This window comes from Hyunsoonleella sp. J2K-J805 (genome assembly GCF_057167125.1).
Genome location: NZ_CM169901.1, coordinates 1384116 through 1441786, shown reverse-complemented (window position 1 = coordinate 1441786; position 57671 = coordinate 1384116). Strand labels below are relative to the sequence as shown.

Genomic DNA, 57671 nt, shown 5'->3' with positions numbered 1-57671 from the left:
ACGCACTTCGTATGACAAAGAAAATCAATCACGAAAACCCTGTGTTATTAGGTGTTTCGTTTGGAGGAATTTTGGTGCAGGAAATGTGCAAACATATTGCCGTAAGGAAAGTAATTATAGTATCAAGTGTTAAATCTAAGTATGAGTTACCATTAAAGATGCAATTGGCAAAATCTACAGGAGCATATAAATTGGTGCCAACTCAATTGGCAAGTAAAATAGAAGTATTTGAGAAATATGCCTTCGGAAAAACTATGACTAAACGTTTAGAGCTGTACAAAAAATACTTGTCGGTAAATGATCCGAATTATCTTAGTTGGGGTATAAAGCAAGTAGTGTGCTGGGAACAAGAGACCTATAAAGAAGATATTGTACATATTCATGGAGATAATGATCCTGTTTTTCCTATCAAACATATCAAAAACTGTATCACGATTAAGGGTGGTACACATATTGCTATTATCAATAAGTACAAGTGGTTCAACGAAAATTTACCCAAGATAATCTTATAAACCATAGGTTAATGCACTATTTTTTATATTTTTAAAAAAAACTTTTTAATGATGAAGACCATACAACGAATGTTGGCGCTTGTGGGATTATTAAGTTTATGTTTGCTGTTTATTTATGCCCTCCAAGACGCCCCTACTGATGAAAATTTCGAAAAGAAAGTCATTAACGACTATAATGTTTATGCATTGCAAGTTCCTGAAGATTTAAATTTTGCAGGAGAGCGTGTGCCATTAGAAAATCCAGATATTTTAGAGCGAATGGATAGAGAACTGTTGGTAAATACCTACTGGCAGTCTAATGGTTTATTGATGTTTAAGCGTGCAAAAAAATACTTTCCGGTAATAGAGCCTATACTAGCAAGATATGGTGTTCCAGATGATTTTAAATACTTAGCCGTTATAGAAAGTGGTTTAACCAATGCGGTATCTCCAGCAGGAGCAAGGGGTGTATGGCAAATTATGAAAACTACTGGGCGTGAAAATGGTTTAGAAGTCAACACCAATGTTGATGAACGCTATCATTTGGAAAAAGCTACAGAAGTAGCCTGTAAATATTTAATAAGATCTAAAGAAAATTTAGGTTCTTGGACCCTGGCAGCAGCGGCTTACAACGCTGGTAATGCAGGAGTGTCTCGAAGATTGAAGGAACAAAATGTTAGTGATTATTATGATTTGCTTTTGGGAGAGGAAACCGGGCGCTATTTATTTAGAATAGTGGCACTAAAGGAAATTTTATCAAATCCAGATAAATACGGATTCAATTTTAGGGACAAAGATTTATACTCAAACATACCAACGTTTAAGGTTGAAGTTGATACGGCAGTAACCGATTTTACAAAATTTGCGGAACGCTTTGGTATAAATTATAAAATTTTAAAACTACACAATCCTTGGTTGAGAGAACCTCATTTAAATAATAAGTCGAGAAAGCCATATTACATCGAGATTCCAAAGGAAGGATATTATAATTAAATTCCATGTTGGCTTTTCTGAAAGATAACTACTGGAATATCTTAATCATACTTAATTATGTTATAGCGATTTCAGCCGCTATAACTGTAATATTAAAAAATATCAACCCAACCAAAACATTGTCTTACATACTTGTTTTGGTTTTTTTTCCTTTTTTCGGTGTGCTGGTCTATTACCTTTTTGGACAAGAATACCGAAAAAACAAAATTTTCAATAGAAAACAGGTACTCAACCAATCTACAATTAAATCAATACATGAGACTTTAGAGTTTGAAAATGACGTCAATAAAAAAGTAGACGATTATTTAAACCAAAAATCAAAGTTGGTTGAGCTATTATACAGTAACAATTATTCGCCACTTACCCTTTGTAATGATATCAATATTTTAAAAAATGGAAATGAAAAGTTTGAATATTTGATGAACGACTTGAAAAAAGCCGAACATCATATACACTTAGAATATTATATTTTAAAGGATGATAAAATTGGAACAAGGCTTCTAAATGTATTATGCGATAAAGCCAAGAATGGTGTCTCTGTAAGATTGACTTATGATGATGTGGGAAGTAAAATATCTACAAAAATGAAGCATAAACTGGACGAAAGTGGAGTGGAACACTATCCATTTATGCCTGTGCTGTTTTCAAGATTCACGGGGAAAATGAATTACCGCAACCATAGGAAAATTGCCATTATAGACGGGAAGGTAGGTTATGTAGGTGGTATAAATATCGCAGATGAATACATAAACAATGATAGTGATGAGCTTTTTTGGAGAGATACACATTTAAGAATTTTAGGAGAAGCCGTTAAATCATTACAGATTAATTTTTTTACCACTTGGGATTTTGTATCCAATCAAGACTTAAAAATTAACAAATCGTATTTCCCTCAAGCAACTTGTCAAAATAATGTAGCTGTACAAATTGCATCTAGCGGTCCGGATACCGATTGGCCATATATCATGGAGGCTATGTTTACAGCTATAAATACCGCAGAAGATTACATTTACATTACTACACCCTATTTTGTGCCCAACGATCAGATTATTACAGCACTACAAGTGGCTGCACGAAGTGGTGTAGATGTGAAGTTAGTAATTCCAAAAGAGTCTGATTCCTGGGTGGTGAAACATGCTACAAATTCTTTGTTAGAAAAGTTGCTTGAAGCGGACATAAAAGTATATCGCTACTCAAAAGGGCTTATCCATGCTAAAACTATCGTAATAGACGATATCTTTTCTACTATAGGTACTTCAAATATGGATTACAGAAGTTTTAATATTAATTTTGAAGTAAATGCTTTTCTATATGACAAGCATACAAGTAATATACTAAAACAACATTTCTTAAAGGATTTAGAATATTCTGAGAACGTGAATCTTGATAATTGGACAAAGCGTCCAAAATTTGAAAAGCTTAAAGAGGCTTACAGCAGATTGTGGTCGCCGCTGATTTAAATTAGAATTTCATATGAAAGACATCAAAGTATATAAGTCAAAAATTGAATATGGTTTTTTTGCTGTATTCTTTTTACTGGTTATTGCTTCAATTTTCTTAATGATTTTGAAAGGTGAATCAAATAATTCTATCTTAGTATATGGTAGTATACTTTTTCTAATATTAATTTTTTTATGTTATGGTACTTTTTCAATAAGATATATTATTGAAGGCAATACATTAAAAATACGGAATGGAATTATTTATAGTAAGGATGTTGATATTTACAACATCAAATCCATTAAACAGTCGTATTCAATAATGTCATCTCCATCGGCAGCATTTGATAGAATTGAAGTGAATTTCAATAAATATGATAGTGTTTTAATTTCACCAAATAACAAACAGTCATTCATAAACGATTTGCTCTTAATAAATCCTGAAATTAAAATAGAGCTAAAAAAAGATTGAGAAATTTTATCTTCCTCTGCGCTTTTGAGACCTTAATGAACCACCTGCACCAAAATGCTGGTTTGGCCCTACAGCTTGCTTCATGTTTTGCTTCATCATTTTAATTTGATCTGTAAGCATACCATGTTTATCTAGTTTTTGCGCTTCAGTAAGTAATTGTTGCGCCTCTCTTTTTCTTCTTTTAGAAAAGGCAATACCAGCAAGATTCAATTTTGCCATGGCCAAGTCATGTTTCATAGACAGACCTAATGAAACAGCTTTCTTAAAATGTTTCTCAGATTCATTCATGTTGTCCTGCATCGTCATAATTCCATGTAAGTAGCTATAATATCCTTGTTGTTTTTTAACTAATGCAGTTTCTGGGTTTCTAATTTTATCTAGCCATTTTTTAGCTCCTGCAAAATCTTGTTTTCTTAGGCGCAAGAACGCTAATAGAATAAATTCATTTTTAAAATAAAGAAATATAAAAACACCCGCTAATAAAATAAGTGAAATGCCATTACCTATATTTCCTTCTGTAAACTGGTATACGGCATAGGCTATAATTCCGGCAGCTAAAATCAGTTTTATAATTTTGTTGAACATTTAAATTGATTTTTATTGCAATTTTGGGCTTCATTTTTCGCTTTTAGCCCGTTTTTATTTTAAAATGCAAAGAAACTAAATTTTTTATGTAAAAAATATTTTTAAAATAGGTTTGTGAAATAAAAAAGCTTTGTATATTTGCGCTCAGTTTTTGACAAGGGTCAAAATATTTCAGAAAAATACAATTCAGATTTTAAAAACATAAGACGATGCCAAAAAGAACGTTTCAACCATCAAAAAGAAAGAGAAGGAACAAGCACGGTTTCAGGGAAAGAATGGCTTCTGCTAATGGCAGAAAAGTACTGGCTAGAAGAAGAGCAAAAGGTAGAAAAAAATTGTCTGTGTCATCTGAAACAAGACATAAGAAATAATGATTAACAATTGTTGATATTTTAAAGGTGTTGCTTAAGTGTAACGCCTTTTTTTATGTTTTGTAATTACTAATTTAGCAAACCGATTTATTTACATATAGAATACTTATAACAATGCCGAAAAATCCGAAATTAAAATCAATCCTTATTATTGGTTCAGGCCCATCATCATTGGGCAAGCGTGTGAGTTTGATTATTCAGGTTCTCAAGCCTTACGTTCGTTAAGAGAAGATGGAATTGAAACCATTTTGATTAATTCCAATCCTGCAACAATTATGACTGACCCTTCCATGGCAGATCATGTGTATTTGTTGCCATTGAATACAAAATCAATCATTAAGATTCTTAAAGAACATCCACAGATTGACGCTGTTTTACCAACAATGGGCGGACAAACGGCACTGAATTTAGCAATCGAAGCAGATGAAAAAGGAATTTGGGAAGATTTTGGAGTGGATATGATTGGTGTTAATATTGACGCTATTAACGTTACTGAGGATAGAGAGCAGTTTAGAGAATTAATGGGTAAGATTGGTGTTGGAATGGCACCACAAGCAACCGCTTCATCTTTCTTAAAAGGAAAAGAAATAGCACAAGAGTTTGGTTTTCCATTATGTATTCGTTCTTCATTTACCCTTGGCGGTGCTGGTGCGGCGATTGTTTATGATGAAAAGGATTTTGATAAATTACTGCGCCACGGATTGGAAATTTCCCCTATCCATGAGGTAATGATTGATAAAGCTTTGCTTGGTTGGAAGGAGTATGAGTTAGAGTTGTTGCGAGATTCTAATGGTAATGTGGTTATCATCTGTTCTATTGAAAATATGGACCCGATGGGAATTCATACTGGAGACTCTATAACCGTAGCTCCGGCAATGACTTTAAGTGATAGAACCTATCAAAAGATGCGTGATATGGCAATCCATATGATGCGCAGTATCGGGGATTTTGCTGGTGGTTGTAACGTACAATTTGCAGTTAGCCCAGATGAAGAAGAGGAAATTATAGCCATTGAAATTAACCCGCGTGTATCGCGTTCTTCAGCATTGGCAAGTAAGGCTACAGGGTATCCAATTGCAAAAATTGCGGCAAAATTAGCTTTGGGGTATAGTTTAGATGAATTAAGCAATCAAATTACAAAATCTACTTCAGCATTGTTTGAGCCTACTTTAGATTATGTAATTGTAAAAATACCACGTTGGAATTTTGATAAATTTGAAGGCTCTGATAGAACTTTAGGACTGCAAATGAAGGCGGTAGGAGAGGTAATGGGCATTGGGCGTTCATTCCAAGAAGCACTGCACAAGGCAACACAATCGCTTGAAATTAAGCGTAATGGATTAGGAGCTGATGGAAAGGAAAACACCAATTACGATGAGGTAATAGAAAAATTGAAGTTCGCTTCATGGGATCGAGTATTTATCATTTACGATGCCATTAAAATGGGCATCCCATTAAGCAGAATTTTTGAAATCACTAAAATCGATATGTGGTTCTTAAAGCAATATGAAGAACTATATTTCTTGGAAAAGGAAATTTCTACTTTCAACATCGATACCATTGATAAAGAATTGTTGCTTGAAGCAAAGCAGAAAGGATATGGAGACAGACAGATTGCGCATATGTTAGGTTGTTTGGAAAGTCAAGTGTATAATAAGCGTGAGGAAATGGGGATTAACCGTGTTTATAAATTGGTTGATACCTGTGCTGCTGAGTTTGAAGCAAAGACACCATACTATTATTCAACGTTTGAAAGCGATATGCAAATTGCCGATGGTAAGCGGTATTCGGATAATGAAAGTGTAGTTTCAGATAAAAAGAAAATTATTGTTTTAGGTTCTGGACCCAACAGAATCGGGCAAGGTATAGAGTTTGATTATTGTTGTGTTCATGGCGTGTATGCTGCACAAGAATGTGGTTACGAAACCATCATGATTAACTGTAATCCTGAAACCGTATCTACAGATTTTGATACGGCCGATAAACTGTATTTCGAACCTGTATTTTGGGAACACATTTATGATATCATCAAGCATGAAAAGCCGGAAGGTGTTATAGTGCAATTAGGCGGACAAACCGCTTTAAAACTTGCTGAAAAACTATCGCGTTATGGTGTTAAAATCATCGGAACCAGCTTTGAATCTCTAGATTTAGCAGAAGACAGAGGAAGTTTTTCAACTCTACTAAAAGAAAATAATATTCCTTATCCACAGTTTGATACAGCAGAAACTGCTGATGAGGCTTTAGCCGTAGCAAAAGAGCTGGATTTCCCAATCTTGGTAAGACCGTCTTACGTACTTGGAGGACAAGGGATGAAAATAGTAATTAATGAAAAAGAGCTTGAAGAGCACGTAATAGATTTATTGAATAAAATTCCAAATAATAAGCTATTATTAGACCACTATTTAGAAGGTGCGATAGAAGCAGAGGCGGATGCAATCTGTGATGGTGAAGAGGTTTACATTATTGGAATCATGGAACATATTGAACCATGTGGTATTCATTCAGGAGATAGTAACTCGACACTGCCTCCATTCAACCTTGGTGAATTTGTGATGCAACAAATTAAGGATCATACCAAAAAGATAGCTTTAGCATTAAATACTGTTGGTTTAATTAATATTCAATTCGCGATAAAGGATGATAAGGTATATATTATAGAAGCAAATCCAAGAGCTTCCAGAACAGTGCCATTTATCGCAAAAGCTTACGGAGAGCCTTATGTAAACTATGCTACTAAGCTAATGTTGAGAGAAAAGAAGATTAAAGACTTCAACTTTAAACCAGAATTGGAAGGTTACGCCATAAAACAACCGGTTTTCTCATTTAACAAATTCCCGAATGTGGATAAAACATTAGGGCCAGAAATGAAAAGTACAGGTGAGAGTATCCTGTTTATTGATAGTTTAAAGGACGACGAATTTTACGATTTGTACTCCAGACGTAAGATGTATTTAAGTAAATAAGTGTAAGTTATAAAAGGAAAAAGCCGCATATTGCGGCTTTTTTTGTTCTATCTATAATGGAATATTAAATTTTTACGAAACGTTTGGTTTTAGAAACATCTTCAGTGCTAACTTTAAGCAAGTATATCCCTGGTGTCCAACTAGAAATATCAATAATAGCGTTAGAGTTGTGTTTAGCTGAATAAACGTTTTTTCCTAACAGGTCAAAAGCGCTTATGTCAATTCCATCTATAAAACTCGGGAGTTCTAATTTTATACTTGAAGTTGCTGGATTGGGCATGATAGAAAAATTCGTTAAACTTACCTCTTCAGTACTTAGCGTGCTATAAGTAACGTTTAGTATTGGGGCAACTCCTGAATCTTTGCTTCCAAATTGCCTTGCACTTCTGTTAACTGTTTCATCTCCAATTAAAATAATGCCATTATTCGTACTGGGATTATCTAGCCACTGCTGCGCTACACTTACGAATGTAGTGCTTGTTGGAAAATCATAGTTCCCAAGACCGCTCAGGCTTAGTGTAGATAAAGCTGTTGTAGAAAAATCTCCTCCAGCCGTTGTCCAATTGGATGTACCTAGCATAGCATCACTCCAAGTGGCATCAGGGGCAACTGCTGCTGCGCCATTCCCAGTGCCTGTTGAGGTGCCTTCTCCCCAATCATTATTTAACTCATAAATGTTGTAAGTTTGAGTCCCAACACCACCCGGTACTCTAGATACATTTAAAGATAAAGTAACACTTGTAATTGTAGCACCGCTAGGAATTGAAGTCAAGTCAAACTTGATTAGCGCTCTTCTATTGTTGTTACCATCGGCTGAACCAGTTCTACCAGAGTATAATCGTCCTAGGCCATTGGAATTATTAGATTCGCTGTAAATAGAATTGTCTTTTACAGATGTGAGGTTAACTGTAGTTTGTGAGCTTAATTCTAAAAGAAAGAATGCACAAAGTACTGGTAAAATAAAATGTAATTTTTGTTTCATAGCTATTTGTTTTAATGTCAAGTATTTTTTATTAAGATACATAATATCAAAGTAATATGATAATTGTTATAACGTATTTTTTCAATCTAAACCTATAATTCTATCTTAGTATTATAGCTTTTAATAACATCCAAATAGTCTTCTTTTTTAACTCATTTGCCTTAAATTTTGTAGAGTGATGTTCTGCCTGTTGCTGTCGAACGATGCTTCGTACAAAACGTCTCACAGCTTGTTCTGAATCTAAAATAATACCTATTTCAACAACATTTTGCCATGTTCATCTTTTGCAACCATTGTAAATTATGATGAATTACAATGCTTAACCTCTGCTGTTTGAATACTTTCAGATTTCATAAGTACCCAATAACCATAGAGGTTTTGCCTGTATAGTTTACTGATGCTTCTAGGGTTACCAATTTTTCAACTCCAATTGGGTTTAAAAAAATCTACTCGATTTACAGAAGCAGTAACACAATTTTAAATTATTATTTCAGGTTTTAAAACTTCTTTTTTTCTTTACAACAATTTATAGCTAAGCATAGTTGCAAAAGCACGTAAAAGCAAACTGTAGCTTTGAACTTATTACTGCTCTAATAGACCATCATCTTGCCATTGTTGAATAAGGTCTCTATTTGCCTGAGGCATTAAGCCAGAGGGAGGCATAGGTCTAGATGCATTATTTATTCTGTTTATTATTCTGCCAACTCTACTATTTACTTGGCTAAAGTTTACCAATGAAAATGGCGCTCCATTTGATGTTGGATCCCCATGGCACTGTACGCAATTACTAGAAATAATTGCTCTTACATCACCATTATACGTTATAGGATCTGTAGATACTGGAGTCTCTTGATCTGTTAAATCGTCATCGTTGTTACTTGAGCAGCTAAACCCCAGAGCAACCAAGGCTAATGCGTAAACTGATTTTCTAATTTTCATAATTCTTTTTTTTGGGATTAATATGTTCTCTTTCAATTATAATTCAAAAGTGAGTTATAAGTATTCTAGTTTTTCACTTCCCTTATTTATCCATTTAAATCAAAACTTACAGATAATAGATTTTAACAGATATATTAGTAGTATTAAAGGGACTGTAACTTGTATTTATATGTTTATGTGTGATAAATAGGGCTATGCTTAATGCTAATTTTTGCAATAGAGCAACTAAAAGAAACTCAACTTGAGGTAGAGTTTATACCAATTTATGAGGTTTAAGACGCGTATAAGGTGGTTTACTTACATTTTTATAGGGCTATTTGGGCATTTTGTTTTTTTATTAGCTCTAAATACTCTTCAATTTTAAACTCTGTAGCATTAAACTGTGTAGAACGATGTCTTGCCTGTTGCTGTCTAACGATGCTTCGCGCAAAACGTCTCACAGCTTGTTCAGAATCTAAAATAATACCTGGTACAACAACATTTTTACCATGTTCATCTTTTGCAACCATTGTAAAATATGATGAATTACAATGCTTAACTTCTCCAGTTTGAATATTTTCAGATTCCACGCGTAGGCCAATAACCATAGAAGTTCTGCCCGTATAATTTACTGATGCTTTTAGGGTTACTAGTTCTCCAACTTCAATAGGGTTTAAAAAATCAACGCGGTTTACGGATGCCGTTACGCAATAATTTTGCGAGTGCTTAGAGGCACATGCAAAGGCAATCTGGTCCATTAAGTTTAAAATATGCCCACCATGAATTTTTCCACTAAAATTAGAGTGTGATGGCAGCATGAGCTGCGTTATGGTTACCTGCGATTCTTTAGGGTGTTTAAACATGTTGTTTTAAGTTAAAACGGTATAAATAATTCCAGTTATGATGGCAATGCCAAAACTAATTAAAGTGCCTATTAAAATATACTCGGTAAGCTGTCTGGTTTTTGACTCTTTTAAATCTCCAAATCTAAAAACCGATTTAGCCGTAATTAAAAAACCCACAGCTTCCCAATGGTCTACAATAATGAAAATAAACACTAAAACACGCTCTAAAATACCAATATATTTTCCAGCATCCGTTAGGGACTGGTTGTTTTTAGTAAGTTCTGAAATATCCCACTTTAAAAAAATGTTTTTCATAATTATAGATACAGGAATTGTTAAAAACAAGATACACGTTATTAACAGTAGCTCATTTTCGGTAATTCTAAATTGAAATAAGCCATTGTTATAGATGAAAAAGTAACATGCAAAAATAATTAGTACATGTAATAACTGGTCTAAAAAGAATAATCGCCGTTTTGTTTTTTTCTTCTGAAAAGAGAGTTTTAAAGCATCAATTATAAAGTGAGATACTCCAATAATTACAATAATTGGCCATAGCGATACATCCCATAAAAGTAAAGTTGTAGCAGCAATATGTATTAAAATATGAAAATACAGTTTAGGAGATTTTAGTTTTTTCTTTTCCTTTTCTTTAACCCATTTAACCGGTTGTAAAAAGAAGTCACCTAAAAGGTGGGCGAGTAGGAGTTTTATTAAAATCATCATTTTTTTATAGAATATTTTGTGCAGGTAAGGTGATTTTTTGACGATACATTTTATCAAGACTCAATATTTCATTGAAATAAGCGCGTTTAAGGCGTTTGCTAACAGCTTCTTGATTTATATCTAGAATTTTGGCAATTTCAGATTGTAGTGCTCCAGGATTTTCAAGAGTAACCTTTACAGCTTCAGCTGAATTGATTGTCCAATTGTCCATTGCAATTAAAGCAAGTTTAAAATATAAGTTGAGCTCATCATTTATGGTAATATATCGAGATTTGATTTTGAGATTTGTCTTCTCTTTCTTTAGATTTTCTAAGGTTTCTCCTGAAAATTGGAAAGCTTCTCCATTAGATTCAGTAACAGTATCTCCTTCAAACATTTTATGTCCAACCCCAATTGCCATGCGAACATCTAAGCCTTTTACGGACTTTATGCACGCTTTAATATGTACTGCTATAAGAAATGCTTTTTGACTATCTTTAACCTCAATTTGAAAACTATCTCCTTGAAAGATTTCCCAATATTTTTCACCTATTTCGGTTTTTATTAGAGCTTCCTTTAAAGGGTATAACCAAACTTCTGGGTTCTTGAATTTACTTGATCTTATAATATCGCCAGTAATAACACTTGTCGTCATAATATTCCGTTTAAATAGAATAACTATAATTATTCCTTTTTTAGGGAATAATTTAAAATATTCCTTATTTAGGGAATATTCAAATATAGAATGTTTTTATGGAATACACAAATTAAGCATTATAATAGTTTTTAAAATGCGTGATGTAAATCGCTGTAATACTAGGTTTTAACTATTAAGATACACATCAAACCATACTAGGTTCTACAGAAAAGTATACAAGATTTATAACGTGTTTAATTGCTTTCTTCTTCAACTTTGGTTATAAAATATTTGGTGTCTCCAAGCCAAAATATGGTTTTATAATGTTCAAAATAGTAGAGTTTTACAAATTTACCTTGTAATCTATTTAAATCTTCAATAGCTTGTTTTTCGTTATCTTGAACCGAGAATACAAAGGTTTGTGCATCTGATACGCCTTGGCTTATTTCGCCTTCCCAAGTTTTAAAAAGTACACCTTTATTGCTAAATTTTACAAGTTTACCAGCTCTAACGCCTTCACTATAACTTACAAAGTAAATAAAGCTAAAATATGCGGCAGCGATGATACATATCAATAGAAAAAATTTAATTAAGAATTTCATGAAAATAACTGATTTAATTATTCGTCCTCTTCGGCACGTTTTATAATAGCTTCAGGTAATGATTTTTTGGCTTTTGCGCCCATTTTTTTAAGCTTTTCAACGCTAGTGATGAGGTTACCACGCCCATCAACTAACTTATTCATAGCAGCAGAATAGTCATTTTTAGCAGCATCAATCTTTTTGCCAACACCAGTTAAATCACTTACCAAGCCTTCAAACTTATCGTAAAGCGCACCAGCTTGTCGTGCTATTTCTATAGCATTACGTTGCTGTTTTTCATTATTCCACATGGTATCAATGGTACGCAACGTAGCCAAAAGGGTAGAAGGTGTTACAATTACAATATTCTTTTCAAAGGCTTTATTGTAAATGCTGTTGTCTTCATTGACAACCACGGCAAACGCTGGCTCTATGGGAATAAAAAGTAATACAAAATCAGGGGATTCAATATCGTATAAATCCTGATAATTTTTAGCAGATAGTTGCTCCACATGTTTTCTTATGGAATTTACATGGGCTTTTAAAAATTGTGGTCTGTCATCGTCATCAGCATTTACCATACGTTCGTAATCCGTTAAGGATACTTTTGAATCAATTATCATTTTCTTGCCATCAGGTAAATGCAATACCACATCCGGCATCACCCGCGAGTTATCGTCACGAGTAAAACTTTGTTGCACAAAATATTCACGGTCTTTTTCTAAACCAGATTTTTCAAGCACCCGCTCCAAAACCAACTCGCCCCAATTTCCTTGCATTTTACTATCGCCTTTTAAAGCTCTAGTTAAATTGGTAGCCTCTTTAGTCATTTGTTGATTAAGGTCTTTTAAGCCTAATAACTGCTCTTTTAAAGCAGAATGCATGCTGATACTTTCCTTTTGTGAAGCTTCTACTTTTTTCTCAAAGCCTTGTATTTTTTCTTGAAGCGGATTTAAAATATTTTTGATATTTTCTTTATTCTGCTCTGTGAATTTATTCGACTTTTCTTCAAGTATTTTATTGGCTAATAATTCAAAATCTTTGCGCAATTGCTCTTGGCGTTGTTCTAACTCTTTGTCCCGTTTTAAGTTTAACTCTTGCAGGTTTTCATATTCAGAATTCTTTCTGGCTAATTCGGTATTTAACAACTCCTTTTCTCGACGAATCTCCTCGCGTTCACCTTCTATCTTGCTTAGGTTTTGTTTTAGCTCCTCAATGGTGCGCTGCATTTGGTTTTGACGTTCCTCTAAGGTGCTCTGTTCACTTTTGTTTTTCAACTTCGAAAAGTAATTTCCCAAGAAAAAACCGATTGCTGCAAAAACTAAGGCAGCGAGAATTATTATTAAATTATCGTTCATATAACAAATATCAAATAACAAAAACCAAATTCCAAAAAGTAGCAAGTTTATATTTTAAGAGTACTGAATACTGTGACTGCAATTGGAAACTACTTTTTCACTCTAAAACTTCCAGTAGCTTCATCAAACGCAATTAAATCTTTTGGGAACAACTCATTAAAAGTACCCTTAGCAATCAAGTTGCACGGTTGGTCGTAGACCACTTCGGTATCCGTCATAACAATTAGTGTATCACAGAGTTGAATTGCCAAATCGATTTCATGTGACGAAAATAGAATGGTTTTACCTGTATCCTTAGTCAGTTTTTGAAGGAGTTTTAAAATATAGGCTTTGTGGTACATGTCCAGATGTGTGGTGGGTTCATCCAAAATAATTAAATCTGTATCCTGTGCTAAAGCTCTGGATATCATTACGTTTTGTAATTGACCATCACTAAGTTCAAAGCATTTTTTATTTTTTAAATGCTCAATATTTACTTGCGAAATAGCATGGTTTGTAATTTCAATATCTTCTTTTGAAAGATTGCCTATCCAATTTGTATAAGGTTGTCTGCCAAGTGCAACAAGTTCAAAAACAGATAGGTTTTTGGATGCAAGAGGCTCGGTTAAAACCAAACTCAATGCTTTAGCTAAGTTAACAGAGGAAAAGCCTTTCAATTCGGTATCATTAATATAAATCGCTCCTTTCAGGGGCGATTGTACCTTGGTTAAAGTTCTTAATAATGTAGATTTTCCAATGCCATTGGCACCAATCAATCCTATTAACTTTCCCTTTTCCAACGCTACATTTATGTTTGAAGCTACAACAATGTTGTCTTTTTTTGAAGTATATCCAATAGAGAGGTTTTCAGTTTTAAGAATGATATTTTTTGTTTCACTTTTCATTAAAATACCATTTTTCGTTTTCTAACTAATAACCATATTACCACAGGAGCACCAACAAGGGAAGTTATTGCATTTATTGGCAGGGTAAAATCGCTATTTGGTAATTGCGAAATGCTGTCGCAAATAAGCATTACAATAGCACCAAACAAAAATACTGCGGGCAACAATATTTTATGGTTTGATGTGTTGAACACCTGCCGTGTAATATGGGGAATGGCTAAACCAATAAAAGCAATTGGCCCTGTAAAAGCGGTTATTGTGCCCGCCAATAAACTCGTGGCTACAATGATAATAAAACGACTCTTTTTAATGCTCAAACCTAAACTTTTGGCATAATTTTCGCCTAAAAGTAGCGTGTTTAAGGATTTTATGGATGCGATACCCAAAACAATCCCCAAACTATAAATGATGAGTAAGACGGTAAGGTCTTCCCAAGATAAATTACCTAAACTACCAAAACCCCAAAATATATATTGTTGTAATTGTTCTGCAGATCCAAAATAGGAGAGAACACTTACCAGGGCAGCCGTAATACTGGCAAACATTAAGCCAATAATTAAAATTGCCATAGTATCTCTTACTTTTAAGGACACCGCTAAAACAGCCAATAGGACTAAAAAACTACCTAAGCTTGCAGCTATAACAATGCCCCATTTAGAAACGAAAAGTGATGCTAATACCCCACCAAAAATACCAGAGCCCAAAATAACCAATGCCACACCTAAACTTGCACCCGAGCTTATGCCTAAAACAAAAGGGCCAGCCAAAGGATTTCTAAATAAAGTTTGCATTAACAAACCTGAAATTCCTAATCCTGAACCCACAATAATCGCAGTTATGGCTTTGGGCAAGCGATAATTTTGAATAATAGTTTGCCAAGTTTCTTTTACTGAGGCATTTCCAATAAGGCTGTTAAAAATGTCTTCTAAAGGAATTGAGACTGAACCAAAGCTAATATTCATAAAAAAGCAAAACAACAAAACTATTGCTAGTGCCATAAATGAATATTTAAAGTTTTGTTGCATGGTTTTACGTTGCAGGCTTCACAGGTTTTTTAAAACCTGTGAGGTCTTAAGTTAATTAAGGGGTTTAAAGAAATAAGGTTTGTACTCTTTCAATAATTCTGGGTGGCAAATTTTTATGATATCTTTCAAGACTAAATCAGGCCTGGTCATACCTAACTCATAATACAAAACACCACCAGTGGCACCGGTAGTATTGTTAAAAGTGTAGATATTTTTCTTTTGAAAAGCATCAAATTGCGAATGGTTTTCATTACCATTTTTTAAATTTTCATAAGTGGAATAATTTGATGGGCTCAGCCAAATATCAGCATTTTTTGCCTTTACAAAAACCGACTCAAAATTTAGTTTTAAACTTCCAGAACCTTCGGTGTCGCTCCACAGATAATTAATATTGGCATCTTTTAACAGTTGTGCTTCCGTACTGGTTCCGTTAGGTAAATACCAAATGTCGTTGTGCATTGCACCACTTAAAACTGTCGGTTGTATTTTTACATTTTGGGCAATAGCTTTGGCTTCCAAGTAGTCTTTTTCAATTTGATTGAAGATAGAATCTGCTTCTTTTTCTTTACCATATAAAGCACCAAAAAATTTAATCCATTCTGCTTTTGCCAGAGGAGAACTCTCAACCCAGTCGCCATTAAAAATCACAGGAGTTCCTGAATTCTGAATGGTTTCAAAAGAACGATTGCCGCCTTCAATACCAAAGGCAACCACAACATCTGGATTTATTTCTAACAATACTTCAGTATTTAAACTTTCGTTTTTTCCAAGTTCTCTTATGTTTCCATTATCAATTTGTACTCTAATTTTTTCAGAAGATATGTAATCGGTTCCTGGAAATCCTACTAATGTTGTTTCAACATTTAATAGCTCTAATGCTGGTAAATGCGTGGTTGAGGTAACGACACTTTTCTCAATAGGAACTTCCATTGTGTTATCAAATCGTTCTCTTTCGTAAATCCAATATTCAGCTTCATAATTGTCTTCTAGTAAAGCATATCTATAACTTCGTTTTGCCTCAGGCCAAGGCGAATATACCTCTAAAATCTTAAAGGTTTCGTGTTTTTTGATTGAAAAACCTTTAGCATATTTTAGTTCAATAGCAACACCAGTTGTTTTTTCTTTCAGTCTTTTTGCCTGTTCATTTTTGCAAGAAACAAGAAGTAAAATATTCAAAAAGAGTATTAGTTTTTTCAAAATTTAAGTTTTGTCCTTTCAAAAGTAATATTATTTAAAGTTTTAATATAAACATTACTGGGATTGTTTACTTTTGCAATGAATTTTGGTTTGACATTTTTGTCATCCTGAACTTGTTTCAGGATCTAGCAAGTGTCGATTAAAAGGGAATCTGGTGCGACTCAATCATTGTCAAGGCCAGAACTGTTCCCGCAACTGTAAGCTACAAAGCTTCATGTTATACTTCTAATGTCACTGTCAATTTTGATGGGAAGACCAACATGAAGACGCAAGTCAGGAGACCTGCCATTTTCAAACAAATAAGTTAAACTTTCGGGATAAAAGTTTGCGTATGATAATCCATGCGATTCTCGAGTAATTATTCATTAAAATGAAACACAAAACTGTTTTTGGTGTCCTATGCTTAGGATGCTCGTTGTTTAGTTTTGCGCAGCAGCAAACTGATTCAACTAAAGTAGAGCAACTTGACGAAGTTGTTATTTCAGACTCTCGTTTTGCCTTGAAACGTGAAAATTCAGGAAAAACGGTTATTAAAATTTCTCAAAATGAAATTGAGCGTAGCCAAGGCAGGACGCTTACAGATTTAATAAATACCAAAAGTGGTATTGAAATAAACGGTACGCGCAGTGTGGCAGGACAAAACATCTCAAGTTTTGTACGTGGTGGAAATAACAGACAGGTTTTAGTGTTGATTGATGGTGTTCAAATTAACGATCCATCCTTAGTAAACAATGAATTAGATTTAAGGTTGATAGACTTAAATACCATTGAGTCTATCGAAATTATAAAAGGTGCTGCCAGTACACTTTATGGTAATGGCGCTGCAACTGCAGTAATAAATATTACTACCAAAAAGGCTTCAAAAGATGAAATCTCAGGAAATTTTTTAACCGTGGTTGGTACCAATCAAACTCAAGATGATTTAAATTATAACGGCGCGAGTTTTACCAATAATGTTTCGGTAAACGGTACTTTAGATAAATTTACCTACTTAGCAAGTTTTGGTAACCAATTTGCAGATGGCTTGTCAGCTTTCAAGTCTGAAAACGCGGAAAAAGACCCATTTTCTAGATACAATACCAATTTAAAATTAGGCTATGAGTTTTGTGATAATTTTGAATTGATAGCCTACGCCAGTTTAGATAAATTTAAAACGGATATTGATGGGTTTCCGCCTCCAAATTTCTCATTTGCCGATACTAACGATGAGTATATTTCGCAACAGAAGCGGGTAGGAGTTTCACCAAAACTAACCTATAAAAATGGAAGTTTTCAAGTAAATGCAGCTTACACTAAAATTGATAGAGAAACTATTTCGGCTTTTGGCTCAATCAATGAAGCAGATAGTTATGTGATTGATGCCTTTAATAAATACAACTTCAATAATCAGTTTTATACCATAATAGGTATAAATTATGGGGACTATAACAGTGTTTTTGCCGAAGAAGAAAGTTTTACCAATACAGACCCATATTTAAATCTGGTATATGTTTCAGATTTTGGATTAAATATTAATGTAGGTGGGCGACTGAACAATCATAGCGAATATGGTTCTCATTTTGTGTATAATTTGAATCCGTCTTATAGTATTTCGGTTAATGAAGGTTATGCAAAAGTATTTGGATCTTATGCCACGTCATTTATTGCACCAAATCTATCACAACTGTTTGGTTTTTTTGGCGCAAATCCTGATTTGAAGCCAGAAGAAAACACAACGCTTGAGGGAGGTATTGAATACAATACGAAAAAGGGCGTTCGCGTAAATGGTGTTTATTTCAACAGAAAAGAAATACATACCATTATTTTTACTTCGGCTTATGAGAATGCTACGACTGATGCTACGGTTCACGGTATTGAGATAGAAGCCCAATTGGATTTGACGGACAATTTATCGTTGTCTTCAAATTATACGTTTACAGAAGTTAAAGATGGTATACGTTTGCGAATACCAAAACATAAAGCCAATGCTAGTTTGGGGTATGATATCTGTGAAAATACTTTTGCATCGCTAAACTATCAATTTGTTGGAAAGCGCACAGATACCAATTTTTCTACGTTTGCCAACGAAGATTTAAGTGCTTATTCTTTAATCGATTTATATTTCAGTCATAAAATGCTTAAAAACAAGGTGAAACTTTTTGCTAACATCACCAATCTTTTGAATGAAGATTACCTTGAAATTTTAGGATATACTACAAGAGGTAGAAATGTGAGTTTGGGTATGACCTTGAATTTATAAACTTTGAGTCATGAAGCATAATTTATATAATATGATGGGACTGGATATGTTCCTATCATCGTTAAGTAAAACAGAATATGAAGTAGTTTCTAAAACCATATCTAAGGGTTCTAGGATAATTACACCACTCACAAGTTGGGATATTTATAGTCAAGGATATATTGAAAAATTACAGGAAGCTGAGCGTTTGCAGGATATAAGAAAGGTGAAATCTTATGCCAAAAAAATGAATTGGCAGAATGATATTGACTTTATATTTGATGAACAGCCATTTGAGGCCATTCTGATAACAGATTTAAAGCAAAATATAATATGGGTGAATAAGGGATTTACTCTAATGACGGGGTATTTAAAGCGTGAAGTTTTAAAAAAAACACCAAGAGTTTTGCAGGGTTCAAAAACATCGGAGGTGTCAAGAAGTAACATTAAGGAAAAACTAGGAACCAATTTGCCCTTTACTGAGGTGATTACTAATTATAAAAAAGATGGTACGCCGTATAAATGTGAGGTAAAGATATTTCCATTAAATGTTAATGGCAGGAAAACCCACTTTATTGCTTTGGAGCAACAGATAGCATAATTCATATTTATCTTTTGACCTGAAAGCTCTACCTAGAAACTAAAACTGTGGGTTCGATGCAAACTGCAATTTAAACAGCTAAATATCGATAAAACAATATATATGCTGTCATTCCGAACGAAGTATGAGGAGGAATCTCATCGCTTTTGAGATTTCTCTTCGCTCCTTCCTCGCTCTGTCGAAATTGTAAAGCTTTTCTTTTTCGCCATACTAATAAGGAATATATATCGAACTCAAGTTAAATAGTGTCAACTAGAACTTGTTTCAGGTAATCATTCTTTTTTATGTGAGATACTGAAGAATCTGAAACGAGTTCAGAATGACAAAAAATGAACTGTCAGATTTATTTTGGAATTAAATCACAGTACCAAACACCATATTTATCCGAACTACAAACAGAATCATCAGTATTTGGTGTATCATATTCTCGATATACTTTTTCACCTATTGTAAAATCTATTGGGTTTTTAAAAATTGGTCCATCAAAGCAGAAGGTATGAAACTCTCCATTTTCGCCACAAGGGTCAACAATTTCAGGTAGATTATTGATGAAGTTTTTATCGATAATTGTTCCGACAAAATCTTCATCGAAATATTTTGAGTTGGCACAAACAATTATGGTTTTAAAGCCTAAACCTAAAAACTCATTTAATAGTGCTTTCGTGTCTCTTTTCCAAATAGGGAATACAGCATTAAAGCCCTGTTTTGCTAATTGGTCTTCACGATACTTTCGTAAATCTTCTAAAAAAATATCACCAAAAGCTGAATGTGTAAAGCCTTCAGATTTTAATCTAGAAACAGTTTCATTCATTTTTTGTTCATACACTTCCATACTGGGCATTTCAGGAAGTTCTATCAAACTTGCAGGAATATCGAGTGCATTAGTTTGTGTAAGCAATAATTCCTTTCTTAAACCATGCATGGACACACGATTGTAGTGTGAGTTTACAGTTGTAATTAATTCTTCAACCGAATATTCTTCACTCTGGAGTAAATAATATAATGCAAGTGCAGAGTCTTTACCAGAACTCCAGTTGAAATAGGTTTTGTGCGGTTTCAATAAAATTTCGATTAATCTACTATCATGCCACCTTTTTCAAATGGAAGAAAATCATTACTATCTATTTCTGATTTAATAAGCAATACAGGTTGTTCCTTTATTAGATTTCTTTTACTAGTAGAATTTTCAATATCTGTTATTGCCAAGGCTAACATCGGCTCGTTTACCTCTCCCAACACACCTAAATTCAATGGTCTTTCTTCGTATTCAAAACCAATAGATGGAGTTAAGCCAGTGCCAGGAACAGCTTCTAGATCCCGATTTACCCCATTAGCAATTAAAGGTTGGAGAGCATAAGTGTGCGCTGGATTAGCACCTTGTCTTCTAAATCCATTTTCGGCTCCAGAGTCATAAAAAGTATTTGAAGCTTGTGTTTTACCAGTAGTATTAGTACCTATTTGTACAACCTCTATATAAGGTCTTAAGCCATTAATTAATCCTTCACTTGCTGAAGCTGATCTATCGGTTGTTAGTACATATATTTTGGTTAATCCAATGCTGTTAATTGTATTTCCATCAAAATTATCGGTAAATAAGAAGTCTCTATTTTCTGTTTGTAAATTTTCATTAAAAACTAGTTTTTCAAATACTTGCCCTTTAAATTGCCCAGTAATCATACTAGCTAAAAATGTTGTTGTGCTTACACTACCACCGGGGTTATAGCGTAAATCCAAAACAAGGTGCTGTATATTGTTAGATTTAAAGTTTTCAAAAACCGTGTTTAATTCGTTTTCCGATCCTCTGGTAAACCCATTATACATTAAATACCCAACATTTTCTCCGCCTACCTGAAAAACCTTATTGATATGAATTGGGTTCTCCGTAAACTGAAATTTTTCTAAAGTAATATTGGTGCCATTGGGCTCAATAATATCATCTGTATCTTCTGGGGTGCCATTATCGTTGTAGGTACCTAAATTAATCGTATAAACATCTGGACCTAATAGATCTCCAGCATTAGTTCTTGTGATTGTTGTACCGTTAATCTGACCAAATAAGTCCCCTCTTTTCACGCCCTTCGTATCGGCTTCGCTGCCGTTTAAAACCAATCTGACAACACCAACCAGGTCTGTGCTACTATTTGGAGCGGCATAAAGAGCGAACTCCATACCATTAGTTTTAAAAATACCTTGTTGGCGTTGCTCTAATGCTATATAGTCGTCGACAATAATACTAAACCTATCGACTGTTTGTCTTTGAAAAATTAAGCTTTCAAATAGGGCTTCGGGAGACGAGAAAGAGTTTAAATATTCTGCATATTCAGCATTGTTCGTGAATCTATCATTGGCCAAATTTGGAACTTCACTTTTGTACAAATACACAGCATTCATTGCTTTCCATACAAAATCATTAATACTGCTGGCTTGAACAGTGTTATCATCTCTATCCTCAAAACAACTTGTTAAAACTAGGGCAGCTAAAATTAGTGCTAGGGCTTTTATTCTTTTCATTTTTCGCAATTTTCTATAAGTAATCTATTAAACCCTAAATTTACTTACATTATTGTACAATAAAAAATTAATCGATGAATTGGTGTTAAAAGAAAGGAGACAGGAGAAAAGGGAGAAAATAGTTTATTATTATAAATAGGTGTTAGCAGATAAGCCCCGCGTAAGGGATTGAACGGTATGTTTAAGCTCCCCGACGCAGGAGGGAGCGAGTAGTGAAAGCCCGACCCCTTGTGGGTTACGCCCAAATTTTTAATTTTTTTAAATATTGTTGTAACAAAATAAATAGTGGTTCGTCGTAATTACAAATAGCGATAATAAAGTTATTATAACCACAACATTAACCATAACCAAAATGACTCAGAATGAGTTTTTAAACATAGTAATGCCTTTTAAGGATAAAGTGTTTCGTTTAGCAAAACGACTGCTGGTTTCTACAGAAGAGGCCGAAGACGCCACCCAAGAGGTGCTGTTGAAACTATGGCGAAATAAAAGTAAGATTGGTGAGTATAAGAATGTGGAGGCGTTTTCTATGACAATGACAAAGAATTTTTGTTTTGATAAGCTAAAGTCAAAACAGGCACAAAATTTAAAGATTGTACATAGCAATTATGAGGAGAAAAACACACCATTACAAAAACAAGTGGAACTGAATGATAGTGTAAGTTGGGTAGAGCGCATTATTGAAGAATTACCCGAACAACAACGCATGATAATTCAGCTAAGAGACATAGAAGAATATGATTTTGATGAGATTGCGAAAATGCTGGATATGAATAATACGGCAGTACGAGTAGCCTTATCGAGAGCAAGAAAAACAATAAGAGAACGATTAACTAATACTCATAATTATGGTATTAAATAGCATAGAAAAATTACTTGAAAAGTACGAGAACGGGGAAACGAGCCTTAAGGAAGAGCAAGTGTTAAAAAACTATTTTTCTGGAGACAACGTTGCATCACACTTAGAGCACTACAAACCCATGTTTGTGTATTTTTTGGGAAACCAACAAGAACAGTTTACTAAAGACCTTCCATTAAAAACTAAAAAGCGATTTAATTACAAATGGTTATCGGTTGCAGCAGTAGCGGTTATAATGTTGGGGGTTTATTTTAGTAAGGACGTAATTGTAGGTCCAGACGAATGTGAACAAAACCTAGTTGGTACGTTTTGTGAACCAGAAGAGGCTTTTAACGAAGTTTCTAAACAATTAGCAATGATTTCAAATCATTTTAATAAAGGTACGGCTACCGTGGGCTACTTAGACGAGGTAAACAAAGGCGCGTCCACCTTAAATTATTTGAATGAGATCGAAAATTCGACAAGTATAATTTTTAAGAAAGATCAGTAAAAACACAAAAATGAAAACTTTAAATACACTTAACACAAATAAGATGAAAACACGATTAATAGTAGTAATTATGGCAATTATGTTGTTGCCGTTAACAGGAATGGCTCAAAAAAATGTTTTTGAGAAGTACAGTGACGATCCTAATGTAACCTTTGTGAACATTAAACCAAAGATGTTCCAGATGTTGGCAAAAATAAATATTGATGTTGATGACCCTGAGGCGCAAGCTTATATGGATATGGTAAAAAGCATTACCAGTTTTAAAACTATTGTTACTGATAATTCAGCAATTTCAGCAGATATTACAAAATGGGTAAAATCTCGTTCTAGTAAGTTAGAAGAACTTATGGAAGTGAAGGATGATGGTACCGAAGTGATGTTTTATGTAAAAGAAGGAAGGGATGCAGACCACGTGGAAGAGTTGTTAATATTTGTAACAGGTATTGATAGAAAAATGGATGAGAAAGTTGAGATTAATGGAAAAGAGCGTAAAATAGAAACTGTAGTAGTATCTATGACAGGAGATATCGATTTAAACGAAATCTCTAAGTTAACGCAAAAAATGAATATCCCTGGAGGGCAGCATTTAGAGAAAGACAAATAAGATATCATCAAATTTCAATCATAAAATGAACATATATTTTCTTCATTCTATCTTTTAAATTTAGAATGAAGAAAATTTGTGTAACTTTTAAATATTTAAGCATTCAGAGCTTAATTTTAATCATCAAACAAATGAAACGAACAGTTAAAACCTTTTTTATAACAGCTTTATTAAGTGTTGTTTTGGTAAGCTGTAATAGTGAACCAAGTTTACAGCGCTATTTTGTAGATCATCAAGAACAGCCAAATTTTATATCTCAGGATTTACCGGTATCTATGGTGAAATTAGATAAAACGAATTTTACTGAAGAGCAGAATGAAGCTTTTAATTCAGTACGCAGGTTGAATTTCTTAGGTTTTAATATAAACGATACTAACAAGGATGTATATGCAACAGAGCTAGGTAAGGTGAAATCCATTTTAAAGCAGGACAAATATCAGGACTTAATGGAGTTTAGTGACAAAGGCAGAAAGATTTTGGTAAAATATATTGGTGACGATGATGAAGCGGATGAAGTGGTACTTTTTGGAAGTGCAGAAGATATGGGTTTTGCAGTAGTGAGAATTTTAGGAAGTGACATGAGTCCTGAAAAAATGGTAACCCTTAGTGAAGCATTAAAAACATCAAATCTTGATGAGACACAGATTCAAGAAATGCTCGATTTTTTTAAGTAGATAAATTACTTATAGATTATAATGTTAATAGAAAAAAGGTTTCCAATTTGGAAACCTTTTTTGATTTATTTTTTTATAGACTATCGAAATAGTTAGTCTTGTTTTTGGCGATAATTAGAGTAAAGTAAATTGATTAGTATAGCAAAAAACACCAGTGTTAAAATGGTAAGCACTAAAAAGTTATCCAGAATGTCCAGCACACCGAACACAAAGATACCAACTGCCATAAAACCGGTAAGTACTAAAGATTGTTTGTCGCTCAACATAATTATCAATTAAATTCCAGTATAATTACCTGGAGTAATTTGTTTTAATTCTGATTTAATTTCATCAGAAACCTCTAAGGTATCTATAAAATTTGAAATTGAAGTTTGATTTATCCTTTCGTTGGTTCTAGTAAGTCCTTTTAAAGCTTCATAAGGATTTGGATACCCTTCCCTTCTTAATATGGTTTGAATCGCTTCAGCTACTACCGCCCAATTGTTTTCTAAATCTTCAGCAAACTTACTTTCGTTTAGTAATAATTTGTTTAATCCTTTTAAGGTGGATTTAAAACCTATGATAGTATGGCCAAAAGGTACACCAACGTTTCTTAAAACCGTACTATCCGTTAAGTCGCGTTGTAATCTTGATATTGGTAATTTAGCAGCGAGATGTTCGAAAATGGCATTAGCAATACCCAAGTTTCCTTCAGAATTTTCAAAATCAATAGGATTTACTTTGTGTGGCATTGCAGAGCTACCAACTTCTCCTTTTTTAATTTTTTGTTTGAAATAGTCCATCGATACATAGGTCCAAACATCCCTGTCCAAATCAATTAAAATAGTATTGATGCGTTTTAAAGTATCGAACAACGCAGCCATATGATCGTAATGTTCAATCTGCGTAGTTGGGAAGGAGTGCTGCAATCCTAATTTTTCTTGAACAAATGCATTTCCAAAGGCTTTCCAGTCAATATTTGGATAAGCAACATGGTGTGCATTAAAATTACCCGTTGCGCCTCCAAATTTAGCGGCACTAGGTATATCATTTAATAAATTAAATTGCTCTTCTAAACGTACAACAAACACCTCAATTTCCTTACCTAAACGAGTAGGGGAGGCAGGCTGCCCGTGGGTTCGTGCTAACATTGAAACTTTAGCCCAATCTTTTACTAGCTCCTTTAATCTATTTAAAACATTAAAATATTCTGGAACATAAACATCATTCATGGCCTCTTTAATACTTAATGGAATAGCCGTATTATTAATGTCCTGCGATGTTAATCCAAAATGGATAAATTCTTTATATTCTGAAAGCCCTAAAGCATCAAATTTTTCTTTTATAAAATACTCAACAGCCTTAACGTCGTGATTGGTTATGCGCTCTATCTTTTTTATAGCCTCAGCATTTTCAGAAGAGAAATCTTTGTAAATCGCTCTTAAATCTTCAAAAATGTTGTGATTTACCTTTTCTAATTGGGGTAAGGGAATTTCGCAAAGTGCGATGAAATATTCTATTTCAACTAAAACACGATATTTAATCAAAGCTTCTTCTGAAAAATATGCACCTAATGCGTCAATTTTGCTTCTGTAACGACCATCAATTGGAGAAATGGCGTTTAGTGATGATAAAGACATTTTTGTTCGATTTTTAGAAAGCCACAAAGATACGTTTTGATTTACGATTTGTGATATAAGATGTATTATTTTTTAGATGGTTTTTCTTTGGTTGATTTCTTTATCTTTTTCAAAATATGTCTTGCACGTGCTTTAAAGGCTGCGCTTTGCGAGTGGAAATCGCGCTCTAAGATTAAAACCAATTCTGGGTAAATCCAATCAAATTCTTTTCCTAAAAGAAACAGCGTATGCATAGCGTAAGCTTTTGGGGCTACTTTTTCATCATTAATCATATAGTCGAAACAGATTTCGATAATACGTTCTTTATGAACTTCTGTTAAGTGGTGTTTTATAAAATTATCTTCTTTTGATGTATATGCTTTTGCCAGGAGTTCGCAAATTTTTGCAACAGGTCGTACTGCTGAATCTAAGTGTACTTTTTTTATGTTGGCAGTAAATGTATCCAAATACGGTACAATAGCTTCTGGTTTATTACCGCACATAAACTCTAAAACCCAGGCAGCTCTGGGCGAAATTTTATCATTAACCATAAAGAGAATGTCCAGCAGTTTAGGAAGCAACTTAGGATTTTCAACTAGTAAATTGGCATAATAAAGACGTTTTTCACGCGAGTGATTTACATAATTTAATTCTTTGTAAAGTTCAGCCGTAGTCAAAAGGTTTTCTTATTTTTAAAATCTAAAATTCAACCGTATGAAAATAGTAAAAAAAATAGGTTTGGTACTATTGATTGTACTTCTAGTAGCTCAATTTTTCGGTCCGGAAAAAAATGAGGGCGATATCGCTTCAGTAAATGCCTTTGAAGCTGAAACAAATCCTCCCGAAAATGTAAAACTCATTTTAAAAAACGCTTGTTATGATTGCCATAGTGATGCTACCCGTTATCCATGGTATAATAGTATTACTCCAGTAAATTATTGGTTGGCTGGACATGTTAAAGACGGGAAAAAGCATTTTAATGTATCTAAGTGGAAAGGTAATTCCGTTAAACGAAAAGACCATAAATTTGAGGAATTGATTGAGGAGGTTGAAGAGGGAGAGATGCCATTAAATTCTTATACATGGACGCATGGCGATGCAAAATTAACCGAAGCGCAGGTTAAAGCCGTAATAGATTGGGCAAAACAAGTACGTGTGATGTACGGATTACAACCAAAGCCTGAATAAGATTCCAAAATCCAATAGAACAAACTTTAGTATTATAAAATTTATTTGAAGTTTGATATTTGAGTTTCGCACGTATTTATGGAGAAAAAATTATTGATTATAGGCTACGTATGGCCAGAACCCAATAGTTCTGCGGCTGGAAGCCACATGCTGCAGTTAATTGATGTATTTCTTTCTGAAAGCTACCATATAACATTTGCTAGTCCCTGTGCCAAAACTCAAAATGCTTTTGATTTAAATACTATTGGTATTACTGCAAAAACTATCGCGTTGAATGATTCAAGTTTTGATGATTTTATTAAGACATTGCATCCTCAAATTGTTATGTTCGATAGGTTTATGATGGAAGAGCAATTTGGATGGCGGGTTGCAGAACAATGTCCCAATGCCATTAAAATTTTAGATACCGAAGATTTACATTTTTTACGCAAAGGAAGACATCAAGCTTTAAAGGACAAGCGGACATTTGATAAAAAGTATTTGTTCAATGATGTTGCAAAACGTGAAATTGCAAGTATATATCGTTGTGATTTAAGTTTAATTATTTCTAAAGCTGAAATGGAAATACTAAAAAATGATTTTAAGGTTGATGAATCATCATTGCTGTATATGCCTTTTCTTGAAGATGAAATTTTAGAACACCATTTTTCTGAACTCCCAAGATTTGAAGAGCGACAACATTTTATTACTATTGGGAATTTTTTACATCCTCCAAATTATGATGCTGTCTTGTATTTAAAAGAAGCCGTATGGCCTTTGATTAGAAAGGAATTGCCATATGCTCAGTTGCATGTTTACGGAGCGTATGCTACTGAAAAAGTGACTCAGTTGCAGAATGAAAAGCAAGGATTTTTCATTAAAGGATTTGCTGAGGATTTAAATCAAGTGATGCAAAAAGCAAAGGTGTGTTTATCGCCTATTAGATTTGGTGCTGGACTAAAAGGTAAATTTATCGACGCCATGAAAAACGGTACACCGATAGTTACAACTAAAGTGGGGGCAGAAGGAATGGTTGCCCCAATAATGGCGAGCGGATTTATTGGTGATACTCCTGAAGATATTGCTAAAAAAGCGGTTAAGCTCTATAATGATAATCAACTATGGAGCGAAAAACACAAGGCGATTCCTCAAATTTTCAATACATATTTCAATAAAAACCATCACAAGAATACTTTCCTGAATGTATTAAATGAGACTTTAGACAATCTTGAAAAAAAGCGCCAAAATAATTTCATTGGACAAATGCTAGTGCATCACACCTTGCATAGTACAAGGTATTTGAGTAAATGGATCGAGGAGAAGAATAAATAAATTTTTATTTAGAAGTTGTAGTTCAGCACTTTAAATTAGTGTTCATTTTAAAAGCTCACCAGCTATTTTTGGTATCATAACTAGATATTTCTGCAATATCATTGATAATAGTTAACTTTATAAAAAAATTGTTTTGAATTGTCTTTGTAAGGGTTTTTTTGCGTTCATCATAATGTTCTGTGCATTTAGGGTAGCGTGTCAAAATGTGCCGCCTAACCTAATTGCAACTGGCGATCAAAGTTATTGCCCAGGTACCCAGATTAGCATTGCTACAAGTTTTGATATTATTGATCCTGATGATACACAGATTGATACATTTTTTGTTCAAATTTCCACGGGATACACATTTGGAGAAGATACGTTACTTCTTACGGGAAGCCATCCAAATATAGTATGGACATGGGATGCGAACCAAGGTAAAATGTCATTTGCAAGTGCATCTGGTGGTGGTACCTCTATGAATTATACTGATTTAGTTGCAGCTATAAACGATGTTGTTTACCAAGGAACTGTCAACACAGATGCAGGAGATAAATTTTTCTCTTTTACCATTGGAAGTGCAAACTATTTACCATCAACAGGTCATTATTATGAATATATTCCCGATTTAGGAATAACATGGACTGCCGCTAGGGCAGCAGCAGATGCAAGAACCTATTTTGGCTTAAAAGGATATTTGGCTACTATTACTACCCCAGAAGAAGCACAACTTTCCGGTGAACAAGCTGCAGGTGCGGGTTGGATAGGAGGAAGTGACGAACAAACAGAAGGGGTTTGGAGATGGATGACTGGACCTGAAGCTGGAACCATATTTTGGAACGGTTTAGCTAACGGAACAACGCCAAATTTTGCCAATTGGAATACTGGAGAACCGAACCAATTTGGGGATGAAGATTATGCACATGTAACCAGTCCAAATATTGGTAATTTAGGGTCATGGAACGATTTACCAAATGCAGGAGATACAAATCCATCCAGTCCATACCATCCACAAGGCTACATCGTAGAATATGGTGGCACACCTGGAGATATTATTGTCGATATTTCTGCCAGTACAAGAATAAATATTCCTGAAATCACAAATGTGGTCACACCGCCTGCCATATGTGGCCCTGGAAGTTTTACTTTGGAAGCAACTGCTTCAAATGGCGATGTAGCTTGGTTTGATAGCCCAATAGCTACAATACCTGTTTTTACTGGATCGTTATTCACTACTCCTGTACTAAATACAACTTCTAGCTATTACGCTATGGCATCAGTTAACGGTTGCTACATCGGAGAAAGAACAGCGGTAATTGTGCAAGTGAATCCTATACCAGATATTGTGAGCGTTGACGAAACTACCATTTGTTTTGGGGAAACAGGAACTTTGGGTGCCAGTGCTTCCATAGGTATAGTTAATTGGTATTCTGCACCCACTGGTGGAACTGCTATTGCAAGTGGTAGTTTGTTTAATACTCCTATTCTCACAAATACCGCGACTTATTACGTTGAAGCCACTGCAAATGGTTGTACAACAGCAACACGAACACCAGTTACTATAATGGTGCAGCAAACAATGGCGCCTACAGGAAATGGCCTGCAGGAGTTTTGTGACATAGAAAATACAACTCTAGCAGGTTTGGATGCAGTGGGGATTGATATAAAATGGTATGAAACTCCAATAGGAGGTGTGGAAATAAGTTCAGCTACGGTAGTACAAAACAACACAACTTATTACGCGTCTCAGACAGTTTCTGGATGCGAAAGTGTAGATAGATTAGAGGTGTTGGTGTTTGTTTATGAAACCGTAGTACCATTACTCCCCTCAGAAATAGACGTGATGGAAACCTGTGATTCTGACTTAGATGGAGATGCCAATAACGGACTCGCTCTATTTGATTTAACTATATATGAACAGGTATTATTAAATGGACGTAATGCTGCCGAATTTAGCTTTCAGTACTTTACTGATGATGCAAGACTAACACCTATTGTTGCAGACCCAAGATCTTTCGAAAATACTACAGCAAATGAACAAACCATATATGTTAGAATAGAGAATAATTTAAATGTAAACTGCTACACCGATGTGTCATTTAATATTCGGGTAAATCCGCTACCAAATGTTCAGCCTGCGGTAACGTTTCAAAATTGTGATGAGGATGGTAACCCTGATGGGTTTACAAATTTTAACTTAAATGAATTGGATGATATCATCACTAGCGAATCTCCTGCTAATTTCGATATTACGTACCATGCGTCTCTAAATGATGCCAATATGGCCAATAATCCGTTAAATCCGTTACCTTATAATAATCAAACCTCAAATACCATTTATGGTCGTGTGGGGAATAACGAAACTGGCTGTTATGATGTTACGATGATAATCCTTGATGTTTCCACAACAGCGCTTTCACCAAATTTTATTGGAGCGATAGATACATGTGACGATGACGATATTCCTGATGGTTTTCATGTGTTCGATTTGACTACGGTTTCTGCAGATTTCATAAACCAATTTCCAACAGGTCAAAATTTAACAGTGCGCTTTTTTAAGAGTTTGTCTGATGCTCAATTAGAAGAAAATGAAATTCTAAATCCAACAAATTACACCAATGGTACTCCGTTTTCTGAAACTTTGTATGTTAGGGTTGAAAGTGAAGATAATGGCGATTGTTTTGGTATAGGACCAAATTTGATATTGACAGTTTTTCCGCGTCCAGAATTTGAGGTGGACCAATCCCAAACCTTTTGTTTAAATGGAGGCTCCGTTAATTTAAGCACCTTTAATCCTAATGGAACCTATTCATTTGAATGGCGAGATTCAAACGATACTATTGTTAGTACCTCCGAAACCGCTACAGTGGCAACCGAAGATATTTATACCGTAGTGGCAACATCAGTTGAAGGCTGTGAATCATTTCCTGTTTCGTTTCAAGTGAAAGCATCGGGAATTTCTACAATTACGGAAGCAGATGTTACAGTTAAGGATTTATCAAATAACAACACCATTGCCATTGATGATTCCAATATTGGTATTGGAGACTATGATTTTGCTTTGGATAATGAATTTGGGCCATTTCAAGATAGTCCAGTATTTCAAAATGTATTTGCTGGAGAGCATACTGTTTATGTGAGAGATAAAAACGGTTGTGGAGTGGTTGGCCTTCAGGTTTTCGTCATGGGCTTTCCTAAGTTTTTTACGCCCAATGGCGATGGTATCAATGACACTTGGAATGTTAAAGGCCTAAGCAATGCGTATTTGCAAAACACTACTGTTTTCATTTATGATAGGTATGGTAAGCTTATCAAACAATTAAAGCCTTGGGCTGAAGGTTGGAATGGTACGTTTAATGGGAAGTTACTTGCTACAAATGATTATTGGTACGTGGTAAATTTAGTGGACGACACAGGTGCTACTAGGATTTTCAAAGGACACTTTAGTTTAATTAGGTAGTTTTTTAATTTGAGCGCCTGCTTGCCAGTAGGCAGGTTCTCTTCGCGATAGCTATCGAGAAATGGCTTCAAATATACAGCCTTAGATCATTAGAGTTGAAGTATTCAATCTATAACATGCGTTTGTTTGTGAGCTTTATTTTTAAATTGAAAACATTTTCTTTTTGGAAAGGTTCGTTTATCGACCTCTTATAACTGTCAGTTAAAGGCAAATTAACCTAGAAAAACTAGGTTTTTATCTCAGTTCTTTAGGCCATCTTTATTCATCTTTTATTTCTAGCCATTGTTCATAGGTTACAACTCGTTTTTCGTCATCTCCATTGGTCTTTCCTGGTAAAATCCCTATGAATTCGAGATAATGTCCATCTGGATCGCTAAAATATATAGAGACTGCTGGCATCCAACAAAAAACCATTGGTTTTTCATTGTCGTCTTGTAGAAAATTCCAATAATTTAAGTTGTGAGATTTTAAAAAATCAATAGATTCGTTTATTATCCATTCAGGGTTACATTCAAAAGCAAAATGCCTTAAATCAATTTCTTCTTTAGGCTTTTCCCATAAGCCAAGCATGGCTTGTTTGTCACTTCCAATCCAGAAAAAGGCAGTTCTCCTATCTGATCCAAATCGACACTGTTTTAAACCAAGAACTTTAGAGTAAAATTCAATTGATGTCTCTAAGTTTTCAACATAGAGATGAGTTTCATAAAGTCCTTTAATCATAATCTATTTTCGTTTTCTTAAATACCATACAACATCCATTTTGTATGACGCAGTGAGGCGTGCCCGCGAATAGTTCATTGTTGGGTGTAGTTATTATTTATTCAGAGATTTTAAAAACTCATCTGCTGTCATTACAGGTAATAATGATTTCTTAAAGTCCTTTCCGTTTCTTGTTATTATAATTTCACATTCTGATTCGGCCGCACTGAAATATTGCAATGCATCTTCAAAGTCTTTTATCGAAGAATTAAGTCCCTTTTCAATCGTTTGTTCATCGAGAGAGCATATTTCACAGATTATCTTAAATTTTCGAAGTTTTTCTCTAGCAATTTTCTCGTTCTCAAATTTTGCTATAAAATAGTTTACTGTTGCAAAAGAAATAGGCGAAACAACCATTGTCAGCTTTTCTTTTTCGGCCAACGTTGCAATTTTTGCAATCGGTTCGTAAAATGGTTTTCGATCTCCTAAAAAGTCCAACATCACATTTGTGTCTATAAAAATCCTTTTGCTCATTTATACTTCTCGATTAAATAATCAGAATATTCTTTTTTATAGTCCAAATCAGCTGGAATTTCAGTTCCCGTTGAGATACTTTTCACGAAAGGTGAAATCTCGAATTCAGAAGTATCGTTTTCAGAAGTCAAGGATTGTAAATAGGCTTCTACAATTCGAGATAGGCTCATCTTTTTATTAGAAGCGTATTCCTTTGCCTTTTCAATAATCCTCTGATTGAGCTTTAAAGTTAATTTTGTGTCCATAACAAATCATTTATACGTACAAATATAATAAAATAATCCGTATAAAATAGTTAGCAATAACTTTTGCTGTGAGGTTTAATTCTGACTAACGGTTAAATTTAGTATAATTTTCCTACACAAAATTTGACTCGTTAGCTAAAGAAATTAATAGAGTTTCTTTATGTAGGGAATTACACCCAACGGTCTCTATGAGTAGTTGCATGTGTTAGCACTTAATTTTGCAAGTACACACCAAACTGAAAATCCTTAAGGATTTTCAGAAGTAGGCGAGAACAAGCAATTACTTATAGTTCATTGTTGTGTGGCGTATTTTATATTGGTTTAAAATGAACGTCTATACTGGGTAATGCAGGTGGGTCATTTTGTTGAGAAACTAATGTTAGAATCAGTTTAGTCTTGTCAATAGATTTAATTTGCGAAGTAATTTTTTCCTTGATTCCTAGTTCAATATATTTCCCTTCAGAATGGTAAGTCCAAATACCGCTTTCATTTTTTCCATCTTCTCTAATTAAATTATATGTTCCGTCTTTTTTAAATTTGAAATCGAAATCAAAAGCACCGGGCATTTGTCCGATTTTCACTCCATCCATCATAGCATATTCTATTTCCCATTGCTTGCACAAAACATTTTTCAATTCAGATTTGGATAAAGTAACTTCTTGTGCAAAGGAAGCTAAATTCATTCCAATAATTAGTCCGATTACGATTAAGTTTTTTTTCATTTTGTAATTTTCATTTAGTTTTTTTGCTCAATATGATGCACAAGGGTCTCATGTAACCGTTAGTTAAGGGTCAATGTGTATTAATTTTCGTTTTGGCACTGACATTAGCAATTTCCAGAGGATTCTGAGGTAGTCTAATCTGTAGTAATTGCAGTTATGCATTGTTGCGTGCTCGGTTTTTTACATTATTTTATTTAATCAGTTCCTTAATAATTTTCAATGCATAGTCGGTTAATTGTCCTTCCGAACTGTTATTCGATAAAATTGCAATTCCTACTGATTTTGCTGGAACTATTACAACTATACTAGAACTTCCATATGTGCCGCCATTATGGAAATATATAGTTTCATTATTTACTTCATAAATTCCCCAGCCAAGTCCTACATTTTGTTCTTTCCCATTTAATTGGTCTTGAAGAACAATACTAATTACATTAGCAATGTCAATAGGTTTTGTAATATGCAAATTCAAAAATTTTAATAAGTCTGGCATTGTTGTTTTAACACTACCTGATGGACTTAAACCTGCTAATTGAATTAGAGGCATTTTCTCGGATTTCCTATGAGGTATTGCTATATCGATAAGATTATTCTCTGTCAATCTAACAAAAGTATTTTCAAGATTTTGCTTGTCCACTAAATACTTTATAAATAGTTGCTCGAATGTTAATTTTTGAGATTTTTCGAGAGCATAACCTAATAGTCCTATACCAAAGTTGGAATAGTTGATTTTTCCATAATCATTTAAAGTATCAGTTTTTTTGAGAATTTCTAACATAAAATTTTCAGTAAAAATCGCATAGGGATCGTCTTCGTTAAAACCTTCTAAATTCACTAAACTTTTTGTACTATCGAATTGTGGAAGTCCAGAGGTGTGAGTTGCTAAATCAACTAACCTTACTTTTGATGACCATTTCTTATCAGCAACCACATTTTTGGGCAAATACTTCGATAAAAGGTCTAAACGGTTTATTTTTTTTTCTGTTTCAAGTGATGCAAGAATATATGCGGTATATAATTTCGTGACAGAGCCAATTTCGAATAGCGTAGTACTGTCAATATCTTTTTCATTTCTAACGTACTTTCCACCATAATAATATTGTTTAATAGAATCATTTTTAATAATTCCAATGCTCAAACCTACATTTGTAGTATCTTTAAAATGTTCCGTCGCTATACTATCGGCAAGTACTTTGGTATCCTGTGACAACACTATTTGGCTTATTGCGAATAGAAACAAGAATGAGGTCAATTTTACATTTACAGAAATATTCATTTATTTAATTTGTCGTTTTTGTAAATAATGTTTAAAATTATGTAGCCTTTATTCAGGACGGGTCATAATTGTGTGTAACGGTCTGGTGTAGGCTCGTTGCGTGCAAATTAGCGATTATTTTTCGGTTGAGCTACAAGCCAGATTTTTAAATTTTACTATTTACCTGCCCGTCTGGCAGGCGGGTCTTTTTTATTGGAAATCGTCAAATTTAAAAATTTGACGATTTCCAAATACACGTTAATCTCTATTTAATCAATTGATTGTAAGTTAGTTATATACGTTGTTGCCTGCTGGATTTTTTATTTCTCACTGTAATCGCGCATATCACAATCCAAAGGATAAATGTTAATTCCACCATTCTTTGAATCAGTCCAACATAATTAGAATTAGTGCTTGCAAATAAAACTATTACGAATAATAATCCAATTCCACCAATTACAAATGATTGCATTGAAAAGGTATTTGAGAGGAACCTTTTTACGCCGAAACCAGTTAAAATTATAGATATTGGAACGAAAATATAAGTTAATGCTCCAGTCAAATTATGAATCAGTTGAGACGTACTTGGATTAATCAGTTCTTTATTACATCCACTATCACATGGGAAAATTGAAACAACAATTGTCGCCAATCCATAAAAAATTCCAACTCCAAAAAATCCTATTCTACTCCATTTACGATTTTTAAAATACTGTTCTGAAAGAAAACAGAATATGGTAAAAAGTATACCACTCGGTATATAACCGAAAATCCTCAAAGTCAAACCATATTCTGTGTCAATAGCATAAGTTTCGCTTATAAACTGTTTATGAATATCGTAACCGTCAATTAAAAATCCACCAATTAGTGTCGTAATCAGGAATAAAAATGCCCCAAGTATTCCAATGTAGAAAACAAATTTATTCTTCATTTGTATTAGTTTTCAGCTTGCAGTTAACAGTCTATGCTATGAGTAGTTGCCTGGTTTAGCACGAACTTTTGCAAGTACGCAATAAGCTGGAAGTTCCGCAGGAATTTTCAGGATAAGCCCGTAATAGCAATTGTTAGGCAACGTTTTTGTTTTCGTATTTTTTTATTTTGTCCAATTCTGCTTGTTTTTTATTTCGTTCTTCTTCGATGTCGTAATCATCTTGAAGTCCAAGCCAGAATTTGGCTGAGTTTCCAAAATATTTACTCAATCTCAATGCTGTGTCCGCAGTTATTCTGCGCCGACCTTTTATAATTTCAGAAATTCTTGTTTGAGGGATTTTCAAGTCCTTTGAAAGTCGGTAAGCCGAAATTTCAAGTGGCTCAAGGAATTCCAAATTCAAGACTTCACCAGGATGTACATTTGCCAACTTTTCCATTTTGTCCTTTTTTAATGATAGTCGATTATTTCCACTTTGCTTGCGTTTCCGTTATCCATTTAAAAATGATTCGCCATTGTTTGTTAATCCGAATACTGTAAAAGTCCTTTAGATTTCCAGAGAGTTTTTCAAGTCGGTTTGATGGCGGAACTCTCAAGTCTTTAATGTCCTGTGAGTTGTTTAGCATTCTCAATTTCCGACGTCCAAAGTTCTGAATTTCAATCGGCAGTTTTTTAACTCGAATACCATTCCAAATCATTTCGGTTTCTTTCGAGCCAAATGAAATAATCATACCTTTGTTTTACATTACTAACGTAAAAAGTAAGTAAAAAGTTTGTTTTGTGCAAATGTTGCCTGACTAGTATATATGTGCAGGTTTTACACCCTATAAAAATAGTAATAAAATTCTTGTAAAGCCTATGAATGTTGACGAGAATTATATTTAGTAGGCATGCCTTTTGTATATAAAAATTGACTTTTTTTTACCAAACTGATATACAAAATATCTGTACCTACTTTTTAGCTTAAATCCGGTTGGTTATAGGACGCTTTAGGCATGTAGTGTGCCAATCAACATAATATACCCTTGTTAGCATAGTGTTTTCCCATCATAAAAATCAAAAAACTCTCAATTAAAATCCTAAATCCTTCCTATATTTGCACCTCATTAAAAAACAGAACAATGCAAGACGGATTATACGCAAAATTCAATACTTCAAAAGGCGAAATAGTAATAGCTTTAGAATATAAAAAGACGCCAGGAACGGTGGGAAACTTCGTGGCTTTGGCAGAGGGTAATCTAGAAAATTCGGTAAAACCTCAAGGTACACCATACTACGATGGTTTAAAATTTCACAGGGTGATTCCTGATTTTATGATTCAAGGTGGCTGTCCAAACGGAACAGGTGCTGGAAACCCAGGGTATCAGTTTGATGATGAATTTCACCCAGATTTAAAACATGACGGTCCAGGTGTTTTATCTATGGCAAATGCTGGTCCTGGTACTAACGGGAGTCAATTTTTTATTACTCATGTTGAAACACCATGGTTGGATAATAATCATACGGTTTTTGGTAAAGTAGAACACGGGCAAGAGGTTGTGGATGCTATTGCACAGGGTGACGAAATTGAGAGTGTAGAAATTATAAGGGAAGGGGCAGATGCAGAGGCCTTTAATGCAATTGAAGCGTTTAGAACTTTTGAAGGCTCAAGAGAAAAAAGATTAGCCGAAGAAAAAGCAAAACAAGAAGCAGAACTAGAAAAAGTAGCTACAGGATTTGAAAAAACAGATAGTGGTTTGCGTTACCAAATCATTCAAAAAGGGGATGGTGCAAAGGCCGAAAATGGCAAAACAGTTTCTGTACATTATAAGGGACAGTTAATGGATGGTACGGTTTTCGATTCTTCTTACAAAAGAAACCAACCTATAGATTTTCCATTAGGAGTAGGACAGGTAATTCCGGGTTGGGATGAAGGTATTGGCTTACTGAATGTTGGCGATAAAGCGCGATTGGTAATTCCAAGTCATTTGGCCTATGGTAGCCGTGGTGCAGGGGGTGTTATTCCACCAGACGCCAATTTAATTTTTGATGTAGAGCTGATGAATGTAAAGTAGGCGAAAAAATCTTTTATTTCTAAAGATTATGAACCGCTTATCCTGAGTCAAATCAAAGGATGGAAATATACTTAAATTTATAAAATTCTCAAAAAAGCACTCTTTTCGGGTGCTTTTTTTATGAATTTTACCCGCATGGCGTTTTATTAATGTATTTATCGAGTTTTTTAAGGTCATTACTTCATTGCCACTAATTTTGCATCGTGCAAAGTATTAGAGAAACAGAATTGTATTCAGAAGTTCTTAAAGAACTTAATTATCCCTTTGGGGATATCTTCATTTTTAATGGCTTTGTAGTGTCAGAAATTAAACAAGGCATTACATTAAGCTGGAAAGATCATGCCAAATACTTTGTACAGGATATTGCTTATTTCATTGGTACGGATGGTACTGATGTTGCTTACATCTCTAATCGCATTAACTCCTATTCCGTTAAGGCGGTAGATTGGTTGAAATTCTTTAAAAGCGATTATAAAATGAAAGCGTATTATATAGTTTCAGACAACCCGATGGGTAAAATGAATATTATGGTTGAGAATTTATTTTTCAATAATAAAATAAAAACCTTCCAATCACTTTACCACGCCATAAATTGGGTAAAAAAGGATCAAGCCGAGGTAGCTTAATCGAGATTTAATACTTATTTTAGAAGTGTACTTTAAAATTTAAAAAAGTGACTTCAGCAGTATTAGAACAATTAAAATATCCAATTGGGAAGTTCGATTGTCCCAATCCCATTACAGACGACCATGTTTCTGAATGGATTTCTACTCTAGAAACCTTTCCCATCAAATTAGAAGCGTTAGTGAAGCATCTTTCAAAAGACCAATTAGATACACCTTACAGACCTCATGGTTGGACAATAAGACAAACGGTGCATCATGTTTCTGATAGTCACCATCATAGTTATACACGATTTAAATGGGCACTTACTGAGGATAAACCTTTGATAAAAGCTTATAATGAGGCAGATTGGGCAGAATTGTTTGATAGTAGAACGGCTCCAATACAGATGTCTATTGAGCATTTAAAAGCTATTCACTATAAATTAGTATATCTATTAAAAGGTTTGTCTAAAGACGATTTGAAAAAAAGTTTTAGACATCCCGAAACCAATAGCGAAGTGCCGCTAGATTACAACATTGGAAATTACGCATGGCATAGCAATCATCATTATGCGCATATTGAAAACGTAATGAAGCAAAAAGGGTGGCTTTGAAATGATAAGACGTTTTATTAAAGAGGATATCAAGGCTTTGTTGGATATATACAATTATTATGTAACCCATACGTTATCTACTTTTGATATTGAACCTTTGACATTTGAAATGTTTCAGGCTAAAGTGAATCGTATAAATTATGAATACCCTTTTTTGGTTTTTGAAGAGCGCAATGAGATTTTAGGATTTGCATACGCGAGTAGATTCAGACCTAAACCAGCATATAATTTTACCGTAGAATCTACAGTATATGTGAAACATGATGCGCATGGAAAACAGATAGGGACAAAACTTTATAAAGAGTTACTAGACAAATTGAAGCTTACAGACGTACATACAGTATTGGGTGTTTTAACCATACCAAATGATGCCAGTGTTAAACTTCACGAGAAGTTTGGATTTAAAGAAGTGGCTCTTTTAAAAGAAGTAGGCTTCAAATTTGACAAGTGGCATGATGTGGGGATCTACCAGCTTAAACTTTCCACTTAATATTACAACCTATACTTGGTTTTTGATTAGCCGTGTTTTCTTTGTTTTCAATTAAACAATCTAAGGCATGCCTTAAATCTTTTCCGCTTAACGGGATATCATTTCCAGGTCTGGAATCATCCAATTGTCCGCGATATACTAACTTTAAATTATCATCAAATACATAAAGATCAGGCGTACATGCTGCATCGTAAGCTTTAGCAACATCCTGCGTTTCATCATATAAATAGGGAAATGGATAACCTTCTGTTTGTGCATGAACTTTCATTTTCTCAGGACTGTCCTGAGGGTAATTTTCAACATCATTACTAGAAATCGCAATAACATTAATGCCTTTAGATTTGTATTCATTAGCAATAGCGACCAATTCTGAATTCACATGTATTACAAAAGGGCAGTGGTTGCAAATAAATAGAATAACCGTGCCTTTTTCGCCCTTAAGTGCGTTTAAACTTAAAACAGAATCAGAAACGGTATCTAAAAGTGAAAAATCTGGAGCTTTAGTTCCTATCGGAAGCATATTTGATGGAGTTCTTGCCATAACGTTTTGTTTCTTCAAATGTCGGAATTATTTATATTTTTGAAAAATGAGCGATACAATATCTTTTGAAGAATTTACCAAAGTTGATTTAAGAGTAGGAACTATTATTGAAGTAAATGATTTTCCTGAAGCCAGAAATCCAGCATATCAATTAACTATTGATTTTGGAGATTTGGGTATAAAGAAGTCCTCTGCACAAATAACAACCCTGTACACCAAGGACGATTTACTTAATCGACAAATTATTGCAGTTGTAAATTTCCCAAAAAAACAAATCGCTAAATTTATGAGCGAGTGTTTGGTTTTGGGCGTTGTTAAAGGTAAAGACGTTATCTTGTTGAATCCAGAAACTAAGGTGAAAAACGGTAGTACTGTTTCTTAAAGCTCATCCCTAAAAAATATAGCGTTCATTAAAAGCTTATTTGTACCGTACCAAAACGCTCTAAAGTTGGTGTTATCAGTAAATGCTACAACTTTTCCATTGCCAGACTTTTGTATTTTTAGCGGAACGCTTCCTGACAATGCATCTAAATTAGGTTTTGATATATAACCACTTAAAAGCGGTGATTTAGTATACTGAATTGGATTGTTATAACTAAGGGAATCTGCTTTCATAAAAATTGTTGTATTTCTAAACATGGGGAGCCTGTCATTTTTGTAACCAAAATTTATGGGATGCGAACGGTCTATTTTTGTTTCAAAAATAGCACCACCAATACGCTGTGCACCTTCAAAATTACTTACATCTTCAAAGCTAATATCTTTAGCCGGAACATCCGTCTTTTCAAACTTAGCTTTTATAAATTCTTGCTTTTCCAACCATTTTACGGTATTTCTATAGCCGATTATGGTACCACCATTTTTAGTCCATTCCTTTAATTTTTTTGTTTCAGCGTCCCCCAATCTGCTTAAATTAGGGACGATAATGGTATTGTATCTATCTAAATTCGCTCTTCTAATGCTTTTAGTATCTAGTTTGGTTACGATGATATCGTATCGCGTATCAAGCAAATGCCAAATTTCCCCTGCATCATAAGATGAAATTCCAGAGCCTACAATAAGGGCAATTTCTGGTTTATCAAGAGTCTTAAAGTTTCGGCTACCTAAATCTATACCTTGTGTTAATCCTGTACTTACTGCATTAACGGTTACATGGCTTTTCTTAGCAGTTTTTTGGAGAAAGTTATACAGTTCATCAGCCTGTAATTTTTGATTTTGAACAGGTATCAAAATAGTGCCGTAATCGTAATCTATGCCATTTATACTAAATTGCTTTAAAGCCACTTTTACCCTGATTCCTTTTGATAAAACTTCATTAAGGAACTTTGGCGAATAGTACTCGTGCCATTCCATTAGGTATGCATAATTACTTTTAGAGGTTACCGCACCGTCCTTCAATTTTAAGCCTATAACTTCATTCCCAAGGTTTGAAGTAGAAACATTATTGGCGTAATCTAAATTAAAAGCTAACGGGAACGTCCATGCTGAAATGTCATAGAACAAGCTATCTCGAAACGAGGTGCGCTTTTCAAACATAGCATTGATTAATCGACTGTTTTTTTGATTTTTAGGTACAATAAAGCTATAACCTTTTTTAAAGATTTTTCCATTGGCTTTAAAATCATTGTTTACCTCATGAATCTTTATGTTATGACGATTAAGAATTTCAGCCAGATGAAACGTTTTAGCAGCATCTTTTTCATCTCCAAACACAATGGCTTTTCCTTTGTCTTTGGCAATCTCGCTTCTGGCATTTTTATAAAAGTTTTGTTGATATGTTAAGATGTCTTCTCGCATTTCAACGGCAGCCTCTAAAGTGGATAAACTTGTGGTAAACTGGTTTCGTATTGTAAATGGAAAGGTTAAAATTCCGTTGTCACTCTCTTGAATATGACCTCTGGAACTGGCTTGCTCAAATAAAATTCCAATACTACCATTGATGTCTGGGAACGTAGAGCCTTTGCCATAGTAGAAATCATCATAGCTTTCTTCGGTAAAGTATAAAGAGCCGATTTTATCTAAGGCTTTGGCATGATAATTACCAATTTTTACTGTTAATTCCTGATTTAATTTTGGGGTTAAGGGGTGTGTTCTTGAAGGGATACCAGGTTGAAAAAAGAATGTAGAATACGTACCCATCTCATGATGGTCGGTTAAAATATTAGGTAGCCATTTGTGGAAGGTTTTAATTCTAACTCTAGACTCTGGCAATTGTGCGGGCAACCAATCTCTATTCATATCAAACCAATAGTGATTCGTTCTTCCTCCAGGCCAAACTTCACTATATTCTCTGTCGTTTGGGTCTGGATTAAGATTGATGCTCTTATTCGTATTTGCCCAATATGCAAAACGTTGTAACCCATCAGGATTAAATGAAGGATCTAAAAGGATTACGGTATTCTTAAGGAGATTGTTTATGTAACTTCCTTCTGCAGCAGCCAAATAGTATGCTACTAATAAAGCGGCATTGGAGCCGCTAGATTCGTTTCCATGGATAGAGTAGCCTTGGTATACAATGATGGGATTATTGCTATTATCAACCGATGTATCGCTATTAGTGGCTTCAATGTGTTTTGTTCTAATAGTTTCAATGTTTGCAAGGTTTTTAGGAGAACTAATGGTAAGCAACAATAGTGGTCGAGCTTCAAAAGTTTTTCCTCTATTTTCTATAGTTATTCTATCTGAAGCATCTGCCAAAGCATACATATATTGCACCAATTTGTCGTGCGTAATATGCCATTCTCCTACTTGATGCCCAACAACGCTTTCGGGTGTTGGTATATTTTTGTTATAGGTAACGTTTTCTGGTAAGTAATACGATAAGTCCGGAGTGTTTTGGGATGTAAGTGTCAACGCAAACATCACAAAACAAACTAATAATGGCTTCTTCATAAGAGATTTTTTTGATATATAAATATAAAAAAACCGCCATGACTAATGGCGGTTTCATATTGATAAATCTTTGTTAAAGCTTAAATATCATCAAAATCTATATCAGTAAAATTGTCGGTAGATTTTGTTTCTTCTGTTGCGCTACTTTCAACAGCTGGGTGTTCATAGTCTTTTTTAAAGTCTTTTTGATGACGCTCACTAATTACTTCATTACCTTTTTCTCTGATAATGAAATCAGTCATTTCAGCGAGAATTTCCTTGAACTCAGAGAAATCTTCCTTGTAAATATAGATTTTGTGCTTTTTGTAGTGGTACGACCCATCATCATTCGTAAATTTTTTACTCTCAGTTATTGTTAAGTAATAATCTTCAGCTTTTGTAGCTCTAACATCAAAAAAATAGGTGCGTCTTCCTGCTCTTAATACTTTAGAAAAAATTTCCTCTTTCTCCATCATACCGTTATTGTTCATTATACTTTGTTAAATATTGATTACTTCAAAAATCTAAAAAAAAACCGAAACTTACCAACATTTTTTAAATATTCTTTTTAAAATGCTGATTTTTGTTGAATTAAATCCAACGGTTTATTTTAAACTGAAAGTTAGCCGATTTTGTTTTCTGAAGACTCGCTAAGTTGCTTTAAGTACAAATCTTTATAGTAGCCTTCAACGTTTATAAGAGTTTCATGTGTACCCTCTTGAATAATTTTTCCATCATCTAAAACAATAATTTTATCTGCATTTTTAGCAGAAGACACACGATGGCTGACTATAATTGTAGTTTTGCCTTTCGAAATTCTAAAAAGGTTTTTCAATATTTTTTCCTCAGTTTCTGTGTCAACAGCAGATAAGCAATCGTCAAACAATAAAATTTGCGGAGATTTAATAATGGCTCTAGCTATGGAAACTCTTTGCTTTTGACCTCCTGATAGCGTAATACCACGTTCTCCCAAAACAGTATCATAACCTTTGCTAAACTTAACTATGTTTTTATGGACGTAGGCGTTTTTTGCTGCGGTAATGACGTCCTCATCAGTAGCATCTTCTTTCCCAAATTTGATATTGTTCTTAATGGAGTCTGAAAATAAAAAGGCATCTTGTGGCACATAACCAATGTTTTCCCTCAAACTAGACAAATTATGATTGTTGATTTCGATATCATTTAAAAGAATTTGCCCCTTATCGATATCATATAGCCTACCAACCAAATCTAATATTGTAGATTTACCTGAACCTGTTTTTCCCAAAATAGCTAAGGTTTCTCCCGCTTTGATTTCAAAAGAAACACCTTTTAATGCTTGAATATTGGTGTCATCATAAGTGAAAGATATATTTTTAAAAGTGATATCTCCCGTTACATTAGTTGGGTGCTGAACTCCATTTCTGATTTCTGGTTCAATTTTTAAAAATTCATTGATACGCTTTTGAGATGCTTCGGCTTGCTGTACAATAGATGTTACCCAACCTACAGTTGCTACTGGCCATGTGAGCATATTTACGTAAATAATAAATTCCGCAATAGTACCTAAACTTTCAATCTCGCCGTTGATGTATTGCATACCACCTATGTAAATCACTAAGAGATTACTAGTGCCAATTAGCAATATCATCATAGGGAAAAATAAAGCTTGTACTTTTACAAGATGCAGCTGTTTTTCTTTGCTGGTAGTTGAAAGTGCATCAAAATCTGCCGAGGTTTTTGGCTCAATGCCATAGGCTTTGATAACCGAAATACCACTGAAAGATTCTTGTGTAAACGTGGAAAGTTTTGATAGATATTCTTGTACAATGGTACTGCGCTTATGTATTTCTTTACTTAATTTATAAATAATTACAGATAGAATTGGCAACGGTATAACTGTGTATAAGGTAAGTGTTGGTGCTTGATTATACATATAAATCAAAGCAATGATAAATAAGGTAATGGTGTTGATACTGTACATTATTGCTGGACCAGCATACATACGAACTCTACCTACATCTTCACTTATTCGATTCATTAAATCACCTGTTCTATTTTTTTTATAAAAGTTAAGTGAGAGTTTTTGGTATTGTGCGTAAACTTCATTTTTTAGGTCGTACTCAATGTATCTAGAAACATTGATAATAGTTTGGCGCATTAAGAAAGTAAATAACCCTGCAATTATTGCAGCACCTACTATATAGAGTATTGCTTCTAATAATTCGCCTTTTATTTCAGTATCGGTCAATCCTGCTTTATTTTCAATAATTTCGAAAATACGTCGGATGTAACGTGGTGTAAAGAGCAAAAATATTCTAGCAACAATTGTAATCACAACCCCAATGAGCAGGTGGGTTTTGTACTTTAAAAAATACTTGTTTAGGTGCCTAAGTTCTTTCACTTAAATTAAAAAAATAAGTAGCAAATATACGCCATTATAAATACAATTGCCGCAGTGCGGGTTTTAAGAACTGTTAAATAATCGATAAAAGAATTTACCTGAACAAAACAATAAATGCAAGCTTGGTTTATTAAAATAGTCTTATTTTTGCCAGCACAAAAGGTAAAAAACTTACTATACGTTTTAACTTAAGTTCTTTGTAATGATGCTAAACAGAAGACATATTCGTGTAAAGGTGATGCAAACCATTTATGCTTTTAATGGAAGCGAAAGTGATGATTTAAAAAAGGATGAAAAATTCCTGTTGTTTAGTATAGAGAATATGTACAGTTTGTATCTGCTATTGATGTCTTTGTTATTAGAGGTACAAAAAAGAGCAGTACAAGATATTGAGAACAAACAGAAAAAGCATCTAGCTACTTCAGAAGATAAAAACCCTAACAGGAAGTTTGTGAACAATCAAGTGTTTCAACTAATTGCGCAAAATGAAGCGCTTACAAAGCAAATAAAAGACAATGCATCCATTAATTGGGAATTAGATAACGAGTATATAGACATTATTTTTAAAGCTATTCTTAAAAGTGATGTATATAACGACTATATGAAAACCAGAACATCTGATTTTAAGGAAGATAAAGACTTTTTTATTGATATTTTTAAAGAGGTTGTTGCGCCAAATGATAAGCTGTACGATTATATTGAGGATAAGAATTTAACGTGGTTAGATGATTTGCCAACCGTAAATACTACCATTTTAAAACAACTTAGAAAATTAAAACTGACGAGTGCTGAGGCACATTTTGTCCCAAAGCTTTATAAAGATACAGAAGACAAACAATTTGCGATAGATTTGTTTGCAAAAACTATTTTGAATACTAAGATTATTAATGAAGAAATAGCGCAGAAAACAAAAAATTGGGATGCTGATAGAATTGCAAGTTTAGACTACGTCTTATTGCAAATGGGTATATGTGAATTACAACATTTTCCATCTATACCGGTGAAAGTAACTATAAATGAGTATCTGGAAATAGCAAAGGAATATTCTACCCCGAAAAGTAGTATTTTTATCAATGGTATTTTAGACAAACTGGTAAAAGAGTATAAAAAAACCGATAAATTAAATAAGGTAGGGCGTGGTTTAATGTAGAATAAACCCTGTTAAGAAGCTCATAAAAGTTTTTAAACAGTGAAATTATTGCTATTTTTGACGCACCAAATCATAAAAACAAGAATTATGAAAAAAATAATATTAGGATTAAGCGCATTATGCTTAGTAGCTTTTACAAGCTGTAAAGAAGATGCTACAAAAAAAATAAGTGAAGCCAATGTGGCAAAAGCTGCTGAAAGAGATGCTGTAGCATCTAAATTTCCAGTTTTAGAGTTTGATAAAAAAGAGCATGATTTTGGCGAGATTGAAGCTAAAACTCAAGTAGAAACTGTGTTTAAATACAAAAATACAGGAGAAGCTCCTTTAGTTATTACTGATATTAAAAGTACTTGCGGATGTACAGTGCCAAAAGATTGGAGTAGAGAGCCTTTGGCTCCAGGAGGAGAAGGACAATTTACTGTGAAATTTAATGGTAGCGGTACCAATAAAGTTTCAAAAACCATTAACATTACTGCCAATACAGAAAATGGTAGAGAAAGTGTTAAAATTACAGCATTTGTAAAACCAGATCCAAACAAAGCTAAACCAGCACAAAGCTAAATTATATAACCAATGGGAGAAGGAGGATTCGGCAGTTTATTGCCATTTGTATTAATGTTTGTTGTAATATATTTCTTTATGATTGCGCCTCAAATGAAACGTGCAAAGAAGGAAAAGAAATTTGCAGCAGAATTGAAAAAAGGTGATAGAATTGTTACCAAAAGCGGTTTGCATGGTAAAGTTGCTGAATTAAATGATAAAGATAACTCTTGTGTTATCGAAACGTTGGCTGGTAAGTTAAAGTTTGATCGATCTGCAATTTCTATGGAGATGAGTAGTAAATTGAATGCCCCGGCAGGCGCGAAAAAATAAATGCTAAAACAGACTTTAAAAAGCTTCCTATTGCGGGAAGCTTTTTTAATTTTTAGCAGTTTTTATATTTATCTTGCAGCCCTACACCATTTAAAATCATCGGCATAATCTTTTCTATACGTGATTGTTTAGTAGTTTGTCGTTTTGCAGTTGAAATGTATTCGCAATATTCTCGCTGCTTGTAATTTGATAAGTTTGTGAAAGCTAATTTTAAGTCTGTATTGCTGTTAAGCACATCATTTAGTTCATTTGGGATAACAACTTCTTTTTTGCTTCTATCTGGTTTTATTTCTTTGCCTGATTTTTGATTTTCAATAGCTTCTCTTACATAGCTCAAAACTAAATTTTTATCAATATCGTTAATCGTTTCAAAACGTATTTGTCGCATGGCTTTGGTTTTGCCATCTTGTGCGTTTTGTAAAATTTGTAGTTTATCTTTTAGGAAGATACCATTAAAAAACCAAATCCCAAAGTGGTTTTTAAAAGCGCCTAAGCTTACCACATTTTTATTTTTAAGGGTATATACTGGGAAGCTCCATTTGATAGTTTCTTCCAGCTCGGTGGATAAGATGATGGAACGCAACAATTCTAATGCCTCACCATAATGAGCGTTTTCTTCTATATATTCTTCAACCGAGTATACTTTTTTCATTTGATGTTTTGAAGTATTTATGAAACCAAACCACCCTTAGCTTTTTCAGCAGTCAACGCCGCAATCTTACAAATTACTTCGGTAGCTTTAATCATACTTTCAACTGGCACATATTCATAGCGCCCATGAAAGTTGTGGCCACCAGCAAAAATATTAGGACAGGGTAATCCCATATAACTTAGCTGCGAACCGTCCGTTCCACCGCGAATTGCTTTTATCAAAGGTTCAATATCTAATTGTTTCATAGCTTCCTCGGCAATATCTACAATATGCATTACAGGTTCAATTTTTTCCCGCATGTTGTAATACTGATCTTTTATTTCGGTAGTAATCACTTCTCTACCGTATTGTGAGTTTAGCTCATTGGTTAATTTATGCATTACTTCTTTTCGGGCTTCAAAATGGCCTTTATCATGGTCTCGAATAATATACTGCAATGTTGTTTCCTCAACTTCACCCACAATGTCATGCAAATGGAAAAAACCTTGGTATTCCTCGGTGTGCTCTGGGGTTTCTATACGTGGCAAGGAATTGATAAACTCCGTAGCGATATACATGGAATTAATCATTTTACCCTTTGCATAGCCCGGATGCACAATTTTTCCTTTTACCTTTACCACGGCACTGGCGGCGTTAAAGTTTTCGTATTCCAGTTCCCCAATTTGGCTACCATCCATCGTATACGCCCAGTCCGCCCCAAATTTTTCAACGTCAAATTTATGTGCACCACGACCAATTTCCTCATCAGGGGTAAAGCCCACTCTAATTTTCCCATGTTTAACTACAGGGTGCTGGATTAAATATTCCATCGCCGAAACAATTTCGCAAATGCCTGCTTTGTCATCCGCTCCTAAAAGGGTTGTGCCATCTGTGGTAATCAACGTTTGACCTATATACTGTTTTAAATCTTCAAAATAATCAGGAGATAATATGATATTTTCCGCTTTATTTAAAACAAGATCGCCTCCATGGTAATTTTCTACAATTTGAGGTTTAACATTGGCTCCAGTAAAATCTGGAGAGGTGTCAAAATGAGCTATAAAACCTATCACAGGTACTTCATGATCTACATTGCTAGGTAGTGTTGCCATAATGTATGCGTTGTCATCAATAGAAACATCTCGCATACCTATACGTTTTAATTCTTCGGCAAGTTTATTGGCCAAATCCCATTGTTTTTTTGTGCTAGGTGTTGTATCTGAGTTGGGATCGGATTCCGTGTCAACGGTTACGTAACTTACAAAACGTTTTATGATATCTTCTTTTGAAATCATGTATAGCTATGGTTTAAGTTTTTAGTATTGTCTAGAGCGATAATCTCCATACAATTTACAATTTTTATTGAAATTTACAGGGAAAGAAAGAGACATAATATCAATTTTTTATTTACAGTATTTCAACCTATTTTTGCATAAATATTATAGATGTACAAAACGCTTCTCCGACCTTTATTTTTTGCATTCGATCCTGAAAAGATTCATCATTTTACGTTTAGTTTAATTAAGTTTTCATCAAAAATCCCTGGTTTTCCATCGTTGTTTAGAGGTCTATATACTATTGAAGATAAACGTTTGGAGCGTGAGGTTTTCGGATTAAAATTTAAAAACCCAGTAGGTCTTGCAGCTGGATTTGATAAAAATGCAGTTTTGTACAATGAGCTTGCCAATTTTGGATTTGGTTTTATTGAAATTGGTACCGTAACTCCAAAAGGGCAACCTGGAAATCCAAAAAAGCGCTTGTTCCGTTTGAAAGATGATAAAGGCATTGTCAACAGAATGGGATTTAATAATGAAGGTTTGGATGCTGCCATAGCGCAGCTAAAGAAGAACAAGGGCAAATTGATTATTGGCGGAAATATAGGTAAGAATACTGCAACAAAACCTGAAGACTACACCAGAGATTATTTAGAATGTTTTAAAGCACTACATCCCTATGTGAATTATTTTGTGCTAAATGTGAGTTGCCCTAATGTGGGAAGTCATGCGAAATTGAATGATAAGGACTATTTAGAAGAATTAATTGAAGCTGTTAACAAAGAGAACAATGCTTTTGAAACGCAAAAACCAATTCTGCTAAAGATTGCTCCAGATTTAAATGATGGGCAATTAGATGAAATAATTGAGCTTGTTAAGGCAACAAATCTTGATGGTGTTATAGCCAGTAATACCTCTACAGATAGAACTGGTTTAAAAGCTTCAAAAGCACAACTTGAGGCCATTGGTAATGGTGGGCTTAGTGGACAACCTATAAAGGAAAAAAGTACAAAAGTTATCAAATACCTATCAGAAAAAAGTAATAAGGCATTTCCAATTATTGGTGTTGGCGGAATCCATTCTGCTGAAGATGCATTAGAGAAACTAGGTGCTGGTGCAGATTTGGTACAAATTTATACGGGGTTTATTTATGAAGGACCAAGATTGATAAAACGCATAAATACTGCGATTCTGAATGCGCAATAATTACTTTATAAACTTTTTTACCTCAATATTTCTTCCCTTAACCACGGTTACTAAATATGAACCTTTGGGTAATTGCGAAACATTAATTTGTTGATTGTCTTGTAGGCTACTTTTTAAAAATACTTGTCCCACAAGATTTGATACTGTGAAGTAATCCTCGGCGTTTTTCTTTTCAGAAGTGGATACAATATTTAAAATATTATCCGTAACAGGATTCGGGAATAATTTTAAAGTTGAAGTATCATTACCTTTTTGCGCAACGGCATTTCCTTTTATACTAATACCATCAATTGCAATATCACCCGCCCATCCGTCACCGCGAACAGCTCTAAAGTGAATATTTATAGTTTGCCCGTAAAACTTAGATAAGTTAATTGATTGTGCGATAAAATCATCGGTTTGACTAGTTTGTTGTTCACCAATTAACGGAGAAATAACATCATCAAAATACCCATTTGGAGTTTCGATATCTATGTGAAGTTCACCAATATTATCTCCAAACATGTGATAATAAAACTCTAAAAGTGCATTTTTTTCATTAATACTTATGCATGGAGAAACAAACTCAGCAACATCTCCTTTTTTTGAGCCAGAGGCTTCTGCATAAATATATTTTCCTGAAGTTTTACCACTGGTTTTATCAAGCATAGGACCAGTGCCAGTTGAAACAGTTTCTCCTGTATTTACAAGCCAATTAAAACCATTACCTGAAACATCAATAGCAGACCATCCGTTAGAACTAGCGAAGTCAAAAGTGTCAAAATCAATGTTCATCGTGCTATCTTCATAAGTTCCTACTTTGATAACTTGTGAAAATGTTTTACTTATTGTTGTTACTGCATTATCATCGCTTTCTCCTCCAGTTTTATATACCAAACCACCAGTGGTTACAGTAAGTGTAACGTCATAAATACCTTTTGTGTAGGTATGTGTTGGGTGTTGTTCCGTGTAGTCTACTACATTATCACCGTCCACATCCCATTCCCAAGAAGTAGCGCCGCTACTCAAATCTTTAAAGTGTACCGTTAATTCGTCCCCGCACTCTTGGAAACTGTTGGCTGTAAAATTCACATTGGCAGATGGACAGGACAAATATTGTCTGGCAGACTTATAGAATCCATAAATTCGTGCCAATTGCTGTTCAGAGAAATGCGCCTTACAGCTAGATCGGGAATAAGACATTATGTTATTGGTGTCTGGCGTATAAACATCACCATTAGTATCTTTCAAATTTCCTGTGTACTCACAATCGCTATTCACACAATCCGTTCCAAGTCCAGGGTCTGCCGGAGTATCACAAATCATATCACCATCAGTATCACAATTGGAGCCATCAACCATTTCGGTAGTTAATTCTTGATTGTCAGGACCATGTGTATGCATTAAAGAAAAGAAATGTCCTATTTCGTGTGCCAAGGAAGTACCGTTAAGTCCACAACCGTTATTCATAACAATAACATCAGCACCTCCAAAAGTATTGGAGTACCCACAAAGGCTAACACCTGGTTTTATTTCTACATACTTTGTAAAATAAATATTTATGACACCAGGGGTATAGTTGTCTTGAGTTAAATCTGCTTCATAATCCCTACTAAATTGGTTGTAATAAAGATCGCTATTTATATAGTTTACATCTTCGCACAGGAAAAACTCCATGTAAGCAGCGGCGTATATCTCATTCAAATCGTCAAGAGCCTTGTATAAACCTTGTAAACTTAATCCCGAATCTCCATTAGAAGTGCGCATTATGTGTGCTTTAATAGGAATGGAGTTTAAAGCTGTTGGGATAGGATTTTTACTAGTCCCAGACTTTCTCGCGTTGGCTTTAAGTGATGCAAATTCCTTTTCGTATAGCTTAATGTTATCTTGGAAACTTTGATAATAAGTAAGGGATTCGTCTGTTATTTCAGTGCCACAAAAATTAGATGCATTTTGAGCATAACCACATTTAACGAACGACATAAAAATCGCAAGTATTACTATACTCAAATTTAGGTAAAACTTCATGGGGCACATAGTTTGAGACAAATGTACCTTGTAGTATGATATCTTTGTAAAAAAAACGTTAACGGTAAAATTTTTATCGATAATGTGCGATTATCGAACTAATAACTTTTTAGTTTTACTGTTACCGTCTTCATTATTAAGTTTTAAAAGGTAAATACCTGAAGTTAAGTTTGATATATCTAAATCAAGATTACCAGAATTGTTTTGAACTAAAAACCGATGACTTAATTTACCGAGAATTGAAAAGATTTCAATGTGCTTCAGATTTGTATTTTGAATATTGGAAATAGTAATTTTATCTAAAGCTGGATTAGGGAAAACTCTAATATTATCAATATTATCAGAGATATCACCGTTACTCAAAGTTGAAGAGTTGTAAGTAAATGTAATAGTACCCATCCTATTACCATTAATAGGCGTTCCTGATACCATAGTTATATTTTCTCTAGGGTTGGTTATCGAGTTTCCTGATTCATAGTCTGTTCCAGAGTCGGTACCAGCATCATAGGCAAACATATCGATAGTAAAAGTGCCTTTCCAACCATTGTTTACTGAAGGATTTCCTGATCTTAGGCTTTCGCTATTTACTGCAATAAACCAGTCAGGACTTGGAGCAACCATAGATACCAGCGTAATGTATGGAAAATCTTGGCTTACGCTAACACTGCTAAGTTCTGCTACACTATCTTCTGCTTGGCGAGGAGAGAAGCCAGCTTGTAAGTATTGGTTAGCATTTGAATTTCCATTAATTTCCGATTGAAAATTTGAGGTATTTCCAGTTTCGGCTATATCCTTGATGCCATCTGTAAGTGGTGCGGGGGCTCCAAAGGTTAAAATATCGTTCGTGTTTTTATGCGTTGCCCCTGATAATGGAGACCAGTGCGGATCGTTAGGAATAGAAGTGTGAGCGCTAGCATTCCATATTGTTGTAACCGTAATAGTGTAATCTGCTGAACTTTGACTAGAGAGGGAGCAACTGAATAAGAAAAGGAAGAAGCGAATTAACAGGGTAGCTTTTTTCATAGAATTATTTTGGCAGGTTGCTTACCCTTATTTTGTCGAAACTAAAATAAGAAACTTACGGCATAAAAAATAATAGTATTTTTGAGTTTCGAAATTTTCGAAAGTTATGGCTAAATCCATCAAAATTATTGAGTGCCCACGTGATGCAATGCAGGGAATAAAAGAATTTATTCCAACAGAGCAAAAAGTGCAGTATATTCAGTCTTTATTGCGCGTTGGATTTGATACTATTGATTTTGGTAGTTTTGTATCTCCCAAAGCAATTCCCCAAATGGCAGACACTGCCGAGGTACTCTCAAGATTGGATTTAAGCAAAACGACCAGTAAACTTTTAGCTATTATTGCCAATGTACGAGGGGCAAATGATGCCAGCAAGCATGAGCAGATTGATTATTTAGGCTATCCATTTTCTATTTCAGAAAACTTCCAGATGCGTAATACCCACAAAACTATAGCCCAATCTGTAGATACGCTTTCAGAAATTTTAGAAATAGCTAACGCTTCCAGTAAACAAGTGGTGGTCTATATTTCCATGGGGTTTGGAAATCCGTATGGTGATCCTTGGAATGTGGATATAGTAGGTGAGTGGACTGAAAAACTAGCTAATATGGGCGTTAAGATATTATCACTTAGCGATACTGTAGGAACATCAAATCCTAAAAGTATAGATTATTTGTTTTCTAATTTAATCCCTAGATATCCTAATATTGAATTTGGGGCGCATTTACATACCACGCCATCTACTTGGTTTGAAAAAGTGGATACAGCATATAAAGCCGGATGCAATAGATTTGATGGGGCGATACAAGGTTTTGGTGGTTGTCCTATGGCCAAGGATGAATTAACAGGAAATATGCCTACTGAAAAATTATTATCCTATTTCACTTCAAACGGAAATAACAATCTTAGTGCACTAAGTTTTGAAAGTGCATACAATGAAGCTTCTAAGATTTTTAATCACTTTCATTGATTAGCTAGATTTATTCAAATGTTAAATTTTCGATTTTTATAATTATTAAGATGTTGAAAATAAATTCATTACATTTTTATCAAAATCTTTATTTAAAATTAATCTAAATAAACTTTGCGTAAATAATATTGAGTTTTATATTTGCATGCGAAATAGCTATTTGTAATAAGTCTAAATAAACACAACTTTAAAATATGAAAAAGATTATACTAAGTCTATTTATAGTTTCAGCTCTATTACAATCATGTTCAAATAGTGATGATGATGTAATAACACCAACTTTAACGATTCCTTCAACTTATGTTTCATCTAATTTTAATGCCAATGTAACAGCGGAAAACACCGTAGTAGAGGAACTGGCAACAATTACTTCTGCAGTAAACGCCGCAGAAGCAAATGCTCAAAGCACAGTTGTTGCAGACATACCATACCCAGCAACACTATCTGCTGTAACACTTCCAAATTACAGAAATTTAGTTGCAGATTGGGTAACAGAGTTGGTTAAGGCTGCAAATTCTCCTGATGGATTTCAAAATCCAGGGTTTGGCAACACACCAGACAGCAATCAAGAAGGGGGCTTATTAGGTTCACGTTTACTTGATGAATACGGCTTAGAGCTAGAGCAAATGATACAAAAAGGTTCTTTTGGTGCTGCACTTTATAACCATGCCATTACCGTAATAGATGGCATTAAAAGTGGAGCTGATGGATTTACAGATAGTGGTGCTATTGATAGATTGGTTGAGATTCATGGTACGGAAGTTACTTTCGATCCAGCAGAAACTACAGCTGCGGCTACCTACTCTAGACGTCGTTCTAACTTAACTGCAGAAACAGGTTTCTTTTATGATATTCGTACCAACCTAATCACTGCCAAAGCAGCAATGGAGGCAGGTAGTGCATTTGATTCGCAAAGAGATGCTGCCTTAGATGCCTACCTATTAAATTGGGAAAAGTCAAACTTTGCAACTGTAATTTATTACTGTAATGCGACTAAAAGTCAGCTTACAGCTGCATTTAACCTTGCAGATGGTCCAGATAAAGATGCTGCTTTAGGTAATGCTTTACATGCTTATGCTGAAGGTGTTGCATTTGCACACGGATTTAAAGGGGTGTCTGATAAATTAATTACCGATGCTCAAATAGATGATATTTTAATTGGGCTGTTAGCAGAAGAAGGGCAAAACCCAGAGAGTTACAGGTTTTTAAATGAAACTAGCTTGCTATCTAATTTGGATGCTTTAATTACCGATATTCAAGATATTTATAATTTTACCGACGAGGAAGTTACAAGCTTTTACGTAAATAATAATCCTTAGAAAATTACTTTAGAATAGGAAATATTTAATCTTTCCTATTCTTTTTAAAATTGAAACCAATATGAAGTTTTACAAATTTACCGTTCCAGCCATGGTTCTATGCTTCGTACTAATACTATGGAGTTGTAGTAATGATAGTTCAGGAGGTACACCAGACAACGACGATACGTTTGATAGAGAACTTATGCTTACTAACTGGGCGGATAATATTATAATGCCTGCCTATCGATCCTTTAGGGGTGAAGTAACTGCCCTAAAAACAGCTACAACCGCTTTTGAAAACGCCCCTAGTGAAACGAACTTAAATGCACTGCGTAGCGCTTGGGAAACTGCGTATATATCATGGCAAAATGTAGAATTGTTTAATATTGGACCAGCCGAAACAACATTTTACAGGAACTTTATAAACACTTATCCTACCGACGTTTCAAGTATTGAAGATAATATAGCTAGTGGTAGTTATAATTTACAGGATATTAATTTAAACGATGCACAAGGCTTTCCTGCTTTAGATTATTTACTTTATGGTTTAGCTGAAAGTGATACTGAAGTTTTAGATTTTTATACCACAAATCCAAGTGCTAATAACTACATACAGTACTTAATAGATGTAACTGATAGGATACAAAGTTTAACAGACCAAGTTGTATCTAGCTGGGAAAACGGTTACAGAGACACATTTGTGAACAATAACGGTGCGTCTGCAAATAGTTCAACCAACAGCTTTGTAAATAGCTGGATGCAATATTACGAGGTTGTATTTAGAAATGGTAAAATTGGTTTTCCAGCAGGTGTCTTTTCAGATGGAAATACAAAGCCAGAACTGGTTGAGGCATTGTACAACAAAAATTTATCAAAAACTTTGTGTATAGAAGCTTTAGATGCGTTTCAAAACTTTTTTAACGGGGTAAGTTTTAATGGTAATTCTAATGGTGAGAGTTTAGCTAGTTATCTAAATACGCTAAATACGGTTAGAGATGGAGAAAACCTTTCCACATTAATTAATAATCAATTCAATACATCTAGAACTGCAATATCTGGTTTAAACGATAATTTTTTCCAGCAAATTAGTACTGATAATAATGCAATGTTAGCTGCTTTTGAAACTTTACAATCTAACGTCGTGCTTTTAAAATCTGATATGTTTTCTGCACTTAGTATACAAATTGAGTTTGAAAGCGGAGACGGAGATTAGCTTTGTTACAACGCCTTAAAAAATATTTAACAACTCCTGTAAAGGCCGCTCCTCTAGCGGTCTTTAGGGTTTTATTTGGGTGTTTAATGGTGTTTTCTACCATCAGGTTTGTATCACAAAACTGGGTAGAGAAATATTAT

General features: G+C 34.3%; 59 protein-coding genes, 2 pseudogenes and 1 riboswitch (2 of these 62 cut by a window edge). Of the genes and pseudogenes, 28 read left to right on the top strand and 33 right to left on the bottom strand.

Going from position 1 to position 57671, the window contains the following annotated elements:
* The 4 genes in view from AC1B0Z_RS06375 to AC1B0Z_RS06360 are tightly spaced (at most 51 nt apart) and all read left to right on the top strand, a layout consistent with a single transcriptional unit that may run on beyond the window.
* Positions 1 to 512: the 3' portion of an alpha/beta hydrolase family protein gene (locus AC1B0Z_RS06375; RefSeq protein WP_483794791.1), read on the top strand. The gene continues 148 nt to the left of window position 1, outside the view; the window shows 512 of its 660 coding nt (coding positions 149-660); its start codon lies beyond the left edge, outside the window; the stop codon is at positions 510 to 512.
* Between the two features lie 51 nt (positions 513 to 563).
* Positions 564 to 1484, top strand: coding sequence for a lytic transglycosylase domain-containing protein (locus AC1B0Z_RS06370; RefSeq protein ID WP_483795265.1), 921 nt, complete (start codon positions 564 to 566; stop codon positions 1482 to 1484).
* A gap of 5 nt (positions 1485 to 1489) precedes the next feature.
* Positions 1490 to 2944: a cardiolipin synthase gene (gene cls / locus AC1B0Z_RS06365; protein WP_483794790.1), complete on the top strand. Its 1455-nt coding sequence runs from the start codon at positions 1490 to 1492 to the stop codon at positions 2942 to 2944.
* Positions 2945 to 2957: 13 nt separating this feature from the next.
* Positions 2958 to 3395 carry a PH domain-containing protein gene (locus AC1B0Z_RS06360; RefSeq protein ID WP_483794789.1) on the top strand — a complete coding sequence of 146 codons (438 nt, stop codon included), beginning with the start codon at positions 2958 to 2960 and terminating at the stop codon, positions 3393 to 3395.
* Positions 3396 to 3401: 6 nt separating this feature from the next.
* Here the strand turns inward: AC1B0Z_RS06360 and AC1B0Z_RS06355 are convergent, their stop codons facing one another.
* Positions 3402 to 3980, bottom strand: a complete 579-nt coding sequence (locus tag AC1B0Z_RS06355; RefSeq protein ID WP_483794788.1) for a DUF2892 domain-containing protein — start codon at positions 3978 to 3980, stop codon at positions 3402 to 3404.
* A 209-nt stretch (positions 3981 to 4189) separates the two neighbouring features.
* On the opposite strand from AC1B0Z_RS06355, the gene rpmH reads away from it, so the two are divergent.
* Positions 4190 to 4351, top strand: coding sequence for a 50S ribosomal protein L34 (gene rpmH / locus AC1B0Z_RS06350; protein WP_013870629.1), 162 nt, complete (start codon positions 4190 to 4192; stop codon positions 4349 to 4351).
* Between the two features lie 114 nt (positions 4352 to 4465).
* Positions 4466 to 7317: pseudogene (carB, locus tag AC1B0Z_RS06345) on the top strand (carbamoyl-phosphate synthase large subunit).
* Between the two features lie 64 nt (positions 7318 to 7381).
* On the opposite strand, the gene AC1B0Z_RS06340 reads toward carB, so the two are convergent.
* From AC1B0Z_RS06340 to AC1B0Z_RS06290, 11 genes are all read right to left on the bottom strand, one after another.
* Positions 7382 to 8299: a DNRLRE domain-containing protein gene (locus AC1B0Z_RS06340; protein WP_483794787.1), complete on the bottom strand. Its 918-nt coding sequence runs from the start codon at positions 8297 to 8299 to the stop codon at positions 7382 to 7384.
* Positions 8300 to 8649: 350 nt separating this feature from the next.
* A complete protein-coding gene (locus AC1B0Z_RS06335; RefSeq protein WP_483795264.1) occupies positions 8650 to 8715 on the bottom strand; it encodes a hypothetical protein in 66 nt (21 codons plus the stop codon).
* Positions 8716 to 8881: 166 nt separating this feature from the next.
* Positions 8882 to 9238, bottom strand: a complete 357-nt coding sequence (locus AC1B0Z_RS06330; RefSeq protein WP_483794786.1) for a hypothetical protein — start codon at positions 9236 to 9238, stop codon at positions 8882 to 8884.
* A 305-nt stretch (positions 9239 to 9543) separates the two neighbouring features.
* The gene (locus AC1B0Z_RS06325; RefSeq protein WP_483794785.1) at positions 9544 to 10080 is read right to left on the bottom strand and encodes an acyl-CoA thioesterase; all 537 of its coding nucleotides are present in this window, start codon (positions 10078 to 10080) and stop codon (positions 9544 to 9546) included.
* Positions 10081 to 10086: 6 nt separating this feature from the next.
* Positions 10087 to 10788: a DUF3307 domain-containing protein gene (locus tag AC1B0Z_RS06320; RefSeq protein ID WP_483794784.1), complete on the bottom strand. Its 702-nt coding sequence runs from the start codon at positions 10786 to 10788 to the stop codon at positions 10087 to 10089.
* Between the two features lie 4 nt (positions 10789 to 10792).
* Complete coding sequence (locus AC1B0Z_RS06315; protein WP_483794783.1) at positions 10793 to 11422, bottom strand: transcriptional regulator; 630 nt, start codon at positions 11420 to 11422, stop codon at positions 10793 to 10795.
* A 236-nt stretch (positions 11423 to 11658) separates the two neighbouring features.
* Positions 11659 to 12006, bottom strand: a complete 348-nt coding sequence (locus AC1B0Z_RS06310; RefSeq protein WP_483794782.1) for a 6-phosphogluconate dehydrogenase — start codon at positions 12004 to 12006, stop codon at positions 11659 to 11661.
* Between the two features lie 17 nt (positions 12007 to 12023).
* Complete coding sequence (locus AC1B0Z_RS06305; RefSeq protein WP_483794781.1) at positions 12024 to 13343, bottom strand: DNA recombination protein RmuC; 1320 nt, start codon at positions 13341 to 13343, stop codon at positions 12024 to 12026.
* Positions 13344 to 13432: 89 nt separating this feature from the next.
* Positions 13433 to 14227 (bottom strand): ABC transporter ATP-binding protein, encoded by a 795-nt coding sequence (locus AC1B0Z_RS06300; protein WP_483794780.1) that lies wholly within the window; start codon positions 14225 to 14227, stop codon positions 13433 to 13435.
* The gene (locus tag AC1B0Z_RS06295) at positions 14227 to 15225 is read right to left on the bottom strand and encodes a FecCD family ABC transporter permease (protein ID WP_483794779.1); all 999 of its coding nucleotides are present in this window, start codon (positions 15223 to 15225) and stop codon (positions 14227 to 14229) included. Before AC1B0Z_RS06295 ends, AC1B0Z_RS06300 begins: the two co-directional genes overlap by 1 nt.
* A gap of 78 nt (positions 15226 to 15303) precedes the next feature.
* Positions 15304 to 16449, bottom strand: coding sequence for an ABC transporter substrate-binding protein (locus tag AC1B0Z_RS06290; protein ID WP_483794778.1), 1146 nt, complete (start codon positions 16447 to 16449; stop codon positions 15304 to 15306).
* A 96-nt stretch (positions 16450 to 16545) separates the two neighbouring features.
* A riboswitch (cobalamin riboswitch) is annotated at positions 16546 to 16753 on the top strand.
* 66 nt (positions 16754 to 16819) lie between these two features.
* Here AC1B0Z_RS06290 and AC1B0Z_RS06285 point away from each other — a divergent pair.
* Both AC1B0Z_RS06285 and AC1B0Z_RS06280 read left to right on the top strand, forming a co-directional pair.
* A complete protein-coding gene (locus AC1B0Z_RS06285) occupies positions 16820 to 18688 on the top strand; it encodes a TonB-dependent receptor plug domain-containing protein (protein ID WP_483794777.1) in 1869 nt (622 codons plus the stop codon).
* Between the two features lie 10 nt (positions 18689 to 18698).
* Positions 18699 to 19268, top strand: coding sequence for a PAS domain-containing protein (locus AC1B0Z_RS06280; protein WP_483794776.1), 570 nt, complete (start codon positions 18699 to 18701; stop codon positions 19266 to 19268).
* A 343-nt stretch (positions 19269 to 19611) separates the two neighbouring features.
* Here the strand turns inward: AC1B0Z_RS06280 and AC1B0Z_RS06275 are convergent, their stop codons facing one another.
* Both AC1B0Z_RS06275 and AC1B0Z_RS06270 read right to left on the bottom strand, forming a co-directional pair.
* On the bottom strand, positions 19612 to 20328 hold the full coding sequence (locus AC1B0Z_RS06275) for a Dph6-related ATP pyrophosphatase (RefSeq protein ID WP_483794775.1): 717 nt from the start codon (positions 20326 to 20328) through the stop codon (positions 19612 to 19614).
* Between the two features lie 11 nt (positions 20329 to 20339).
* The gene (locus AC1B0Z_RS06270) at positions 20340 to 21779 is read right to left on the bottom strand and encodes a S41 family peptidase (protein WP_483794774.1); all 1440 of its coding nucleotides are present in this window, start codon (positions 21777 to 21779) and stop codon (positions 20340 to 20342) included.
* Positions 21780 to 22131: 352 nt separating this feature from the next.
* On the opposite strand from AC1B0Z_RS06270, the gene AC1B0Z_RS06265 reads away from it, so the two are divergent.
* The 4 genes from AC1B0Z_RS06265 (at position 22132) to AC1B0Z_RS06250 (ending at position 24406) form a co-directional block, all read left to right on the top strand.
* Positions 22132 to 22641: an RNA polymerase sigma factor gene (locus tag AC1B0Z_RS06265; RefSeq protein ID WP_130963460.1), complete on the top strand. Its 510-nt coding sequence runs from the start codon at positions 22132 to 22134 to the stop codon at positions 22639 to 22641.
* Positions 22628 to 23128 (top strand): hypothetical protein, encoded by a 501-nt coding sequence (locus AC1B0Z_RS06260; RefSeq protein WP_483794773.1) that lies wholly within the window; start codon positions 22628 to 22630, stop codon positions 23126 to 23128. The genes AC1B0Z_RS06265 and AC1B0Z_RS06260 overlap by 14 nt, the downstream gene beginning before the upstream one ends.
* Before the next feature lie 10 nt (positions 23129 to 23138).
* Positions 23139 to 23732, top strand: coding sequence for a DUF4252 domain-containing protein (locus tag AC1B0Z_RS06255; RefSeq protein ID WP_483794772.1), 594 nt, complete (start codon positions 23139 to 23141; stop codon positions 23730 to 23732).
* A 131-nt stretch (positions 23733 to 23863) separates the two neighbouring features.
* Positions 23864 to 24406, top strand: coding sequence for a DUF4252 domain-containing protein (locus AC1B0Z_RS06250; RefSeq protein WP_483794771.1), 543 nt, complete (start codon positions 23864 to 23866; stop codon positions 24404 to 24406).
* 92 nt (positions 24407 to 24498) lie between these two features.
* Here AC1B0Z_RS06250 and AC1B0Z_RS06245 read toward each other — a convergent pair whose 3' ends face one another.
* From AC1B0Z_RS06245 to AC1B0Z_RS06235, 3 genes are all read right to left on the bottom strand, one after another.
* On the bottom strand, positions 24499 to 24672 hold the full coding sequence (locus AC1B0Z_RS06245) for a hypothetical protein (protein WP_483794770.1): 174 nt from the start codon (positions 24670 to 24672) through the stop codon (positions 24499 to 24501).
* A 9-nt stretch (positions 24673 to 24681) separates the two neighbouring features.
* Complete coding sequence (purB, locus tag AC1B0Z_RS06240) at positions 24682 to 26025, bottom strand: adenylosuccinate lyase (RefSeq protein ID WP_483794769.1); 1344 nt, start codon at positions 26023 to 26025, stop codon at positions 24682 to 24684.
* Between the two features lie 65 nt (positions 26026 to 26090).
* Entirely contained in the window at positions 26091 to 26681 is a 591-nt protein-coding gene (locus AC1B0Z_RS06235; RefSeq protein WP_483794768.1) for an adenylosuccinate lyase, read from the bottom strand.
* A gap of 37 nt (positions 26682 to 26718) precedes the next feature.
* On the opposite strand from AC1B0Z_RS06235, the gene AC1B0Z_RS06230 reads away from it, so the two are divergent.
* The 3 genes from AC1B0Z_RS06230 to AC1B0Z_RS06220 all read left to right on the top strand — a co-directional run bounded on the left by AC1B0Z_RS06230 (position 26719) and on the right by AC1B0Z_RS06220 (position 31942).
* Complete coding sequence (locus tag AC1B0Z_RS06230) at positions 26719 to 27192, top strand: heme-binding domain-containing protein (RefSeq protein WP_483794767.1); 474 nt, start codon at positions 26719 to 26721, stop codon at positions 27190 to 27192.
* A 78-nt stretch (positions 27193 to 27270) separates the two neighbouring features.
* The gene (locus AC1B0Z_RS06225; protein WP_483794766.1) at positions 27271 to 28503 is read left to right on the top strand and encodes a glycosyltransferase; all 1233 of its coding nucleotides are present in this window, start codon (positions 27271 to 27273) and stop codon (positions 28501 to 28503) included.
* 205 nt (positions 28504 to 28708) lie between these two features.
* Entirely contained in the window at positions 28709 to 31942 is a 3234-nt protein-coding gene (locus tag AC1B0Z_RS06220) for an Ig-like domain-containing protein (RefSeq protein ID WP_483794765.1), read from the top strand.
* 258 nt (positions 31943 to 32200) lie between these two features.
* Here the strand turns inward: AC1B0Z_RS06220 and AC1B0Z_RS06215 are convergent, their stop codons facing one another.
* The 8 genes and pseudogenes from AC1B0Z_RS06215 to AC1B0Z_RS06180 all read right to left on the bottom strand — a co-directional run bounded on the left by AC1B0Z_RS06215 (position 32201) and on the right by AC1B0Z_RS06180 (position 37056).
* A complete protein-coding gene (locus tag AC1B0Z_RS06215; protein ID WP_483794764.1) occupies positions 32201 to 32662 on the bottom strand; it encodes a VOC family protein in 462 nt (153 codons plus the stop codon).
* Positions 32663 to 32755: 93 nt separating this feature from the next.
* The gene (locus tag AC1B0Z_RS06210; protein ID WP_483794763.1) at positions 32756 to 33175 is read right to left on the bottom strand and encodes a type II toxin-antitoxin system VapC family toxin; all 420 of its coding nucleotides are present in this window, start codon (positions 33173 to 33175) and stop codon (positions 32756 to 32758) included.
* Positions 33172 to 33420 carry a DUF6364 family protein gene (locus tag AC1B0Z_RS06205; protein ID WP_076614653.1) on the bottom strand — a complete coding sequence of 83 codons (249 nt, stop codon included), beginning with the start codon at positions 33418 to 33420 and terminating at the stop codon, positions 33172 to 33174. The genes AC1B0Z_RS06210 and AC1B0Z_RS06205 overlap by 4 nt, the downstream gene beginning before the upstream one ends.
* Positions 33421 to 33731: 311 nt before the next feature.
* Positions 33732 to 34142, bottom strand: coding sequence for a hypothetical protein (locus tag AC1B0Z_RS06200; protein ID WP_483794762.1), 411 nt, complete (start codon positions 34140 to 34142; stop codon positions 33732 to 33734).
* A 190-nt stretch (positions 34143 to 34332) separates the two neighbouring features.
* A complete protein-coding gene (locus AC1B0Z_RS06195; RefSeq protein ID WP_483794760.1) occupies positions 34333 to 35418 on the bottom strand; it encodes a serine hydrolase domain-containing protein in 1086 nt (361 codons plus the stop codon).
* Between the two features lie 271 nt (positions 35419 to 35689).
* Positions 35690 to 36328 (bottom strand): DUF998 domain-containing protein, encoded by a 639-nt coding sequence (locus tag AC1B0Z_RS06190; RefSeq protein WP_483794759.1) that lies wholly within the window; start codon positions 36326 to 36328, stop codon positions 35690 to 35692.
* Between the two features lie 133 nt (positions 36329 to 36461).
* Positions 36462 to 36764 (bottom strand): HigA family addiction module antitoxin, encoded by a 303-nt coding sequence (locus tag AC1B0Z_RS06185; RefSeq protein ID WP_483794758.1) that lies wholly within the window; start codon positions 36762 to 36764, stop codon positions 36462 to 36464.
* Positions 36765 to 36775: 11 nt separating this feature from the next.
* Positions 36776 to 37056: pseudogene (locus tag AC1B0Z_RS06180) on the bottom strand (type II toxin-antitoxin system RelE/ParE family toxin).
* A 390-nt stretch (positions 37057 to 37446) separates the two neighbouring features.
* Between AC1B0Z_RS06180 and AC1B0Z_RS06175 the strand changes: the two are divergent.
* From AC1B0Z_RS06175 to AC1B0Z_RS06160, 4 genes are all read left to right on the top strand, one after another.
* Positions 37447 to 38379: a peptidylprolyl isomerase gene (locus AC1B0Z_RS06175; RefSeq protein ID WP_483794757.1), complete on the top strand. Its 933-nt coding sequence runs from the start codon at positions 37447 to 37449 to the stop codon at positions 38377 to 38379.
* 203 nt (positions 38380 to 38582) lie between these two features.
* Positions 38583 to 39005 (top strand): hypothetical protein, encoded by a 423-nt coding sequence (locus AC1B0Z_RS06170; RefSeq protein WP_483794755.1) that lies wholly within the window; start codon positions 38583 to 38585, stop codon positions 39003 to 39005.
* Between the two features lie 47 nt (positions 39006 to 39052).
* Positions 39053 to 39598: a YfiT family bacillithiol transferase gene (locus AC1B0Z_RS06165; RefSeq protein WP_483794754.1), complete on the top strand. Its 546-nt coding sequence runs from the start codon at positions 39053 to 39055 to the stop codon at positions 39596 to 39598.
* Position 39599: 1 nt separating this feature from the next.
* Positions 39600 to 40088 carry an N-acetyltransferase family protein gene (locus tag AC1B0Z_RS06160; RefSeq protein ID WP_483794753.1) on the top strand — a complete coding sequence of 163 codons (489 nt, stop codon included), beginning with the start codon at positions 39600 to 39602 and terminating at the stop codon, positions 40086 to 40088.
* Here AC1B0Z_RS06160 and AC1B0Z_RS06155 read toward each other — a convergent pair.
* Positions 40072 to 40629, bottom strand: coding sequence for a thioredoxin family protein (locus tag AC1B0Z_RS06155; RefSeq protein WP_483795262.1), 558 nt, complete (start codon positions 40627 to 40629; stop codon positions 40072 to 40074). The genes AC1B0Z_RS06160 and AC1B0Z_RS06155 overlap by 17 nt on opposite strands.
* A 46-nt stretch (positions 40630 to 40675) precedes the next feature.
* Between AC1B0Z_RS06155 and AC1B0Z_RS06150 the strand changes: the two genes are divergently transcribed.
* A complete protein-coding gene (locus tag AC1B0Z_RS06150; protein WP_483794752.1) occupies positions 40676 to 41011 on the top strand; it encodes a tRNA-binding protein in 336 nt (111 codons plus the stop codon).
* Here AC1B0Z_RS06150 and AC1B0Z_RS06145 read toward each other — a convergent pair.
* The 3 genes from AC1B0Z_RS06145 to AC1B0Z_RS06135 form a co-directional block, all read right to left on the bottom strand.
* Positions 41008 to 43521: a M14 family metallopeptidase gene (locus tag AC1B0Z_RS06145; RefSeq protein WP_483794750.1), complete on the bottom strand. Its 2514-nt coding sequence runs from the start codon at positions 43519 to 43521 to the stop codon at positions 41008 to 41010. The two genes, AC1B0Z_RS06150 and AC1B0Z_RS06145, sit on opposite strands and share 4 nt — an antisense overlap.
* Positions 43522 to 43601: 80 nt before the next feature.
* Entirely contained in the window at positions 43602 to 43991 is a 390-nt protein-coding gene (locus AC1B0Z_RS06140) for a PUR family DNA/RNA-binding protein (RefSeq protein ID WP_483794749.1), read from the bottom strand.
* A gap of 131 nt (positions 43992 to 44122) precedes the next feature.
* Positions 44123 to 45883, bottom strand: coding sequence for an ABC transporter ATP-binding protein (locus tag AC1B0Z_RS06135; protein ID WP_483794748.1), 1761 nt, complete (start codon positions 45881 to 45883; stop codon positions 44123 to 44125).
* A 202-nt stretch (positions 45884 to 46085) separates the two neighbouring features.
* Between AC1B0Z_RS06135 and nusB the strand changes: the two genes are divergently transcribed.
* The 3 genes from nusB (at position 46086) to yajC (ending at position 47906) form a co-directional block, all read left to right on the top strand.
* A complete protein-coding gene (gene nusB, locus AC1B0Z_RS06130) occupies positions 46086 to 47033 on the top strand; it encodes a transcription antitermination factor NusB (RefSeq protein WP_483794747.1) in 948 nt (315 codons plus the stop codon).
* Between the two features lie 87 nt (positions 47034 to 47120).
* A complete protein-coding gene (locus tag AC1B0Z_RS06125; protein ID WP_483794746.1) occupies positions 47121 to 47594 on the top strand; it encodes a DUF1573 domain-containing protein in 474 nt (157 codons plus the stop codon).
* Between the two features lie 12 nt (positions 47595 to 47606).
* Complete coding sequence (gene yajC, locus AC1B0Z_RS06120) at positions 47607 to 47906, top strand: preprotein translocase subunit YajC (protein ID WP_483794745.1); 300 nt, start codon at positions 47607 to 47609, stop codon at positions 47904 to 47906.
* A 52-nt stretch (positions 47907 to 47958) separates the two neighbouring features.
* Here the strand turns inward: yajC and AC1B0Z_RS06115 are convergent, their stop codons facing one another.
* Both AC1B0Z_RS06115 and pepT read right to left on the bottom strand, forming a co-directional pair.
* On the bottom strand, positions 47959 to 48558 hold the full coding sequence (locus tag AC1B0Z_RS06115; RefSeq protein WP_483794743.1) for a YdeI/OmpD-associated family protein: 600 nt from the start codon (positions 48556 to 48558) through the stop codon (positions 47959 to 47961).
* A gap of 17 nt (positions 48559 to 48575) precedes the next feature.
* Positions 48576 to 49832 carry a peptidase T gene (pepT, locus tag AC1B0Z_RS06110; protein ID WP_483794742.1) on the bottom strand — a complete coding sequence of 419 codons (1257 nt, stop codon included), beginning with the start codon at positions 49830 to 49832 and terminating at the stop codon, positions 48576 to 48578.
* Between the two features lie 150 nt (positions 49833 to 49982).
* Between pepT and AC1B0Z_RS06105 the strand changes: the two genes are divergently transcribed.
* Positions 49983 to 51017, top strand: a complete 1035-nt coding sequence (locus tag AC1B0Z_RS06105) for a quinone-dependent dihydroorotate dehydrogenase (protein WP_483794741.1) — start codon at positions 49983 to 49985, stop codon at positions 51015 to 51017.
* On the opposite strand, the gene AC1B0Z_RS06100 is transcribed toward AC1B0Z_RS06105, so the two are convergent.
* Positions 51018 to 53024 carry a T9SS type A sorting domain-containing protein gene (locus AC1B0Z_RS06100; RefSeq protein ID WP_483794740.1) on the bottom strand — a complete coding sequence of 669 codons (2007 nt, stop codon included), beginning with the start codon at positions 53022 to 53024 and terminating at the stop codon, positions 51018 to 51020.
* A 90-nt stretch (positions 53025 to 53114) separates the two neighbouring features.
* Complete coding sequence (locus AC1B0Z_RS06095; RefSeq protein WP_483794739.1) at positions 53115 to 54047, bottom strand: T9SS type A sorting domain-containing protein; 933 nt, start codon at positions 54045 to 54047, stop codon at positions 53115 to 53117.
* Between the two features lie 106 nt (positions 54048 to 54153).
* Between AC1B0Z_RS06095 and AC1B0Z_RS06090 the strand changes: the two genes are divergently transcribed.
* The 4 genes from AC1B0Z_RS06090 to AC1B0Z_RS06075 all read left to right on the top strand — a co-directional run.
* Positions 54154 to 55017, top strand: coding sequence for a hydroxymethylglutaryl-CoA lyase (locus AC1B0Z_RS06090; protein WP_483794737.1), 864 nt, complete (start codon positions 54154 to 54156; stop codon positions 55015 to 55017).
* 194 nt (positions 55018 to 55211) lie between these two features.
* On the top strand, positions 55212 to 56336 hold the full coding sequence (locus tag AC1B0Z_RS06085; protein ID WP_483794736.1) for a hypothetical protein: 1125 nt from the start codon (positions 55212 to 55214) through the stop codon (positions 56334 to 56336).
* Positions 56337 to 56397: 61 nt separating this feature from the next.
* Entirely contained in the window at positions 56398 to 57531 is a 1134-nt protein-coding gene (locus AC1B0Z_RS06080) for an imelysin family protein (RefSeq protein ID WP_483794735.1), read from the top strand.
* 2 nt (positions 57532 to 57533) lie between these two features.
* A protein-coding gene (locus AC1B0Z_RS06075) for an HTTM domain-containing protein (protein WP_483794734.1) crosses the window boundary here: on the top strand, positions 57534 to 57671 show its start. It continues 1224 nt past the right edge of the window; 138 of the gene's 1362 nt are visible here — the first part of the coding sequence; the start codon lies at positions 57534 to 57536; its stop codon lies off the right edge, out of view.

Bases quoted from the DNA above. Each gene is read 5' to 3' on its own strand.
- AC1B0Z_RS06370 (WP_483795265.1), top strand. From the start codon at position 564: ATGAAGACCATACAACGAATGTTGGCGCTTGTGGGATTATTAAGTTTA.
- cls (WP_483794790.1), top strand. From the start codon at position 1,490: ATGTTGGCTTTTCTGAAAGATAACTACTGGAATATCTTAATCATACTT.
- AC1B0Z_RS06360 (WP_483794789.1), top strand. From the start codon at position 2,958: ATGAAAGACATCAAAGTATATAAGTCAAAAATTGAATATGGTTTTTTT.
- AC1B0Z_RS06355 (WP_483794788.1), bottom strand. From the start codon at position 3,980: ATGTTCAACAAAATTATAAAACTGATTTTAGCTGCCGGAATTATAGCC.
- rpmH (WP_013870629.1), top strand. From the start codon at position 4,190: ATGCCAAAAAGAACGTTTCAACCATCAAAAAGAAAGAGAAGGAACAAG.
- AC1B0Z_RS06340 (WP_483794787.1), bottom strand. From the start codon at position 8,299: ATGAAACAAAAATTACATTTTATTTTACCAGTACTTTGTGCATTCTTT.
- AC1B0Z_RS06330 (WP_483794786.1), bottom strand. From the start codon at position 9,238: ATGAAAATTAGAAAATCAGTTTACGCATTAGCCTTGGTTGCTCTGGGG.
- AC1B0Z_RS06325 (WP_483794785.1), bottom strand. From the start codon at position 10,080: ATGTTTAAACACCCTAAAGAATCGCAGGTAACCATAACGCAGCTCATG.
- AC1B0Z_RS06320 (WP_483794784.1), bottom strand. From the start codon at position 10,788: ATGATGATTTTAATAAAACTCCTACTCGCCCACCTTTTAGGTGACTTC.
- AC1B0Z_RS06315 (WP_483794783.1), bottom strand. From the start codon at position 11,422: ATGACGACAAGTGTTATTACTGGCGATATTATAAGATCAAGTAAATTC.
- AC1B0Z_RS06310 (WP_483794782.1), bottom strand. From the start codon at position 12,006: ATGAAATTCTTAATTAAATTTTTTCTATTGATATGTATCATCGCTGCC.
- AC1B0Z_RS06305 (WP_483794781.1), bottom strand. From the start codon at position 13,343: ATGAACGATAATTTAATAATAATTCTCGCTGCCTTAGTTTTTGCAGCA.
- AC1B0Z_RS06300 (WP_483794780.1), bottom strand. From the start codon at position 14,227: ATGAAAAGTGAAACAAAAAATATCATTCTTAAAACTGAAAACCTCTCT.
- AC1B0Z_RS06295 (WP_483794779.1), bottom strand. From the start codon at position 15,225: ATGGCACTAGCAATAGTTTTGTTGTTTTGCTTTTTTATGAATATTAGC.
- AC1B0Z_RS06285 (WP_483794777.1), top strand. From the start codon at position 16,820: ATGAAACACAAAACTGTTTTTGGTGTCCTATGCTTAGGATGCTCGTTG.
- AC1B0Z_RS06280 (WP_483794776.1), top strand. From the start codon at position 18,699: ATGAAGCATAATTTATATAATATGATGGGACTGGATATGTTCCTATCA.
- AC1B0Z_RS06270 (WP_483794774.1), bottom strand. From the start codon at position 21,779: ATGAAAAGAATAAAAGCCCTAGCACTAATTTTAGCTGCCCTAGTTTTA.
- AC1B0Z_RS06265 (WP_130963460.1), top strand. From the start codon at position 22,132: ATGACTCAGAATGAGTTTTTAAACATAGTAATGCCTTTTAAGGATAAA.
- AC1B0Z_RS06260 (WP_483794773.1), top strand. From the start codon at position 22,628: ATGGTATTAAATAGCATAGAAAAATTACTTGAAAAGTACGAGAACGGG.
- AC1B0Z_RS06255 (WP_483794772.1), top strand. From the start codon at position 23,139: ATGAAAACTTTAAATACACTTAACACAAATAAGATGAAAACACGATTA.
- AC1B0Z_RS06250 (WP_483794771.1), top strand. From the start codon at position 23,864: ATGAAACGAACAGTTAAAACCTTTTTTATAACAGCTTTATTAAGTGTT.
- AC1B0Z_RS06245 (WP_483794770.1), bottom strand. From the start codon at position 24,672: ATGTTGAGCGACAAACAATCTTTAGTACTTACCGGTTTTATGGCAGTT.
- purB (WP_483794769.1), bottom strand. From the start codon at position 26,025: ATGTCTTTATCATCACTAAACGCCATTTCTCCAATTGATGGTCGTTAC.
- AC1B0Z_RS06230 (WP_483794767.1), top strand. From the start codon at position 26,719: ATGAAAATAGTAAAAAAAATAGGTTTGGTACTATTGATTGTACTTCTA.
- AC1B0Z_RS06225 (WP_483794766.1), top strand. From the start codon at position 27,271: ATGGAGAAAAAATTATTGATTATAGGCTACGTATGGCCAGAACCCAAT.
- AC1B0Z_RS06215 (WP_483794764.1), bottom strand. From the start codon at position 32,662: ATGATTAAAGGACTTTATGAAACTCATCTCTATGTTGAAAACTTAGAG.
- AC1B0Z_RS06210 (WP_483794763.1), bottom strand. From the start codon at position 33,175: ATGAGCAAAAGGATTTTTATAGACACAAATGTGATGTTGGACTTTTTA.
- AC1B0Z_RS06205 (WP_076614653.1), bottom strand. From the start codon at position 33,420: ATGGACACAAAATTAACTTTAAAGCTCAATCAGAGGATTATTGAAAAG.
- AC1B0Z_RS06200 (WP_483794762.1), bottom strand. From the start codon at position 34,142: ATGAAAAAAAACTTAATCGTAATCGGACTAATTATTGGAATGAATTTA.
- AC1B0Z_RS06195 (WP_483794760.1), bottom strand. From the start codon at position 35,418: ATGAATATTTCTGTAAATGTAAAATTGACCTCATTCTTGTTTCTATTC.
- AC1B0Z_RS06190 (WP_483794759.1), bottom strand. From the start codon at position 36,328: ATGAAGAATAAATTTGTTTTCTACATTGGAATACTTGGGGCATTTTTA.
- AC1B0Z_RS06185 (WP_483794758.1), bottom strand. From the start codon at position 36,764: ATGGAAAAGTTGGCAAATGTACATCCTGGTGAAGTCTTGAATTTGGAA.
- AC1B0Z_RS06175 (WP_483794757.1), top strand. From the start codon at position 37,447: ATGCAAGACGGATTATACGCAAAATTCAATACTTCAAAAGGCGAAATA.
- AC1B0Z_RS06160 (WP_483794753.1), top strand. From the start codon at position 39,600: ATGATAAGACGTTTTATTAAAGAGGATATCAAGGCTTTGTTGGATATA.
- AC1B0Z_RS06155 (WP_483795262.1), bottom strand. From the start codon at position 40,629: ATGGCAAGAACTCCATCAAATATGCTTCCGATAGGAACTAAAGCTCCA.
- AC1B0Z_RS06150 (WP_483794752.1), top strand. From the start codon at position 40,676: ATGAGCGATACAATATCTTTTGAAGAATTTACCAAAGTTGATTTAAGA.
- AC1B0Z_RS06145 (WP_483794750.1), bottom strand. From the start codon at position 43,521: ATGAAGAAGCCATTATTAGTTTGTTTTGTGATGTTTGCGTTGACACTT.
- AC1B0Z_RS06140 (WP_483794749.1), bottom strand. From the start codon at position 43,991: ATGAACAATAACGGTATGATGGAGAAAGAGGAAATTTTTTCTAAAGTA.
- nusB (WP_483794747.1), top strand. From the start codon at position 46,086: ATGATGCTAAACAGAAGACATATTCGTGTAAAGGTGATGCAAACCATT.
- AC1B0Z_RS06125 (WP_483794746.1), top strand. From the start codon at position 47,121: ATGAAAAAAATAATATTAGGATTAAGCGCATTATGCTTAGTAGCTTTT.
- yajC (WP_483794745.1), top strand. From the start codon at position 47,607: ATGGGAGAAGGAGGATTCGGCAGTTTATTGCCATTTGTATTAATGTTT.
- AC1B0Z_RS06115 (WP_483794743.1), bottom strand. From the start codon at position 48,558: ATGAAAAAAGTATACTCGGTTGAAGAATATATAGAAGAAAACGCTCAT.
- pepT (WP_483794742.1), bottom strand. From the start codon at position 49,832: ATGATTTCAAAAGAAGATATCATAAAACGTTTTGTAAGTTACGTAACC.
- AC1B0Z_RS06105 (WP_483794741.1), top strand. From the start codon at position 49,983: ATGTACAAAACGCTTCTCCGACCTTTATTTTTTGCATTCGATCCTGAA.
- AC1B0Z_RS06100 (WP_483794740.1), bottom strand. From the start codon at position 53,024: ATGAAGTTTTACCTAAATTTGAGTATAGTAATACTTGCGATTTTTATG.
- AC1B0Z_RS06095 (WP_483794739.1), bottom strand. From the start codon at position 54,047: ATGAAAAAAGCTACCCTGTTAATTCGCTTCTTCCTTTTCTTATTCAGT.
- AC1B0Z_RS06090 (WP_483794737.1), top strand. From the start codon at position 54,154: ATGGCTAAATCCATCAAAATTATTGAGTGCCCACGTGATGCAATGCAG.
- AC1B0Z_RS06085 (WP_483794736.1), top strand. From the start codon at position 55,212: ATGAAAAAGATTATACTAAGTCTATTTATAGTTTCAGCTCTATTACAA.
- AC1B0Z_RS06080 (WP_483794735.1), top strand. From the start codon at position 56,398: ATGAAGTTTTACAAATTTACCGTTCCAGCCATGGTTCTATGCTTCGTA.